Origin of the sequence: Paraburkholderia sediminicola, from assembly GCF_046027825.1 — a bacterium.
Classification (GTDB): Bacteria; Pseudomonadota; Gammaproteobacteria; order Burkholderiales; family Burkholderiaceae; genus Paraburkholderia; species Paraburkholderia sediminicola_D.
The window spans coordinates 1-45036 of sequence record NZ_JAQQDU010000070.1; the positions used below are offsets into that span (position 1 = coordinate 1).

Below are 45036 nucleotides of genomic sequence, written 5' to 3' on the forward strand. Positions count from 1 at the left end.
CCGACGCTAATAAACCAATAACAATTCAAGGAAAGGCCAATGCCTTAGGCATATAGACAAACAAGCGCCGCAAAGGCAACCAAACCCAGGCAAAGCCCAACACCACAGGCACACATACAAAAGCGCCGCGCAGGCAAAAAAACAAGCACCCCCACCGCCGGAGGCAAACCCCGACCTTAAACCCCAAATTCCCGCCCATAAGGTCCAACTACTTTGTCGTCGTCAACTCCGCCCATCAGCGACCTTCAGAATGAAACAGAAACGACCTGCATCGAACAGCGCCAAACCCCACCGCCGCAGGCAAAAAGCCAACCCCCAACCCCTAGTGCACAGCACGAAATAAACCGCTAATCTCGACCCCTCATGCCTCCCCAAGGCCGCGCGCAGCGCAAAAAAAACCGCAGCGCGAATGAAATGGCCCTAAAAAGCCAGCCGTGCAACGGCAAAAAAGCACCTCGGAGTACCCTTTGGAAAAGTCAGCATCCCCTGAAGACTGGATCACCCGCAGCCTGCGTGCCGTCTGGCACCCCTGCACCCAGATGAAACACCAAGAGCGCCTGCCGCTGATCCCGGTCGCACGAGGCCAGGGCGCGTGGCTCTACGACCGCGCGAACAACCGGTATCTGGACGCGATCAGCTCCTGGTGGGTCAACCTGTTCGGTCATGCCAATCCTCGTATCAATGCAGCGTTGAAAGATCAACTCGACACGCTCGAACACGCGATGCTCGCGGGGTGCACGCACGAACCGGCCATCGAACTCGCGGAGCGTCTTGGCGCACTCACGAACAACACGCTCGGTCACGCGTTCTTCGCGTCCGACGGCGCATCGGCCGTTGAAATCGCGTTGAAGATGAGCTTCCACTCGTGGCGCAATCGCGGCTTCGCCGACAAACAGGAATTCGTCTGCGTCGCGAACAGCTATCACGGCGAAACTATCGGCGCGCTCGGCGTCACCGATGTCGCGCTCTTCAAGGACGCCTACGATCCACTGATCCGCAACGCGCACGTCGTGGCATCGCCCGACGCGCGCCTTGCACAAGCTGGTGAAACCGCTGCCGACGTTTCGCGTCGCGCACTCGATCACGTTCGCGCGTTGTTCGAAGCACGCGCCACAAAAATCTCCGCGCTCATCGTTGAGCCGCTAGTGCAATGCGCGGCCGGCATGGCAATGCACGACCCGTCGTATATCGCCGGATTGCGCGCGCTGTGCGATCAGTACGGCGTGCATCTGATCGCCGATGAAATCGCTGTCGGGTGTGGTCGCACCGGTACGTTCTTCGCGTGCGAACAAGCCGGCATCTGGCCGGACTTTCTGTGTCTGTCGAAAGGGATCAGCGGCGGCTATCTGCCGCTTTCGATCGTGCTGTCGCGCGATGAAATTTTTGACGCCTTCTATCACGACGATACGGCGCGCGGTTTCCTGCACTCGCATTCGTACACGGGCAATCCGCTCGCGTGCCGCGCAGCGCTCGCTACGCTCGATCTCTTCGCAAGCGACAACGTACTCGCCGTCAACGTGCAGAAGTCCGCGAAGCTGAAGGCCGCGCTCGCGCCCCTCGCGGAACACAAACAGGTGAGCAATCTGCGTCAGTGCGGAACGATCTTCGCGTTCGATGCCGTGATCGACGACGCTCAGCAAGCCAAAACATTCTCGCGCCGCTTCTTCGAGAACGCGTTGCAGCGCGAACTGCTGCTGCGTCCGATTTCGACGACGGTGTATCTGATGCCCCCCTACATCCTCGACGACGAAGAAATCGCGCTGCTCGCCTCGCGCACTCGCGACACCTTCGAAGCGACGCTCGCGGAGACCCGCTAATGCACCTGCTCGACACACTCACCGAAGGCCTCAAGGAAATCGACGCGCGCGGTCTGCGCCGCCGTCGCCGTATCGCCGACACGCCGTGCGCCGCGCACATGACGGTCGACGGCCGCGCGATCATCGGCTTCGCAAGTAACGACTATCTGGGCCTCGCCGCGCATCCGCAACTGATCGCGGCCATCGCTGAAGGTGCGCAGCGTTACGGCGCCGGCAGCGGCGGTTCGCATCTGCTAGGCGGCCACTCGCGCGCGCATGCGCAACTCGAAGACGACCTGGCTGAATTCGCCGGTGGCTTCGTCGGCAATGCGCGCGCGCTCTACTTCAGCACCGGCTACATGGCGAATCTCGCGACGCTCACCGCGCTCGCGGGCCGCGGCACGACGCTCTTCTCCGATGCGCTGAATCACGCGTCGTTGATCGACGGCGCGCGTTTGTCTCGCGCCGACGTGCAGATCTATCCGCACTGCGATGTGGAAGCGCTGAGCGCGATGCTCGATGCCTCGGACGCCGAAGTCAAAGTGATCGTCTCCGATACGGTCTTCAGCATGGACGGCGATATCGCGCCCCTGCCGCGCCTGCTTGAACTCGCGGAACGGCATGGCGCATGGCTGATCGTCGACGACGCGCACGGTTTCGGCGTGCTCGGCCCGCAAGGCCGCGGCGCAATAGCCCAGGCCGCATTGCGCTCGCCAAATCTGATTTCGATCGGCACGCTCGGTAAAGCTGCAGGTGTATCGGGCGCATTCGTCGTCGCGCATGAGACCGTGATCGAATGGCTCGTGCAGCGCGCGCGTCCATACATTTTCACGACCGCGTCGGTGCCGGCTGCGGCACATGCGGTGTCGGCGAGTTTGCGCATTATCGGCGGCGAAGAAGGTGACGCGCGGCGCGCCCATCTTCAGAAGCTGATTGAACGCACGCGTGCGATGCTGAAAGCCACGCCGTGGCTACCGGTTGATTCGCACACTGCCGTCCAACCGCTGATCATCGGCGCGAACGAAGCCACGCTCGACATCGCGGCCACACTCGACCGCGCTGGCCTTTGGGTACCCGCGATCCGTCCGCCCACCGTACCCACCGGGACGTCGCGGCTGCGCATTTCGCTGTCCGCCGCGCATTCGCAAGCAGATCTGGACCGGCTCGACGCGGGCTTGCAACAACTCGGGGCGAAGGCGGCATGAGTAGCTCGAATCAAAGCGCGCTGTCTCTCTTCGTCACCGGCACCGATACGGAAATTGGCAAGACCTTCGTCTCCTCGGCGCTTTTGCGCGGTTTCGTTCGCGAAGGCCTGCAAGCCGCCGCGATGAAGCCGATCGCCGCAGGCGCGTTCGAAGTGAACGGTGTGTTGCATAACGAAGACGCCGATCAACTCGACGCCGCGTCGAGCGTGTTGCTGCCGCCGGCGATTCGCACGCCGTATCTGTTGAAGGAACCGGCCGCGCCGCACATCGCCGCCGCGCTGGAAAACGTCACGTTCGATCTCGACCATATCGTCGATTGCCATGCGCAAGCTTTGCAGCAAGCCGACGTCGTCGTGGTCGAAGGCGTCGGCGGTTTTCGCGTGCCGCTGACCACGACGCAGGACACCGCCGATCTCGCTGTCGCGCTGAAGCTGCCGGTCGTGCTGGTGGTCGGCATGCGCCTCGGTTGCATCAGCCACGCGCTGCTCACCGCCGAAGCGATCGCCGCGCGTGGGCTGACGCTTGCGGGTTGGGTCGCCAACCGCATCGATCCGGACATGACGTTCCCCGACGAAAACATCGCCTCGATTCGCGAGCATCTCGCGCGCGAATACGACGCGCCCTTGCTCGGTATCGTGCCGCATTTGAACCCGGCTTCGCCCGAGCTCGCGGCGGATCAACTCGACATCAACCGACTCCTGCAGACGCTGCGTCACGCGCAGCGCTGAACACCCATCACATCCACCCATGAGGATTGACGACATGACGCAACTGAACATCGCTCCGACGCCAGCCGACACGGCCGCCGCAAACCATAACGCCAACAACGCCGCAGCAGGCGCCAAGCCGGTGGCCAAGTGGCGTGTCGCCGACATCGTCGCGTTGTACGAACTGCCGTTCAACGACCTGATGTTCCGCGCGCAGCAAACCCACCGCGAACATTTCGACGCTAACACCGTGCAACTGTCGACGCTTCTGTCGATCAAGACCGGTGGTTGCGAAGAAGATTGCGCGTACTGCCCGCAGTCGGTGCATCACGACACCGGCCTGCAAGCCGACAAGCTGATGCCGGTCGATGAAGTATTGGCCGCCGCAAAAGTCGCCAAGGAAAACGGCGCGACGCGCTTCTGCATGGGCGCGGCGTGGCGCAATCCGAAGGACCGTCACCTCGAACCGATCAAGGACATGATCCGCGGCGTGAAGGCGATGGGTCTCGAAACCTGCGTGACGCTCGGCATGCTGGAAACGCATCAGGCGCAAGGTCTGCGCGAAGCAGGCCTCGACTACTACAACCACAACCTCGATACGTCGCCGGAGTTCTACGGCCAGATCATTTCGACGCGCACGTATCAGGACCGCCTCGACACGCTCGAACGCGTGCGCGATGCGGGCATCAACGTCTGCTGCGGCGGTATTGTCGGCCTGGGCGAATCGCGCCGTGAGCGCGCCGGCCTGATCGCGCAACTGGCCAACATGGAGCCGTATCCGGAATCGGTGCCTATCAACAACCTGGTGCAAGTGGAAGGCACGCCGCTGACCGGGACCGAAGCAATCGATCCGTTCGAATTTGTCCGTACGATCGCGATTGCCCGCATCACGATGCCGCGCGCGATGGTGCGTCTGTCGGCAGGCCGTGAACAGATGGACGAAGCGTTGCAGGCCTTGTGCTTCCTCGCCGGCGCGAACTCGATTTTCTACGGCGACCAGTTGCTGACCACCAGCAACCCGCAAGCAGAAGCAGACCGCAAGCTGCTCGAACGGCTCGGTATTCGCGCGGAAGCGGCGCAGCAAATGCCGCTGGATCAGAGCGGTTGCGAGCATAGCTGCGCGCATGATGAAAACGCGCACGCCGCGCCGAACTAAAGAACGACGCGTACCAGGCGTGCGTGGTCAAACGCACGCATAAAAAAGGCCGCCTCGGCAATGAACGGCACCTCGAATCGTCGGACGGATGTCCAACTAACTTTGGGGTGCAGTGCAGAAACGAGGCGGCCTTTTTGTTTCTGACGTAGAGATTTACTTCTTATCCACGATGATCTGATCGAACGTCCCACCATCAGAGAAATGCGTTTGCTGTGCTTTCTGCCAGCTACCGAACATCTCTTCGACAGTGAAGGTCTTGACCGGCTTGAACTCAGCCGCATGCTTCGCGAGCACGTTCTTGTCGCGCGGACGCAGATGATGCTGCGCAATGATTTCCTGCGCGGCCGGCGACCACAGATAGTCGAGATACGCCTGCGCTTCCTTGCGCGTGCCGCGCTTGTCGACCACCTTGTCGACGATCGACACCGGCGGCGCAGCCAGCAGGCTCACCGACGGATACACCGCTTCGAAATTGCCCGCGCCCACACCCGTATCGATCAACGACACTTCGTTTTCGAACGTCACCAGCACGTCACCAATACCGCGTTGCGTGAAGGTCGTCGTCGCGCCGCGGCCGCCCGTGTCGAGCACCGGCACGTTCTTGAAGATCGCCTTTTCGAAGTCGAGCGCTTGCGCATCGGTACCGCCGTGTTGCTTGCGATAACCCCATGCGGCCAGATACGCGTAGCGGCCGTTACCCGAGGTCTTCGGATTGGCGATCACCACTTGCACGCCCGGTTTGGCGAGATCGTCCCAGTCCCTGATGTGCTTCGGATTGCCCTTGCGCACGAGGAACACCATCGTCGTGGTGTACGGAGCGCTGTCGTCCGGCAGGCGCGCGCGCCAGTTGGCGGGTACCAGTTGGCCCTTTTCGGCGAGCAGGTCGATGTCGTTCGGCTGGTTCATCGTCACGACGTCAGCCTGCAGTCCTTGCAGCACCGAAAGCGCCTGCGCGCTCGATGCACCGTGCGACTGACGAATCGACACGGTCTCGCCGCTCTTCTGCTTGTATGCCGTGATGAAGCCGGCGTTGATGTCCTTGTACAGTTCGCGCGTCACGTCGTACGACACATTGAGCAACGATGTGTCCGCGTGCGCGGTCGAGATGCCGCCGAGCGCGAGCGTCATTACCGTCATGCCGGCTGCCAGCCAGCGCGATGTCCCCGTCTTGCCTGCCATCCTGTCCCCGCCTATCGATGATGAAAATCTGTGGCCACACAGACGTGCGGCGTGAAGCGGGATTCTAACGGATCGCTTACTTTTTCACTCGCGTTCGATTACGCGTTCAGCTATGTGCCTGGTTACTTGATCGCCCGCACAGCGATTGATGCCCAACGCCCGGAGAAACACTCAAACGAACGCGTGCTGCGAGACCTCGAACGTCTCTTCGCGAAAGCGCAGCGGCGCCGCGCAATGCACCAGCGTGTCGACGAAATACTTGGCACGCGGCCACGGGCCGAATCCCGCCGCGGTGTTGATGTGTCCCGCGTCACCGAGATTGACGAACGCGCTGCCGAAACGCTGCGCGAGATCGCGTGAACCGGCGAGCGGCATCCACGGGTCGGTTTCACTGCCGATCAGAATCGACGGCACGCCGAGAGGCCGTGCGTCGAACGGTCCAGCGAAGGCGAATTTCTCCGGGCTCGCCGGCGCGACGAACAGCACGCCAACCACGTCGTTCGCATACGACGCCTGCTGCAACGCATGTGCCGTCGCAAGGCAACCGAAGCTATGCGCGGCCAGCACGAACGGCCCACGTTCGCGCGCGAGCAGATCGCGCAGCGACTTCGCCCAGACAACGACGTCCGGGGCATCCCAATCGGCCTGTTCGACGCGCAGCGAGCGCGCGAATTGCCGTTCGAGCCATGTTTGCCAGTGCGCGCCCTCGCTGCCGTGCAGGCCGGGAACGGTGACGAGCCGCGGCGGCCATGTCGATTTGGTGCATGAAAGCATGTCTGTCCCTCGCTGCCGGAATCCGGACAGTGATTGTCCCGCCGGGCGCAGCAAGGGCGAACCAAGTTTTTGTGCTTTGTTTATGGGGCAAATGCACGGCCAGATCGCTTCCCCCGGCCACGCCGTGGCTGTGGCTGTGGCTCGGCCGCGAGCCAAGCCAGGCCGCGTGACCGAGCCAGCGGCTTCGGCTAAAACCGCACGCGCGTTCGCAAACGCACGCGATTCGCGTCGAAAAAGTAGAATGAAGCCTACCCATAAAAGGAGGAGGCCTCATGCCGCAAGCGTCGTCTGAAGCGCCGCGGGCGTTGAAGCCGTACTTTCGGGCCTCTCCCGTCATCAGACTCGACAACGCACGCGCCTTCCGGACCGTATGAAAATCCTCTTCTACATGCAGCATCCCAACGCCGCCGCGTGGCTTCACGACTTCGCCCGCGCGCTGCCGGAAGCCGAGTTGCGTGAATGGCAGACGGGCGACACCGAACCCGCTGATTTCGCGGTCGTGTGGCGCCCGCCGCGTGAGATGCTGGCCGGCCGCAACGATCTGCGCGCGATCTTCAATCTCGGCGCGGGCGTCGATGCGATCCTCGCGCTTGAACACGAGCAACCCGGCACGCTGCCGCCAAACGCCCAGTTGATCAGGCTCGAAGACAGCGGCATGGCCCTGCAGATGGCCGAATATGTGACGCATGCCGTGCTGCGCTACCTGCGTCGTTTCGACGAATACCAGACGCTGCAAAGCGAACGCCGCTGGGAAGTGCTCGATCCGCACCCGCGCGAAACCTTCACCGTCGGCATACTCGGGCTTGGTGTGCTCGGCGCGCATGTCGCACAGGCAGTGGCGGCGTTTGGCATGCCGGTGCGCGGGTACAGCCGCAGTGCGCGGCAAATCGACGGCATCACGACCTTTGCAGGCGCTGCGCAGTTCGATACGTTTCTCGACGGCGTGAAAGTGCTGGTGAATCTGCTGCCGCATACACCGGATACGGGCGACGTGCTGAACCGGCGCACCTTCTCCAGGCTCGCGAAGGGCGCGTATCTGATCAACGTCGCACGCGGCGGTCATCTGGTTGAACCGGATCTGCTCGAAGCGCTCGCCAGCGGCCAGCTCGCCGCCGCGACGCTCGACGTGTTCCGCGAAGAACCGCTGCCGCCCGATCATCTGTTCTGGAAAGAGCCGCGCATCACGATCACGCCACACATGTCCGCGCTCACGTTGCGCGAAGAGAGCGTCGCGCAAGTCTCGCGGAAAATAACGGCGCTGATGCGCGGCGAAACGGTGAGCGGCGTGGTAGATATTGAACGTGGATACTGAGCGTAAATACTGAGCGTAAATACTGAGCGCAGAGACTGAACACAGACATCGAGCACGGGTTTTGAACACCACCACAGAATCCGACTGAGCTACTGAAGGAGCGCCGCCACGCGCGGGCTCATTGCATGGGACCGGAGTAACACGCTAAAGCGCGAACTCCGGTCGACACAGGAGAGAGATCATGGCCTTGCCCCAGCACGTCAAAATCGTCGAAGTCGGTCCGCGTGACGGACTGCAGAACGAGAAGGAATTCGTCCCCACCGCGATCAAGATCGACTTGATCAACCGCTTGTCGGCTGCGGGGTTCCGTAACGTCGAAGCAGCCTCGTTCGTATCGCCGAAATGGGTGCCGCAGATGGCCGACGGCGCCGACGTGATGGCCGGCATCGAGCGCCGTGCCGGCACGATCTACTCGGTACTGACGCCGAACCTGCGCGGTTTCGAAGGCGCGCTTGCGGCGCGCGCGGATGAGATCGTGATCTTCGGCGCCGCCAGCGAAGCGTTTTCGCAGAAGAACATCAATTGCAGCATCGCGGAAAGCATCGATCGATTCGCGCCCGTCGCGCAGGCTGCGAAAGACCATGGCTTGCGCATTCGTGGCAGCGTGTCGTGTGCGCTCGGCTGTCCGTATCAAGGCGAAGTACCGGTGGCATCGGTGGTCGATGTGGTGGAGCGTTTCGCGGCGCTCGGCTGTGATGAGATCGATATTGCGGACACGATCGGCGTCGGCACGCCAAAGCGCACACGTGAAGTGTTCGAGGCGGTTACCCGGGTGTTTCCGCGCGAACGTCTGTCGGGTCACTTCCACGACACCTACGGTCAGGCGCTCGCGAATATCTACGCCGCGTTGCAGGAAGGCATCGAGATTTATCACGCCTCAGTGGCAGGGCTCGGCGGCTGTCCGTATGCGAAGGGCGCGACCGGCAACGTCGCGACCGAAGACGTGCTGTATCTGCTGAACGGCCTCGGCATCGAGACCGGCATCGACCTCGCGCAAGTCGTGGCGATCGGCGATTTCATTTCGACGTCGATCGGCAAGCCTAACGTCTCGCGCGCCGGCAAGGCACTGCTCGCCAAAGCACGCAGCGAGCAAGGCAACTGCGTCTGACTGCCGCCACTCATCTCGCCACTCATCTCGCCCATCTCTTAGGACTTGAAACGATGACGGACCTCGCTTCTCCCGATTCCGACGATCTCGCCGCGTTGCCTGACTCCGCACGCCGCGTCGCGCTGTTGTTGCGTGAACGCGGCCACGCTGGACGAATCGTGATGCTGCCGGAAACCGGTAAGACTTCCGCGGAAGCTGCAGCCGGTCTCGGCTGCTCGGTTGCTCAGATCGCCAAGTCGATCCTGTTTCGCCGCCGCAAAGACGATACACCGGTGCTGGTGGTCGCGAGCGGCGCGAATCGCGTCGACGAAAAGAAGGTCGCGGCGCAAGTCGGCGAGATCGGCCGCGCGGATGCGAAGTTCGTCCGCGAGAAAACCGGTTATGCGATCGGCGGCGTGTGCCCGATCGGCCACGCCACGAAACCGGTCACGCTGATCGATGCCGATCTGCTGGAACTCGATAGCCTGTGGGCCGCCGCGGGCCATCCGCATGCAGTGTTCAATCTGACGGCACAGGAACTGATTGCGTTGACGGGCGCACCGGTGGTGGACGTGGCACTGCGCGAGACGGCATGAAGCGATGACAGCGGGCATCGATAGCGAAGACGACGAGGCTGCCGTGCCGTCACCCTGCATCAGTGTGTGCAAGATGGACGCATCGACCGGGTGGTGCGAAGGCTGCTTGCGCACCATCGACGAAATTGCCGGCTGGTCGGCGTTCGACGACGACGCGAAGCGCGCAGTCTGGGACGCGATCGAGGAACGCCACGCGGAGTTCATGGCCAGGCAGGCCAGCAAGGCCAACCCGGCAAACCTGCCGAAGGCGCAGCGATGAACGCCACGCCGCGCATCGTGACGATCGGTGAGACGTTCAGCTCGACGCTCGAACTATCGGCGGAATCGGTGAAATCGTTCGCCACGCTCGTCAACGACTTCAACCCGTTGCATCACGACGACGCCTATGCCGCGCAAAGCCGCTTCGGGGGTTTGATCGCGTCCGGCACGCAACCTACCGCGCATTTCATGGCGCTGCTGGCGACGCATTTTTCGACCTACGCGCAGCCGCTCGGACTCGAGTTCGATATCAAGCTGAAGAAAGCCGTCCACGCGAACGATACGCTGACGATCACCTGGTGTGTGCGCAACGCGTACTGGAAGCCGAGTCTGAACGGCGATCTGACGCATCTGGAAGGAAGCGTGGTAAACCAGCGCGGCGAGACGATGTTGACCGGCACCTCGACCATCCTGGTGATGCCGAAACCCGAAGCATCGGCGAATTCAATCGCGACCACTAACGCAGGTACAAGCGCACCATGATTACGCTACCGGAATCGATCCGGGTTTTCGAACGCGGCTGGCTGTCGTCGAACAACGTGCTGCTGGTCGACGACACGTGCGCCGCTCTCGTCGATACCGGTTACGCGACGCACGCGCCGCAAACCGTCGCACTCGTGAAGCAAACGCTCGGCGCGCGACCGCTCGATCTGATCGTCAACACGCATCTGCATTCGGATCACTGCGGCGGCAACGCGCTATTGCAGTCGACATGGCTCTGCCGTACCGCGATTCCCGCATCCGAAGCCGACGCGGTACGTGATTGGGACGAAACCCGTCTGACATTTCGCGCCACCGGCCAGACCTGCGAACGCTTCACCTTCACCGGGACGATCGCCCCCGGCGCGCAACTGCGGCTCGGCGCACTCGACTGGCAAGTGCTCGGCGCACCGGGGCACGACCCGCATTCGTTGATGCTGTATTGCGCGGACGAACGCATCCTGATCAGCGCGGACGCGCTGTGGGAAAACGGCTTCGGCGTGATCTTTCCCGAGTTGGAAGGTGACAGCGGTTTCGCCGAGGAACAGGCGGTGCTCGAAGCCATTGCGAAGCTCGACGTGCGGCTCGTGATTCCCGGCCATGGCTCGCCCTTCACGAATGTCGAACAGGCGCTCGAACGGGCGTTTTCACGCGTCGCGTGGTTACGCGCCGATCCGGCGCGTAATGCGAAGAATGCGCTGAAGGTGTTGATCGTGTTCAAGCTGCTCGAAGTCCGCGCGATGAGCTTCGACACGTTGCTCCAAATGCTCGACGATGCCGCCGTGATGCGCGCCGCCGCCACGATGCTCAAGCCGCGCGGCGAATGGTTCACTCTGGTGCACGCGATTGTGGAGGAGCTAGCCGCCAAAAACGGGCCATTGGAGATCGATGGTGAGCGCATCGTCGCGCGCCAGGCTTGACGCACGCAGTGCAGGCAGTCGGGCGGGCGGGCGGTAAGCGACGTACGACATGCAAAACACGCAAACCGTCGCCACAAAAAGAAAGCCGCTCGACCATCAAGGCGAGCGGCGGAAATTCTGTCGGACGTGATCAGCGTCGGGGTGAATGATACGCGCACCCGTTTTTCGACCGCATCAGTGGTTTCCCTACAGATGCTTGACGCTGCCTTTTAAACCCGCATACAGACCAGCTACGAAGCCTCGTAGTCTGCGAGTTGGTTGTCATTGTCCATCGACACAAACAAGGCAGCGCATCGGTTGCTCCGGAATCCGTACTATTGCCGGCCGGCTGACCGGCACCTCAATCACCAGGTCGAGGACAGACGTTTCTGCGGCACGATCCGCCAGCCGAGATTCACGCCTGCGGCCGCAAGCAGGATCAGCACGGCACCGAGTACCTGAATCCACGCAAGCTTCTGCCCGAACGCAACCCGGTCAACAATGATCGCCACCACCGGGTAGATGAACGACAACGCACCGGTCATCGAGGTCGGCAGTTTCTGGATCGCGCCATAGAGCAGCACATACATGAGTCCCGTATTGACAATACCGAGCACGATCAATTCAAGCCACTGCGCGCCGCTAGTCGGCAGCGCATCGAAGCGCACGAACGGCGCCATCATCACGACGCCGAGCGATACCTGGATCAGCGCAATCAGATGCGGCGGCGTGCCCTTCAGGCGCTTCGTGATGATCGACGAGACCGCGTACATCGCCGCCGCGCCCACGGCATAGGCGACACCGACCAGATAGTGCCCCGGCACGGCCAACACCGCCGGCTCGACCTTCACCACGAACACGAGACCAATAAACGCGATCACCAGCCAGGCGACCGTCGACGCGCTAATGCGCTCACGAAACACCAGCGCACCGAGCGCGACCAGCATGAACGGCTGCGTGTTGTAGACGGCGGTTGCCATCGAGATCGAGGCGCGCGAATAAGCCGCGAACAGCAACACCCAGTTGAAAACGATCGCCGCGCCGCCGAGCAGTGCGAGGCCGAGCATCTTCCACGAAAAGAGCTTGCGTCTGAACAGGCCAAGCACGGCGCACACGAGCGCCAGCGTCGCGCTGCCGAAGATGCAGCGAAAGAACACCACATTGAACGGGCTCTGCTGCGACGACACCACCAGCCAGCCGATGGTGCCGGACATCAGCATGGCCATGGTCATTTCCGCCGCGCCGCGGCGAATCTCATTTGACGCCATGATTGGATCCTCGAATTGATTCCTGCATGAGGAGCAGTGTAATTAATCCGACCGCCCGAATACATGGCTAAACTTAAGTCCTCTCGCGAGGAAACCTAATAATCGAAGGCCATGATGACCAAACGCCTTGCTCCCGTCACGCCCGCCACACTCGATGACATCGATCGCACGCTGCTCGCCGCGCTGGCGGCGGACGCCCGCCAGCCGGTCAGCGAACTGGCGCGCCTGGTCGGCCTCTCGGCGCCGAGTACGGCCGAACGCGTCCGCAGGCTCGAAGCACAAGGCGTGATCGAGCGCTTCACCGTGCAGATCGATCCGCGCTCGCTCGGTTTCACGTTGCAGGCTATCGTGCGCGTGAAGCCGTTGCCCGGGCAGTTGCATCTGGTGGAAGACGTGATCCGGCGGATTCCGGAGTTTGTTGAATGCGACAAGGTAACGGGCGACGATTGCTTCATCTGCCGCCTGTATCTGCATTCGATCGACCAGCTCGATGAGATTCTGTCGAAGGTCACCGAACGCGCGGAAACCAGCACGGCAATCGTCAAGTCGACGCCGATTGCGCGCCGCTTGCCACCGCTAGGCTGAGCAAAACGCGCGGCCGCATCGTGGGTGAACGAAACGGCGGCCGGGTCGGATATGAACGAGCCGGCGGCCGCATTGCGGACGAACGAAACCCCTTACTGTTCGACCGCTTCGAAGAACGACAGCATTTCCGCAACCAGTTCGTCCGGCGCCTCTTCAGGAATGTAATGCCCGCACGACAATGACCGCCCGCTCACGTCCCGCGCGACGTGACGCCATTCCGCCAGCGCGTCGAAGCACTTCTCGATCACGGCCTTGTCGCCCCACAGCACACGCAGCGGACAGCCGATCTTGTGGCCTCGCTCGATGTCAGCCCGGTCGTGTTCGAGGTCGATGCTCGCCGATGCCCGGTAGTCCTCGCACATCGCATGCACGGCGCCGGGTTGCGCCAGCGCGCTGCGATACGCGTCAAGCGCTTCGGGCGCGAACGGCGCCAGGCCCGCGTGACGGCTGCCCATCACCGCATCGACATACGCAGCGGGGTTCCCGCCGACCAGCGTCTCCGGCAACGGCTCCGGCTGGATCAGGAAAAACCAGTGGAAGTAATAGGTCGCGAAAGCGCGGTCGGTGGCTTCGTACATCGCGAGCGTCGGCGCGATATCGAGCAGCATCAACCGCTCGACGGCATCGGCATGATCGAGCGCCATCCGGTGCGCGACCCGGGCGCCGCGATCGTGCGCGCACACCAGGAATCGTTCGAAACCGAAGTGGCGCATCACGGCGACCTGATCAGCCGCCATCGTGCGTTTGGAATACGGTGTGTGGTCGGCGTCGCTTGGCGGTTTGCCCGAGGCGCCGTAGCCGCGCAAGTCGGTCGCGATGACCGTGAAATGTTCGGCCAGTTGCGCCGCACACCGCTCCCAGATCAGATGCGACTCCGGGTGACCGTGCAGCAGCAGCAGGGGCGGCCCTGCCCCGCCCTTCACTCCGAAAATATCGACGTCGCCCACGGCGACGCGAAAGGGCGTGAAATCCTCGAAGGCCATAGCGGGTCTCTTATCGTTTGGGAGTCAAAGCATTGTAGGAGCCCGATGTGTCGATGCGGAGTGGGACAGCCCACGCAAGCATAGAAACTGAACACTCCTTCCAACTGTTCTAAACGGACATGACGTGGCAGCTTCGCCTATAATCGAACGACCGTTCTTAAATTTTCGGGCGGTCATGGCAACCACGTGGCAAATGCGGGGGGAGATCGTGGCGGCAGCATGAAGCTGGTCAGTCTCGACGCACCACAGGCCATGTGCCGCTAAACTCATTATCGCCGGGCGCTCAACGCCGTACCGGTCCGCTTATCAGGAGACTCGCACCATGGCATTGCCCGCCGTCCTGCAAAAACTCGCGCTGCCCGTCGTCGCTTCGCCGATGTTCATCGTCAGCTACCCCGAACTCGTGTTGGCTCAATGTAAGGCTGGCATCGTCGGCTCGTTCCCCGCGCTGAATGCCCGCCCGGCCGAACTGCTCGACGAATGGCTCACGCAGATTCAGGCAAAACTCGCCGAGCACAAGGCGGCTCACCCCGACGCAATCATCGGACCGATCGCCGTCAACCAGATCGTCCATCAGTCGAATACGCGGCTCGAGCACGACGTGCGTGTGTGCGTCGAACACAAGGTGCCGATTTTCATCACCAGCCTGCGCGCTCCGGCGCGCGAGATCGTCGACGCGGTGCATAGCTACGGCGGTATCGTGCTACACGACGTGATCAACCTGCGGCATGCGCAGAAGGCGTTGGAAGCGGGCGTCGACGGGCTGATCCTGGTGGCGTCGGGTGCCGGCGGCCATGCGGGCACGACCTCGCCGTTCGCGCTGGTCGGCGAAGTGCGACGCATGTTCGACGGCCCGATTGTGCTGTCCGGCTCGATCGCCAACGGCGGCTCGATTCTCGCCGCGCAGGCCATGGGCGCGGACCTCGCCTACATGGGCACGCGGTTCATCGCGACCCAGGAAGCGCACGCGGTCGACAGCTATAAGCAGGCCATCGTCAATTCGACGGCATCGGACATCATCTACACAAACCTGTTCACCGGCGTGCACGGCAACTACATCCGCGAAAGTATCCTGAACGCGGGATTGGACCCGGACGCGTTGCCGGAATCGGACAAGACCGCGATGAACTTCGGCAGCGACAAGGCGAAGGCGTGGAAAGACATCTGGGGCGCAGGCCAGGGCGTCGGTTTGATGGACGACGTGCCGAGCGTCGGCGAGCTGGTTCAGCGTTTGACGAAGGAATATAACGACGCGAAAGCGCGGCTCGGCATCGCGCGGTAAGTGCCTGGTTAGTAAGTGCCTGGCTAAGGCGTTGTGCTGCGGCTCGATGCTGGCGCCGCAGCATGTCCTGCATTCGCACTCGGGCGTTGGACGCGGCCGCCGAGACCTGCCTCGCATGCAGGTCTCGCATACTGGCAACACGCCCGAACTTCACATGTTGCGGCGGTACTGCCCGCCCACTTCAAACAACGCGTGCGTGATTTGCCCCAGTGAGCAAACGCGCACGACGTCCATCAGCACCGCAAACACGTTGTCATCGTCGATCACTGCGCGCTTCAAGCGCTCAAGCGCCGCGGGTGCTGCGTCCCGGTGCTGCGCCTGAAAATCGTGTAGACGCTTCAACTGACTCTGCTTTTCTTCGTCGGTCGAGCGGGCCAGCACGATCGGCTGCGGCGCCTCATGCGGATGCGTGCTCAAGAATGTATTCACGCCAACGATCGGATACGAGCCGTCATGCTTACGATGCTCGTACAGCATCGACTCGTCCTGGATGCGCCCGCGCTGATAGCCAGTTTCCATCGCGCCCAGCACACCGCCACGCTCAGTGAGTCGATCGAATTCCGCCAGCACCGCCTCTTCCACCAGATCGGTCAGCTCCTCGATCACGAAGCTGCCCTGATTCGGATTCTGATTCTTCGCCAGCCCCCATTCACGGTTGATGATCAACTGGATGGCCACCGCACGGCGCACCGAATCCTCGGTGGGTGTGGTGATCGCTTCGTCGAATGCATTGGTATGCAGTGAGTTGCAGTTGTCGTAGATCGCGATCAGCGCTTGCAGCGTGGTGCGGATATCGTTGAAGTCGATCTCCTGCGCATGCAGGCTGCGGCCCGAGGTTTGCACGTGGTACTTGAGTTTCTGGCTGCGTTCGTTCGCGCCGTAGCGTTCGCGCATGACAATGGCCCAGATGCGTCGCGCGACACGGCCGAGCACGGTGTACTCCGGGTCCATGCCGTTCGAAAAGAAGAACGACAGATTCGGCGCGAAGTCGTCGATCGACATGCCGCGCGCGAGATAGGCTTCGACATACGTCAAGCCGTTCGCGAGCGTGTAGGCCAACTGCGAGATCGGATTCGCGCCCGCCTCGGCGATGTGATAGCCGGAGATCGAAACCGAATAGAAATTGCGCACGCCATGATCGACAAAGTACGCCTGAATATCGCCCATGACTTTCAGGCTGAACTCGGTCGAAAAGATGCAGGTGTTCTGGCCTTGGTCTTCCTTCAGGATGTCGGCTTGTACTGTGCCGCGCACGTTTTCCAGCGCGGTGCGGCGAGCGGCCGCGAGTTGCTCTTCCGTGAGCGGACGGTCTTGCTGTTGCGCCATGCGCACGATCTGCTGATCGATCGCGACGTTGAAGAACATCGCGAGAATCGTCGGCGCCGGGCCGTTAATCGTCATCGAGACCGACGTCTCGGGCGCGCACAGATCGAAACCGTCGTAGAGCGCTTTCATGTCCTCGAGCGTTGCGACGGAGACGCCCGAGTTACCCACCTTGCCGTAAATGTCGGGCCGCTCGTGCGGCTCCTCGCCGTAAAGCGTGACCGAATCGAACGCCGTCGAAAGACGTTTGGCGGGCATGCCCTCGGAGAGCAATTTGAACCGGCGGTTGGTGCGGAACGGATCGCCTTCGCCGGCGAACATCCGGGTCGGATCCTCGTTCTCGCGGCGGAATGGAAACACGCCGGCCGTGAACGGAAAGTAGCCGGGGAGATTGTCGAGCATCAGCCAACGCAGGATTTCGCCATGGTCGACGAATTTCGGCAGCGCGACTTTACGGACCTCGGAACCGGATAGTGTCGTCACGGTGAGCGCGGTATGAATTTCGCGATCGCGAATACGGACGATGTGTTCGTCGCCGGAATAGGCGGCAACGGTCTGCGGCCACGCTTCGAGCAGCTTGCGTTCGCGCTCGCCGAGGGCGGCGGTGCGTTGGGCGATAAGTGTGTCGAGTTGGGTTTGAGGCGTGTTCGCGGAGCTTGAATCTGCGGAAGGCGTGACACCGAAGCCTGTGCCTGTGCGTGTGCCTGTGCCTGTGCTTGCGCCCGCATCAGCTTCGCCGAGCATCCGGCGCGCTTCGGTGAGTTGCCAGCGCTCACGCGCCACGCGTGCTTGCGCGTCGGCACGCTCGCGGTACGCGTGAACGGTCTGCGCGACATCCGCCAGATAGCGCACGCGCGCCGGTGGCACGATCGCGTTTCGGCCACTCGAAAACCGCAGGTGGTCGAGCACCGGCAGACGGCCTCCACCAGAACGCAAACCATGCGTGCGCAACGCCTCGGCCACGTGCTGATAAAGCGCGGTCACGCCGTCGTCGTTAAAGCGCGAGGCGATCGTGCCGAACACCGGCATCGCGCCGGGTGCCTTCGCGAAGTCACCGCGATTGCGCTGCACCTGCTTGGCGACTTCGCGCAACGCATCCTGCGCGCCCTTGCGATCGAACTTGTTGATCGCGACGAAGCTGGCGAAGTCGAGCATGTCGATCTTCTCCAACTGGCTGGCCGCGCCGAATTCCGGCGTCATCACGTAAAGCGATTCGTCGACGAACGGCACGATCGCCGCATTGCCCTGCCCGATCCCGGACGTTTCGACAATGATCAGATCGAAGCCCGCCGCCTTGCATAGCGTAAGCACGTCAGACAACGAGTCGGTGATTTCACTGGACGCTTCTCGTGTCGCCATTGAACGCATGTAGACGCGCGCCCCGCCGCCCCAATTGCCGATTGCGTTCATGCGGATGCGGTCGCCCAGCAGCGCGCCGCCGGATTTGCGGCGCGACGGGTCGATTGCCAGCACGGCGATGGTGAGGGCGTCGCCATAGTCGAGGCGCAAGCGGCGGATCAGCTCGTCAGTGAGCGAGGATTTGCCGGCGCCGCCGGTACCGGTGATGCCGAGGACCGGCACCTCGATCGCTTCAGCGAGGACCGATAATATTTCCTGCTCGGCTGATTTGACGCGACCCGCTTCGTACGCGCTGATCAGTTGCGCAAGGCGGCGGAAAGTGAAGGCGGCAGGGTCTGGCTGTTCGGCGCTACGGGCAGTATGGGGGGAACTGACTGAATCGGTAGTGCTGACAGTGTCCGCGATCTGGCGGACGTAGAGGTTCTCTCCTGCCCGGCGCGCCGTGCCGGAAAGATCACGCGCGTTGGCCTGATCGCCGGCACACGTCTCGACATGCGACGCTGCGCGCGGCTCGAAACGCGGCAGCCCACACGCCGACAAATCAGCCACCCACTCGCTAACCGGACTCGTCCGTGCGGCAGCAGCGGCACGCGCAACGTCAGCACAGCGCGCAATCATGTCGTCGATCATGCCTTGCAGGCCGAGCCGCTGGCCGTCATGCGGCGAATAGATCTTCTCGACGCCATACCGTTCGAGCTCGGCAATTTCCTCCGGGACGATCACGCCCCCGCCGCCACCGAACACCTTGATCCGCTCGCCGCCGCGCGCACGCAGCAGATCGACGAGATAACGGAAGTATTCGTTGTGGCCGCCCTGATAGCTGGACACGGCAACGCCATCGGCGTCTTCGTGCAGTGCAGCGGTGGCGACTTCATCGACCGAGCGGTTGTGGCCGAGGTGGATCACCTCAACGCCGCTCGCTTGCAGGATGCGCCGCATGATGTTGATCGAGGCGTCGTGGCCGTCGAACAAGGCAGCAGCAGTGACGAAACGCAGACGCCGGCCCACGGGCAGCTTGTGGCCACCGGCGCGCTGCGGCGTGGACAGATCGGTCATGTCTCCCCCAGATCGTTACTCGTATGGGTGCTGGCAACCAGTATAGCTAAATGGGGCCCGGCGCCTGATCGGGCTGGCCGCTCTGATCAGCGCGCTTTGCGAACCGGCTGGCGTGGCAGCGTGGATAGGCACGTCTCGCGGTCCGGCCAGCTACGCCGTGCAGCCTTTCTCGCCTATCGTACCGCCAGCGCCTTGATCTGTTCGAGCGAAGGCCAAAGCGATTCGTTCGCAAACCGGTCGGCCAGGAAGTCGACAAACGAGCGCACCTTGGCCGACAGATGCCGGCGGCTCGCGTAGACCACATGAATCGGTAGCTCGCGCGGCGGCACGTCGTCCACCAGCAGTGGCACAAGGCGCCCCGTGGCCAGATCGTCGCCGATCACCTCGGTGCCGAGCATTGCGATACCCGCGCCTTGCAGCACGATCACGCGCTGCGCCTCCAGGTGGTTGACGATCAGATTGCCGGTAAGGCGCACGCGCGGCGTGCCGTTGCCGCCGGTCGCGGTCGCAATTTCCAGAGGCGCCACGCCCGCGTATTGCAGGTAGTTATGACGCGCCAGATCGGCGACGGTCTTCGGCGTGCCGTGCCGTCGCAGATAGGCCGGCGACGCGCACAGCACCAGATGGGCCGTCGCAATCAGCCGCGCAATCAGCGAAGACGACTTCAGCCCGCTCGGCGAAGCGCGGATCGCGACGTCGAAGCCTTCATCGATCAGTTCGACCACGCGGTCGGACAAAGTTATGTCGACGGTAACCTGCGGATACTGCGCGGCGTAGTCGGCCACCGCGGCCATCACATGGCTCAAGCCGAACGCCGACAGCGACGACACCCGCAAGCGCCCTTGCGGCACGACGCTCGCCGCGCCGACTACCTGCTCGGCTTCTTCGAGTTCGGTGAGCACCTGGCTCAGGCGCTCGTAGTATTCCCGGCCCGCCTCGGTCGGCGCGACGCGCCGCGTGGTGCGGTTCAGCAAACGCGCGCCGAGCTGCTGTTCGAGGTGCATGACATGCTTGCTCGCCATCGCCGCCGACATCTCCATGCGTTCGGCCGCGCCGACAAAGCTGCCGACCTCGACCACATGGCGGAACACTTTCATGCTGACAAGGGTATCCATCTCAATCACTCGCCTCAGGAATCAATCGACGCCATTTTGCCGGGTTTATCAAAAACTGGTCGGCAAATCGGGTAGGCGCGCGCGCCAGAAGCGACAAAGCCCACCTTCCGGAGAAGGTGGGCTTTGCAGGTATTGCTGGATATTGCCAGGTTCTGCAGGGTTGGCGTCACGCGACACCTGCTCGCAGGTGCCGCTCGCCTTGCCCCCAGACGCTTAGAACTTCGCGCGCAGACCGACGCCGTACGTGTCGCCGCTCGACTGGCTGCTGATCTTGTCGTACATATAAGCCGCGTAGACGTCCGTGCGCTTGGACAGCGGATAATCGTAGCCGATCGAAGCCGTCTGACGAGTCTGGTTGAGGCCGCCGCCATCGCGTGAATAGGCGTACGACGCCATCACCGAGCCCGGGCCGGCCGGCACCGTCACGCCGCCCTGCCCCGTATTCACGTGCCAGCTCGAAATGGTTTGCTGGTTATACGTGTACATGTACTGGCCGTAGAACTTCACGAATTTCATGTCGTACGTGACACCGGCTTGCGCCACGCTCTGGCTCTTGAGACCCGGAACGCCCGACGTATCGAAGCTGCCGAGGTCGCCCGGCACGCTGTTGAAGTTCACGTACTGGTACACCGCGGTCGCCGCGAACGGGCCGTGGAAGTACAGCACCTGGCCGCTCCACTTCTTCGCGCCGTTCTCACCCGCCGTATTGCCGAGGGCATACATTGCTTGCGCGGTCAGGCCATTGAAGTTCGGCGACGAGTACGACACCGCGTTGCTCCAGCCCGAGTCGCCGGTCACGCCCATATCGGTCGAGTAAGTCGGGAACGTGCCGAGGCCGAGATAGGTATGCCATACCATCGGCGAGAACTGGTACGAGTCGACGAACGGGTTGAACAGAATCGTCGACACGAACAGCGGCGTGGTCAAACGGCCAGCCGTTACCGTGCCGTAGGGCGATTCGATACCGACGTAGGCGTTACGCGAGAACATCGTGTCACCCGTGAAGCGGCCGTACTGGCCGTTCTGTGCGAGGAAGAAGCCTTCCAGCGCGAAGATCGCCTTGTAGCCGTTGCCCAGATCCTCAGCCCCTTTCAAGCCCCAGTACGACGTCGACATACCGCCGCCGGACACCTCAACGGCCGACTTGCCGCCCGGGAATTTCTGCGCGCCGACCCATTCGTCGACCTGACCGTAGAGTTGCACGCTCGATTGCGCAAAAGCAGACGATGCACTGGCCAGCAGGGCGGCACACGCGGTTGCCTTGAGGGTGGTCTTCAGCGCACTGCTGATGCTTGTTTTCATGGGTTCTCCTGTCTTTGTCAAAAAGGGTGTGGCTGTGCGAAAGGGGGAGCTCGCGAACCGTTGTAATTGTCTGTTCGATCAGCGAGTCAATCTGGGCAGGATCATCTTTGCGGACCATTTTCATGGACAAAAATATCGTGGCTTATTGCGGGTATAGCGGTCTGATTAGTTTTGTCGCATATCGGCCTGATAAAGCACTGCCCGCGTCTGTTATCGCCGCATCGCGGCGGACCTCGCGGTTCGGCGCAAAGCGTTACTGACATTGCACCCGACTGGGTGATAACGGTTCAGATGACAGGCGGATGACGCGCCGCGACAGATGCGACCAAATTTGACGACGGGAGGGGGGGTGCTGCCGAGTGTTTTCAAAAAAGTGTGGCGTCAATACGTCACATTGACGCGGGCTTCTTGAACTGGAGCGACGCGGGAATACCACGGCAATCCGGTTTGAAAGCCGGAGAGGCGGATTCTGCGTAGGGTGGGAGGGAAATCTGGGGAGACGAACGGTAAGACGAAAAGCGAGTGTCTAGTTACGGTACGGCACTTCCTGCTGACGCGGGTCGTCAGGCTGGCGTTGCATTGCACGGGAGGAGCCGCGCTCTTCGTTATAGCGGGCCACGTCGGCGCGAATCGAACCGGTGCGAACCGGCGCGTTGGCCGGCGGCCGCGGCACCGCGCGCGATTCCGCGCTGACTGGGGTGATAGCGCCGGCGTACTGCATGCCGCCGCGGCCATTGTCAGGATATCCGGCTGGTCCGGCGACACGATGCATGCCTGGGTTGTAGCCGCCAAAGCCGTTGGCGTAGTTGCCGGCTGCGAAGTTCGCGCCGCCGCGCGGCACGCGCGCGTAGTTGTCGGCCACGTTGTTGCGGGCCGGCCTGACATTGGCGGCGCCATCGTAATGGCCGCCGTAATTGCCACCATTACGCGCCTCGCCTCGCATGGCGGGGCCCGCGGCGGCACGCGAATACCCACCGCCGCCGTGCGGCATGTCCGGCGCTTTTGCATAGGCGAACGAGCACAGCGCAGCGATAACCGCGCCCAACGCCCAGTGCTTCGTTCTCGACAACCCGTCCACCAAAGTGACTCTCATGCCCGAAGACTTGCCTGAAACCCACCGTTCGAGCTGCGATGGACTTGTTCTGGGACTGGCACGGGCGCTGCGTATCTGCCGCGGCGCAGGGCATCCCGATGGCCTCTGAGCAGTAATTTATGGGCGCCGGCAAAGGGTGTCGAGCCAAAAAGTGTTAGGCCTCGACCGCTGTTGTAACACCTTGTTACTGCGACGTTTTTCCGCGACAGAGCCCTTGCGCAAAAGCTCCGTAACAGCTTGATAGAAAGGCGATTTCGAGATCCGCCGAACGCGCTTGGGTATGACGAATCGCAGCCGGATTTTTCGCCAGATTGTCAAAACGGCAGTGGACCAAACAGATTCGGTCGCCAATACTGGAACTGGTCGCAGGCATTGCCGGAAGGTTGCAGACACAACGACTTAATGCACGAAGCTCATTAATCGATTCGGTAAATGAATTTGCATATTCAATCAGTTTTCAACAACAATAGGCGTTTTCCATAGCCTGAGGCAGTGCATTCGCGCGCCCCCTGCTTTCCGCATCACCGAATCGAGATTCCGCCATGGCTCGCCCGAAACTGCTTCCCGACAACTTCACCTTGTGCCTCGTGAGCACCGTGATCCTTGCCAGCTTCCTGCCGGTTCACGGGCAGGCCGCCGTCGGGTTCAACTGGGTGACGAACGTCGCGGTCGGCCTGCTGTTTTTCCTGCACGGCGCCAAGCTCTCACGCGAAGCGATCGTTGCGGGCGCGACGCACTGGCGTTTGCATCTGGTCGTACTGCTCAGCACGTTCGCGCTGTTTCCGCTGCTCGGCCTCGCGCTTAAGCCGCTCCTTTCGCCACTTGTCACGCCGGCGCTCTATGCGGGGGTCCTCTTCCTCTGCACGCTGCCGTCGACGGTTCAATCGTCTATCGCGTTCACGTCCATTGCCAAAGGCAATGTACCGGCTGCGGTGTGCAGCGCGTCGGCCTCGAGCCTGCTGGGTATCTTCATCACCCCCGCACTCGTCAGCCTCGTCGTCACCAATCAGGCTGCGAGCGGCGGCGCCTCGCCGTGGCATACGGTGGGCAACATCGTTCTGCAATTGCTGGTGCCGTTCGTGGCCGGGCAATTGCTGCGCCCGCTGATCGGCAAGTGGATCGAGCGCAACCGAGGTGTGCTGAAACTCGTCGACCAGGGCTCGATCCTGCTGGTGGTGTACGGCGCGTTCAGCGAGGCCGTCAATGAGGGGCTGTGGCACCAGATCCCGCTGTCGGCACTCGGCGGCCTGCTGTTGATCAGCGTTGTGCTGCTCGCGCTCGCGCTGGCCGTCACGATCTTCGTCAGCAAGCGGCTCGGTTTTAGCCGCGCCGATCAGATCACGATCATCTTCTGCGGCTCGAAGAAAAGCCTCGCGGCCGGCGTGCCGATGGCCAAGGTGATTTTCGCCTCGCATGCGGTGGGCGCCGTAGTCTTGCCGCTGATGCTGTTCCACCAGATCCAGTTGATGGTGTGCGCCGCGCTCGCGCAGCGCTGGGGGGCTCGCGACACCAGCGGCGAAACCCACGCGGGCTCGCGCGAGCGGCCCGCCGCCGCTGTCGCGCGCCGGTGAATACGCGCGCAATGCAAACAGGACATTCATAAGCGCCCTCCCTGAGCGTCATTTGAAGAAAGCCGCCTCGTGCGGCTTTTTTGTTATTTCACGCTCAAACGCCGCCGCTGTCGCCTCAGCCGGATGGCATAGGCGAAGTCCTGGGTGCGGCAGAACCCGCCAGCAGCAAGCCTAAGGCCGCAACGCACCATCGCGGTGCAACCCTTCACTAAAAGTTCACTTAATTCCGGGCAGGATGGGTCGATAAGACGAAGGTCGATCGCTACGCCTAACTGCCATGCAACCTCGTTCGCCCTCCCGATCCGCTACGCCGCGCATCGAGGAGTTGATCGCCCGGCGTGATTTATCCGCCGTATTCCAGCCGGTCATCAATTTCGACGACGGCGCGATCCTCGGCTACGAAGGTTTGATCCGCGGCCCGGCGGGCACGTCGCTCGAAGCACCGTTCGCCTTGTTCTCACAGGCGCTCGCCGAAGGCTGCACGCTCGATCTCGAGCAGGCCGCCGCGCGCACCTGCATCGACGCGTTCGCGAGGCTCGATTTCGACGGCAAGCTGTTTCTCAATTTCAGCGCGGGCGCGATCCGTCAGTTGGCCGAAGCACGCGACGACACGCTCGCGCTGCTGCGTCATCGCGGTGTCGACCCGCAACGAATCGTGATCGAGCTGACCGAGCAAAGCACGATTCCGGATGTCGCCGGCTTCCTGTCGGTGATTTCGGTGCTGCGCACAGTCGGCGCGCAATTCGCGCTCGACGACTACGGCACCGCGAATGCCAGCATGAATCTTTGGGTGCGCCTGCAACCGGACGTCGTGAAGATCGACCGCTTTTTCATCCACGGCATCTCCAGCGATTCGCTCAAGTTCGAAGCCGTGCGTGCGATGCAGCACTTCGCCAACGCCAGCGGCGCGCAGCTGGTGGCCGAAGGCATCGAGGACGAAGCCGATCTGATCGTGGTGCGCGACATGGGAATTGGCTGCGGGCAGGGCTATTTCTTCGGCCGGCCGCATGCCCAGCCGGCCCGCAGCGTCACCGACGACGCCCGCGACGCCCTGCGCGCCGGCCACATCGCCGTGTTCCCGGAGACCACGCGCACGGTGAGCAGCGCGTCGCCGTCGGGCGGCATGGCGTCGGCGAAGATGATGGTGCATGCGCCCGCCTTACCGCGCCACGCGACCAACAACGACGTGCTCGAACTGTTCAACCGCCTGCCCGATCTGCACGCGGTGGCGGTGGTCGAGCATGACGAACCGGTTGCGCTCATCAACCGCCGCAGCTTCATGGACCGCTACGCGCTGCCGTATCACCGCGAGCTGTTCGGCAAGCGGCCATGCTTGCAGTTTGCGAACGCTTCGCCGGTGATCATCGAGAAATCGATGACCGTCGAGCAAATGGCCAAGCTGCTCGCAAGCGACGACCAGCGTTATCTCGCCGACGGCTTCGTCATCACCGACAACGACGGCAAATACGCCGGTCTCGGCACCGGCGAGAACCTGGTACGCGCGGTGACCGAGGTGCGCATCGAAGCCGCGCGCTACGCGAACCCACTGACCTTCCTGCCGGGGAACATCCCGATCAGTTCGCACATCGCCCGCCTGCTCGGCAACGACGCCGGCTTCTACGCGTGCTACGTCGATCTGAACCACTTCAAGCCCTTCAACGATCAGTACGGCTACTGGCAGGGCGACGAAGTGCTGAAATTCGCGGCCGTCGTGCTCGCCGACGTCTGCGACCCGACCCGCGATTTCCTGGGCCACGTCGGCGGTGACGACTTCCTGATCCTGTTCCAGAGCGAGGACTGGCAGGACCGCGTGCTGCGCGCGATCCACCTGTTCAACGAAGGCGCGCAGCGTTTCTACGCGCCCGCCGACCGGCTGGCCGGCGGCATCCACGGTGAGGACCGGCGTGGTAATCCGACCTTCTTCGGCTTCGTGACGATGGCGATCGGCTGCGTGCGCGTCGAGTCGGACGGCGGTCCGTCGTTTTACAGCAGCGAGGAAATTGCGTTGGTCGCGGCGCTGGCGAAGCGGCGCGCAAAGCACGAGACGAGCGGTTTCGTGCTGATCGATGCGGATGAAAGCGTGGCGCTGTTACGTGGACAGACCGACATGGTGGCGATACCTGCCGACTAGGCGCGCAGGCGTGCCGACGCCAACACCAAGCTTGTTTAGCTTGTTTTACTAAACAACATAAATCAGGCCAGCGCCACTGCCTACGGGTATCTCCGGGTATGGATCGCGCGATTGCAAGGCTGTTTTAGCCAGGTTTTACTATACAATCGCCCGAACCAAAACACCGTGCGGCCCGCCCTCTTGCGGCCGCTTCATTCGATGGCCACAACCATCCGCGACGTCGCCCGCGCGGCCAGCGTGTCGATCGGCACCGTCTCACGCGCACTGAAGAATCAGCCGGGCCTTTCCGAGGCCACCCGTGAGCGCGTGGTCGAAGCGGCGCGGCAACTCGGCTATGACGCCGCCCAACTGCGCCCGCGCATCCGTCGCCTCACCTTTCTGTTGCACCGTCAGCACAACAACTTCGCCGTCAGCCCGTTCTTTTCGCATGTGCTGCACGGCGTGGAAGACGCGTGCCGCGAACGCGGCATCGTCCCTTCCGTGCTGACCGCCGGTCCGACCGAAGACGTGATCCAGCAGATGCGCCTGCATGCGCCGGACGCGGTGGCGGTCGCCGGTTTCGTCGAGCCCGAAACGCTGAGCACGCTGGTGGCGATGCAACGCCCGCTCGTGCTGATCGACCTGTGGGCACCGGGCTTGCGCTCGGTGAATCTCGACAACGCCGCGGGCGCCACGCTCGCCATGCGGCATCTGTTCGCGCAGCAGCGCAAGCGCGTGGCGTTCATCGGCGGCTCGCTCGCGCACTTCAGCATCGCCCAGCGCGCGCTCGGTTACCGGCGCGCGTTTTTCGAAGCGGACTTGTTGTTCGACCCCTCGCTGGAAGTCACGATCGACGCCGGCCTCGATCCCGACAGCGGCGCCGCGCGCGCGATGCACCAGTTGCTCGACGCATCCGGCCCGCGGCCCGATGCCGTATTCGCCTACAACGACGCCGCCGCGCTCGCCGCGCTGCGCGCGTGCCTCGCGCGCGGCATCCGCGTGCCGGAAGACATCGCGATCATCGGCTTCGATGACATTCCCGCCGCCGCGCATGCCACGCCGCCACTGTCGACCATTTCGGTCGACAAGGAAGCGCTCGGCCGGCGCGGCGTCGAACTGCTGCTTGAAGACTCACCCGCTGAACTCGAAGTCCGCTTGCCCGTCCATCTCATTGCCCGTGCCAGTACTTTGGTAAAAACGCCATGACGCAATCCGATCCGCTTCACCCCGCCAACGGCGCCGTTGCCGTGCCGCCCGTCGACAGCTTCCGCAAGCGCGACTTTCTGCTCTCTCATGTGCAGGACACGCTGCGCTTTTACGCGCCGAACGTGCTCGATCCAAGCGGCGGCTTCTTCCATTTCTTCCGCGACGACGGCTCGGTCTACGACAGGACCACGCGGCATCTGGTGAGCACGTGCCGCTACGTCTTCAACTATGCGATGGCGTACCGCCAGTTCGGCGACCCGCAGCATCTCGAGTACGCGCGCCACGGTTTGCGCTTCCTGCGCGAAGCGCATTGGGACGCTGAGCACCAAGGCTACGACTGGGAGCTCGAATGGCGCGACGGCAAGAAACACACGCTCGACGCAACCCGCCACTGCTACGGCCTCGCGTTCGTCCTGCTTGCGTATTCGCATGCTGCGATGGCCGGCATCGAGGAAGCGAAGCCGATGATCGGCGCGACCTTCGAGTTGATGGAACACCGTTTCTGGGACGCCGCCGCCGGCCTCTATGCCGACGAAGCATCGCCCGACTGGCGCGTCAGTTCGTACCGCGGCCAGAACGCGAACATGCACACCACCGAGGCACTGCTGACCGCGCACGAAGCAACCGGACATCTCGTCTATCTGGATCGTGCGGAACGGGTGGCGTCGAACATCACGCTGCGGCAGGCGAAGCTGTCGCAAGGACTCGTGTGGGAGCACTTTCACGCGGACTGGTCGGTCGACTGGCATTACAACGAGGAAGACAGCTCGAACATCTTCCGTCCGTGGGGCTTCCAGCCGGGGCATCAGACCGAGTGGGCCAAGCTCCTGCTGATTCTGGAGCGCTACCGTCCGTTGCCGTGGTTGCTGCCGCGCGCCATCGAGCTATTCGACGCCGCGATGACGCATGCCTGGGACGAAGATCACGGCGGCCTCTATTACGGCTTCGGCCCAGACGGCACCGTGTGCGATCACGACAAGTATTTCTGGGTCCAGGCGGAGACGTTCGCGACCGCCGCGCTGCTTGGCAAGCGCACCGGCAACGAACGCTTCTGGGACTGGTACGACGAGATCTGGCGCTACAGCTGGGCGCATTTCGTCGATCACAAGTATGGCGCGTGGTACCGGATCCTCACGTGCGACAACCGTAAATACAGCGACGAGAAGAGCCCTGCCGGCAAGACCGACTATCACACGATGGGCGCGTGCTACGAGGTGCTGGCGCACGCACTGCCTGACGGCGCGGCCGCTTCGTCCGAATCCGCGGAGTAAGCAAAATGAGCGAGAACACTGAATTCCCCCTCTTCGTTTCAGCCGGCGACATCCTCACCGATCTCGTGCGCACCGGCGCCTCGCAATGGCTCTCGCGTCCCGGCGGCGCCGGCTGGAACGTCGCCCGCTGCGTGGCGCGGCTCGGTTTGCCAACGGCATCTGCCGGGTCGCTGGGCGTCGATAACTTTTCCGACGAACTGTGGAACGCCAGCGTCGCCGCAGGGCTCGATATGCGCTTCATGCAGCGCGTGGAGCGGCCGCCCCTGCTGGCTATCGTCCATCAGACGCATCCGCCCGCGTACTTTTTCATGGGTGAGAACGGCGCCGATCTGGCGTTCGATCCGGCGCGCTTGCCGGCTGGCTGGATCGAGCAGGTGAAGTGGGCTCACTTTGGATGCATCAGCCTGGTGCGTCAGCCACTTGGGGCTACGCTTGCCGCGTTGGCCGCCGAGTTGCGCGCCCGCGGCGTGAAGATCAGTTTCGATCCGAATTACCGGAACCTGATGGAGCACGGGTACGAGCCCACGTTGCGGAAGATGGCCGCGCTCGCCGATCTGATCAAGGTGTCGGACGAGGATTTGCGCATGCTGTTCAAGACGGACGACGAGGCCGGCGCGCTTGCGCAGTTGCGGGCCATGAATCCTGCCGCCACCGTGCTGGTGACGCGCGGGCCGGAGACATCCATGCTGATCGACGGCGCCATGGTTGTGGAGGCTCGGCCGCCTCGGGTCGAAGTGGTCGATACGGTTGGCGCGGGAGATGCCTCGATCGGCGGTTTACTGTTCAGTTTGATGACCGCGCCGCAGCGAACGTGGCAGGAGCACCTCGCCTTCTCGTTGGCGGCCGGTGCCGCGGCTTGCCGCCATGCTGGTGCACATGCACCTTCTTTGGACGAAGTTGTCGCGCTACTGTAGTGTTTTTGCCTTGTGCGGCGCGTATTGTTAAAGACACCGGTTGCCAACGTCGGTCGTCGACATCGAGCGCCGCGCGGGCGAAAAGCCGAACCTCGATCATCGTGCTAGGATGAAAAAACCCAACCCTTTGGAAGAAGGAGCGTCGCCATGGATGACATCACCTACACCAAAGGCATCTACACGGCCACCGCGTCGGTAAGAGAAGTACAAAGCGACACGTGGCAGGGTCTGGTCACGCTCGCCCGCGACGATGGCGAAGCAAGCGCTGACCAGGAGACCACGGTCTACGAGGTTGACGCCACCTCCTCCACGCCCGAGGAAGCCCTCGAGGAAGCCAAGGCTCTCGCCCATCGCATCCTCGGGGAAATCGAACTCTAGGCAACCCGGCGCCGCGCCCAGCGCACTGCGCCACTTCTGAATCAACCGGCTGGAGGCGACCATGGCTGAACAGCTCTTCCTCTACGGCGTGTACTCGATTCACGTCCGCCCGCTCGAACTCAACGGCGCACGCTGGGACGCGGAATACGAAATCCGGCATCGCGAGAAAGCCGTCAAGCCGTGGACCACCGTCGGCGGCGACAACGGCTACGCCGATGAAGCCGAAGCTATCGCCGCCGCGCACCAGCAAGGCGTTGACGACATCGAACACGGCGCCGGCATTCCGAAACCGCGGGCCTTTCCGTAGCCCTACGGCGGGCGCATTGACGCAGGCGCATGCGTCACCAGGCGCGCGGAATCGCCGCATCTCCTGCACGCTCGCCCAAAATACCGCAGGCGGGTGTTGGAAGCGCTACCTCGACGCTCGTGCAACACGCCGTTGATGCGCCACCTCGACACCTGCGCAACACGTCGTTGATGTGCTACCTCGACGTCGGTGCAGCCCGCCGTTGAGGCACGCTCTGCAACGTCCCTTCAGCGCGCCGACAATCCCCCTCCGCGCGCTAACCGGCGTGCTACGCTTTACGCGTTCTTCCTCTCCACGGGCACGCGATGGCGACCGAATCACCAGACCATCTTTCCAGCATCGGCGACGACGAAACGCGTGCACAGAAACGTCGCACGGGCGGCAGCCGGGAATTACGCCTGGATGATCGCGTCGTTATCGCGCACGGCATGCCGACGCCGCTCTGGCAGGATCTCTATCACCGCGCGCTTATGCTCCGCTGGCCGACGTTTTTTGTCTCGCTCGGGGTCTTGTTCCTGCTGCTCAACACCGTGTTTGCCGCGCTCTACATGCTCGGCCACGCACCGATCGCCAATCAGTTTCCGGCAGGCTTCGGCGGCGCGTTTTTCTTCAGCGTCGAAACACTCGCGACGGTCGGCTATGGCGACATGCACCCACAAACGGTCTACGCCCACTGGATCGCGACACTGGAGATCTTTGTCGGCATGTCCAGTATCGCGTTGGCGACCGGACTGATCTTCGCGCGCTTCTCACGCCCGCACGCCAAGATCATGTTCGCCCGCAACGCGGTCGTATGGCCGTACGAGGGCCGCATGACGCTGATGGTGCGCGCCGCCAACGCGCGTCAAAACGTGATCGCCGAAGCGCGGGCGAAACTTCGCCTCATGCGACTGGAAACCTCCGCGGAAGGTTATACGCTGCGCAAGCTCTACGACTTGACGCTGGTGCGCGACCAGCATCCCGTGTTCAAACTGGGGTGGGTCATGATGCACGTCATCGACGAAAGCAGTCCGCTATTTGGCGAGACCGCCGAAACGCTCACGGGCCGTGATGCATCGCTGTGGCTCACGCTCGAAGGGGTCGACGAATCGACCTCGCAGACCATGCAGGCGCGCTATATGTGGCGTTGCGAGCAGATCCGCTGGCAACACCGTTTCGCCGACATCATGCGTGAAGAGGGCGGCGTGAGTCATATCGATTACTCGCATTTCAACGAGGTCGTGCCGCTCGACTCAGCGCCGGTCGCCGCACCTAAGGCGAAAGCGCCCGCGCCGTAGAACGCGCGGGCGGTGCCCGTTCAGAACTTGCTGCGAATCCCCACCACGCCCACCACCTGCGTGCTCGAGCTCGACGGATTGCTGATCCCTTCAACATCCGCCACCGTATTCGACGACGAGCGCTGATAGATCGCGTTCATATACAGATCGGTGCGCTTGGACAGGTAGTACTGGACGCCCGCGCTGGTTTGCAGATAGTGCACGCTCGGCTTCGTGCTTTGCGTCGTCAGAACCTGCGTGTACGTTTCGCCGATTGCGAACATCACGGCCGGCGTGAAGCGGTAACGGAAACTGCCTTCGTAGTTGTTGAAGCGCTGCGAGGCGCCCGTCTGCAAATTGAACAGCGAGGTGGTGTACAGCACGCCGAACGTCGCATTGCCGAAGTCATACGTGCCGGCGGCGCCCCAGATCTGCTGCTTTGTGATGCCCTTCAGGAACGTGTAGTAGTTATCCGAGGGAATCGCGCCGGTCGTGTCGAGCGCCGGATTGTCGAGCACTACGTAGGCAATGCCGAGATGCAACGGACCCTGCGCATAGGTACCGCCAACGCTCCAGCTACGGTTCTGCGCGAAGTTGGTCTCGTTGGAGAAACCGTACATCGCATTACCCTGGAAGCCCGCGAAGTTCGGCGTGACGTATTTCACGGAGTTGTCGGTGCGAAACGAGTTGTTCAGGTCGTCGGTATCGAACGGATGCAGCGCGTACTGCGTCAGTGACGTGCTCGCGCCGATCTGCAACGGCGCCAGCGAATCCTGCGCGGCGTTGTACTGGCGACCCATCGTGAAGGACCCCCAGCGCTGGTTCGCCAAACCCACCCACGCCTGACGGCCGAACATGCGGCCATTCGCGCTCGCCGTGCCGGTCTCGATGTTGAAGCCATTCTCCAGTTTGAAGATCGCCGTGGTGCCGCCGCCGAGATCCTCCGTGCCCACCATGCCCCAGCGCGTGCCCTGCTCGTTGCCGCCGGTCGCCTGCCAGGTCGTACTGCCTTTCTGGTTGCTCGTGTAGGTGATGCCGGAGTCGACAATGCCGTACAGCGTCACGCTCGACTGTGCCGCGGCGTTGCCACTGGACACCGCGAGCACCGCGCCGATCCCCGCGCCCGCAAGCGCCATCGCCAAACCGATCCTGTTCATCTGCGTTTCCTTTTTGTGAGTGTGTGAACCTGTTCCGTCGAAGCCGCCCGGTTGCTGTGTGAGCGTTTCGAAATCTATGTTTTATTGAATAAAACAACGTATCGTTTATTATTCGAAACGCAAAATTACTTGGTCAAGCGACCGTAGAGATACTGGTTTGCCCGCATTGACGGCACAACCGGGCGCTGGGGGTTTTACTGGCTAACACAGCGCAAATCTTTGACCAGAAAGGATTTAAAAATGAACGACCCGGATAGCAAGGCTTTCGACGAGTCACTTGACCTGCAATTAGGTTCGTCGTTAAATATTGATACGTTGTTTTATTTAATAAAACACACAAGCCACTGACTCTGGCCACGACGACCTTTAAAGCGCGTCGGCCACTCGAAAGGAATTTGTTTTGACGCCCGATAGCAACACTTTTGCCGCGCCCGCCGACGCGCCGTTCTTTATCGCGCAACCCACTGCGGCTCTCCTGCCGATCCTGTTCGATTCGCCGCACAGCGGCATCGCGCTGCCGGCCGACTTCGGCACGTCCGCGCCGGCCGCCGCGATTCACACCTCGTGGGATGCGTTCGTCGACGAACTGTGGGCAGGTGTGCCGGAGCAAGGTGGCGTCCTGATCGGCGCGCATTTCCCGCGCGCCTACATCGACCCGAACCGCGCGATCACCGATATCGATGCGCAGTTGCTCGCCGAGCCCTGGCCCGAGCCGCTTGCCCCAGGGAAGTACACGCTGCGCGGCATGGGCCTGATCCGGCGCGACGCGCTGCCAAACGTGCCGATGTACGACCGCAAGCTGTCGGTCGCCGAAGTGCAGCATCGCATCGACGCGTACTACCGCCCCTACCGGGCGGCGCTCAGTGCCGCAGCCGAGCGCGCTTATGCGCAGCACGGCGCGCTGTGGCACGTCGACTGTCATTCGATGAAATCGCGCGGCAACGAGATGAACGTCGACGCCGGCGTTGAGCGACCCGACTTCGTCATCAGCGACCGCCGCGGCACCACCGCGGACCCAGCCTTCACGCAATGGGTGGCGGACTATTTCAGCAGCGTGGGTTATCGCGTGCAGGTGAACGAGCCGTATCAGGGCGGCGATCTGCTCGCGGCTGTCAGCGATCCCGCGCAGCGCAGGCACAGCATCCAGATCGAACTGAAGCGCGGGCTGTATATGGACGAAGCCGCGTTCGTCAAACACGCCGGCTTCGACACGCTCAAGCGCGACCTCGACGCCTTCGTCGCCGCGCTCGCCGACTACGTCCGCGCGCAACTTGCCGCGACCCGCCCGGCTTAATGGCGTAACCAAAGAAGCCTCGAAGGAAGGAACAACCGTGAACTACATCGTCGATTCCGTCGACAGCGCGCTCAAGCTGCTGAGCCATGTTGCCGAACATCCGGGTCTCGGCGTCACCGAGCTCGCCAATCAGCTCAGCATCAACAAGTCGCGCGCTTACCGCATGCTGTGCACGCTCGAATTGCATCGTTTCGTCGTCCAGGACACACGCGCCTCGACCTACGCACTCGGTCCGCAGGCCTTCGTGATCGGCGTCGCGGCCGCGCAGCAGAACACGCTGGTCCGCTCGGCGCAAAAGCACATGCTTGCGCTCAATCAGGCGATCAACGAAAACGTCGTGCTGCGTGTGCGCGAAGGGCTGGAAACGGTGTGCGTCGCGCGCTGCGAAAGCACGCATGAAATGCGCATGATCGGCGCGGTGGGCAACCGGCGCTCACTCAACAGCGGCGCGTCCGGCAAGATCCTGCTCGCGTTCGCACCGGACGCCGTCAAGACCGAATACTTCGCGCACCTGAAGAAACTGCCGCAAGCGCCGGACCTGATGAAGCTCATCGACGAACTCGATGTGATTGTGCGCAGAGGCTATGCGGTGAGCGTGGGTGAGGTCACGACGGGTGCGGTGGCCATCTCGGTGCCGGTACGCGATATGAGCGGCCAGGCAGTGGCCGCGATCAGCGTCTCGGGGCCAGAGATGCGCATTAGCCGGATTGAGATTCCTGATTACCTCGAACGTCTGCAAGCGTGCAGCCGCACGATCTCCGCCGAACTCGGCTACACCGCGCCGCAGACGAATCCGCAACCGGCATGAACGCCAACTGCCGACTGCTCCGGCCACCCTGCGCCAAGCCGCTAGCCCGCGCATCGAATCGCATGACAGGAACCCGCCCATGACCACGCTCACGCCACCTGCCCCACCCGCGGCGCCCACCGCCGACGACGACCAACCGCCAGGCAGCCATCCCGGCAGCGGCAGCGATGAAAAGAAGCCTCACGGCAAGATGCTGCATCCGGTGGTGATGATGATCTGGGTCGTGCTCGCTGCCGTGGCGATGACCTATCTGATCGACGCCGGCCACTTCGAGCGCCGCGACAAGCTGGTCGTGCCGGGCACCTATCAGGTGGTGCCGAAGAGCCACAGCTTCGCCACGCTGGTCGCGCCAAGCGTCACCCAAAGCACGCCCGAGCAGGCCGCACCCGCGAGCCTCGTGTCGGCGTTCGTCGCGGTGCCCAATGGCCTCATCAAGAACGCGCCGCTGATTTTCATGGTGATGTTCGTCGGCGGCATGTTCGGCGTGATGCGCAAGACGGGCGTGGTGGATGCCGGGATCGACCGGCTCCTGCAACTCACCGCGGGCAACGTCTATGTGCTGGCGCCGCTGCTGATGGTATTGATCGGCCTCGGCAGCACGCTGCTCGGCTTCATTTCCGAGTACCTCGTGATCATTCCGATGGTGATGGTGCTGGCGCGGCGGCTCGGTTTATCGAACCTGTTCGCGGTGGGGCTCGTCGCGATTGCCGCGAAGGTCGGCTACATCGCCTCGGTGACCAATCCGCTGTCGCTCGCGGTCGCGCAGCCGATCGTCGGCGTGCCGCTCTTTAGCGGCATCGCGATGCGCATCGGCGTGTTCGTCGTGTTCCTGACGCTGGGCATTCTGTATCTGCTGGCTCACGTGCGTTTAAGCGGCTACCGGCTGGCCGCCGCACGCGCAAGCCTCGACGAACACCCACAAGCGAAGCTCTCGGGCCGCCACAAGGCGACGCTGATCGTGCTGACGATCGCCGCGGCGATGCTGGTGATCGGCACGCGTGAATTGCATTGGGGCAACGTGGAGCTGTCCGCGTTCTACGTGTTCATCAGCATCGTGACGGCGGCCGTGGGCGGGCTCGATTCGCGCAGCGCGGCTGATGCTTTCGTCGACGGCATGAAGGGGATGATTCTGGCGGGCTTGCTGATCGGGCTCGCGGCATCGGTCGAACTGATTCTGCAGAACAGTCTGGTGCTCGACACGCTGATCGAGCATTTCACGCGGCTCGCGCGCGGCCAATCGGCGGTGTGGGTGGCGAACGGCCTGATGGCCGTGCAGATGGTGCTCGACGTGTTCATTCCGTCCGTTTCCGGCAAGGCCGCGGTCAGCATGCCGATCATTGGGCCGATTGCGCAGTTGTCCGGTGTCAGCGGGCAGACCTCGGTGCTCGCCTTCGTGTTGGGCGGCGGCTTGACGAACATGGTGACGCCGACCTCGGGGATGCTGCTCGCGTATCTCGCTACCGCGCGGGTCGGCTTCGGTCAGTGGATCAGGTTCATCCTGCCGCTGTTCGTGGTGCTGCTGTTGCTCTCTGGTGGCGCGCTGGCGTTGGCAGTCTGGACGGGGTATTGAAACACCAGGGCATACCCGAACCCGCCCGCCGCGTGGCAGATCCATCTCAAAACTTCATTAAAACGCGCGCCCCGTCGCGCGGTTTCGACTAACTCCTGGGCAAGTAGAAAAAATTCACTCCAATCGGCGCTAAAAAATAGAGTCTCTTTCGCCGCGTCACCTTTTGTGGTCCCCACCCACGGCGCGCGGATGCAAAAAATTGGAGACTCACCCATGACCGCTCGCCTGCCCATCGACGGCACGCCCGCTCTCGCCGACTACAAGCTTTCGGACAACCTCACCGCCACGCGCGGCAGGATCTTCCTGACCGGCACACAGGCGCTCGTGCGCCTCGTGCTGATGCAGCGCGCAGCCGACCGCGCGCAGGGCATGAACACAGCCGGCTTCATCAGCGGCTATCGTGGCTCGCCGCTCGGCATGGTCGACCAGCAGTTGTGGAAAGCGAAGAAACTGCTCACGGCGAGTGATATTCGCTTTTTGCCGGCGATCAACGAAGAACTCGGCGGCACCGCGGTGCTCGGTACGCAGCGGGTGGAATCGGACCCGGAGCGCACCGTCGAAGGCGTGTTCGCCATGTGGTACGGCAAAGGCCCCGGCGTGGACCGCGCGGGCGATGCGCTGAAGCACGGCAACGCGTACGGCTCGTCGCCGCACGGCGGCGTGCTGGTGGTGGCGGGTGACGACCACGGCTGCGTGTCGTCGTCGATGCCGCATCAGAGCGACTTCGCGCTGATGGCCTGGCACATGCCGGTGGTGAATCCGTCGAACATCGCCGACATGCTCGCGTTCGGCCTGTACGGTTGGGCGCTGTCGCGTTTCTCAGGTGCGTGGGTCGGCTATAAAGCGATTTCGGAAACCGTCGAATCCGGCTCCACCGTCGATCTGGACGCGCTGCAAACCGAATGGACGATTCCACAAGATTTCGAAACGCCCGCCGGCGGCCTGCATAACCGTTGGCCCGATCTGCCGAGCCTGACGATCGAAGCGCGGATGCACGCGAAGCTCGACGCGGTGCGTCATTTCGCGCGCACCAACAGCATCGACAAATGGATCGCGCCGAGTCCGCATGCGAACGTCGGTATCGTCACGTGCGGCAAGGCGCATCTGGACTTGATGGAAACGCTCCGCCGCCTCGATCTGACAGTCGCCGATCTGGAAGCGGCCGGCGTGCGGATCTACAAGGTCGGCCTGTCTTTCCCGTTGGAAATGACGCGCATCGACGCGTTCGTTTCCGGTTTGTCCGAAGTGCTGGTGATCGAGGAAAAGGGCCCGGTCATCGAGCAGCAGATCAAAGACTATCTGTACAACCGCACGCAAGGCACGCGTCCGATCGTGGTCGGCAAGAACGCCGAAGACGGCACGCTGCTGCTGTCGTCGCTCGGTGAGTTGCGGCCGTCGCGCATTCTGCCGGTGTTCGCGAACTGGCTCGCGAAGCACAAACCGGCGCTGGATCGCCGCGAGCGTGTGGTCGATCTGGTCGCGCCGCAAATCCTCTCGAATGCAGCGGATAGCGTAAAACGTACTCCGTATTTCTGTTCGGGCTGCCCGCACAACACGTCGACCAAAGTGCCTGAGGGTTCGATCGCGCATGCGGGGATCGGCTGTCACTTCATGGCGTCGTGGATGGAGCGCGACACCACCGGCCTGATTCAGATGGGCGGTGAAGGCGTCGATTGGGCCTCGCATTCGATGTTCACGAAAACCCGCCACGTCTTCCAGAATCTCGGCGATGGCACCTACTTCCATTCGGGCATTCTCGCGATCCGCCAGGCGGTGGCCGCGAAAGCCACCATCACGTACAAGATCCTCTATAACGATGCCGTCGCGATGACGGGCGGCCAACCGGTCGACGGCAGCATCTCGGTGCCGCAGATCGCGCGTCAGGTGGAAGCGGAAGGCGTGTCGCGCTTCGTCGTGGTCAGCGACGAGCCGGAAAAATACGACGGTCACCACGACCTGTTTCCGAAGGGCACGACGTTCCACCATCGCAGCGAAATGGACACCGTGCAGCGCGAGTTGCGCGATACCGACGGCGTGACCGTGCTGATCTACGACCAGACCTGCGCGGCTGAAAAACGGCGTCGCCGGAAGAAAGGTGAGTTTCCCGATCCGGACAAACGTCTCTTCATCAATGAGGAAGTGTGCGAAGGCTGCGGCGATTGCGGCGTGCAATCGAACTGTCTGTCGGTCGAACCGGTTGAAACCGCGTTGGGGCGCAAGCGCCGCATCGATCAATCGTCGTGCAATAAAGACTATTCCTGCGTGAATGGTTTCTGCCCGAGCTTCGTCACAGTGGAAGGCGGCAAGCTGAAGAAAGCCGCGGGCGCTGCGTTCGATCCGGTAGCGCTCGCTGCGCGCGTCGACACCTTGCCGATTCCCGCGACGCGTCTCGATGCCGCACCGTACGACATTCTGGTGACCGGCGTTGGCGGCACGGGGGTCGTGACCGTCGGCGCGTTGATCAGCATGGCCGCGCATCTCGAAGGCAAGAGCGCATCGGTGCTCGACTTCATGGGCTTCGCGCAAAAGGGCGGCTCGGTGCTGTCGTTCGTGCGCTTCGCCGCGCGCGACGAGTGGCTCAATCAGGTGCGCATCGACACACAACAGGCTGATGTGCTGCTCGCCTGCGATATGGTCGTGGGCGCGAGTGCCGATGCCTTGCAAACGGTTCGTCATGGCCGCACGCGCATCGTCGTGAACACGCACGCCATTCCGAACGCGACCTTCGTGCAGAACCCGGACGCGACGCTACATGCCGATGCGTTGATCGACAAGATGCGCCACGCCGCGGGTGAAGACCGCATGTCGACGTGCGACGCCCAGGCGCTCGCCACGCGTTTCCTTGGCGACACCATCGGCGCGAACATTCTGATGCTCGGTTATGCCTGGCAACTCGGTCTCGTGCCGGTGTCGTTCGCCGCGATGATGCGCGCGATTGAATTGAACAACGTCGCGGTGCAGATGAATCAGTTGGCGTTTTCGATTGGACGTGTGGCAGCGGAAGACCCGGCTGCGCTCGAATCGCTGTGGCAGGCACGGCATCTGGCGAAGCAGGCGGTGCGAGTCGATACGCTCGACGAACTGATCGCACATCGCGAGGGCCGTCTCCAGACGTACGGTGGCGCCGGTTACGTGAAGCGCTATCGCGCGCTGGTCGATGCGGCACGTCGTGCCGAAACCGCCGGCGATGCAAAGAGCGAGCGCCTCACGCGTGCCGTGGCGACGACTTTCTATCGTCTGCTCGCCGTGAAAGACGAATACGAAGTGGCGCGCCTGCATACGGATGCGGCCTTCCGTGAAGCACTGGAAGCGCAATTCGAAGGTGTCGCAGGCAAGGATTTCGGCATCAAATTCAACCTCGCGCCGCCGACGCTCACGCGTCCCCAGCCGGGCGTCAATCCGAAGAAGAAGACCTTCGGTCAATGGATGTGGCCGGTGCTCGGCGTGATGGCGAAATTCAGCGGCCTGCGGGGCACGATGCTCGATCCGTTCGGCCGCACGCTCGAACGCAAGATGGAGCGCGAACTCGCCGACGACTATGAAACCACGCTGCAACGCGCGTTCCCGAAGCTCAACGCGAACAATCTGGAAGACGTCGCGAAACTCGCCGATCTGCATGCCCGTGTACGCGGTTACGGTCACGTGAAGCTGGCGAATCTGGCGGGCGTGAAGCGCGGTGAGCGCGATCTCGCTGCGCGCTTGCAGATCGACGCAGCGACGAGTCCGTCTGTGAATAAATCGCTCGAAGAGATGAAGGGCGCCGGGCAGTTGCGCGGCATCCCGGTGGTCGTCGCAAAGTAATTCTTTCGCGCTACCGATGAAAAATGCCGCTTCGGGTTGAACCTCGAAGCGGCATTTTTCTTGCCTGATGGTTTGGCTACGCGTTGCGTTCAGTCGCGCTAATTCTTTGCTGCACTTTGCGTCCGGTGGACGCAGATTTTTGCTACGCGCTGTGTCCGGTGGTGCTGATTTTACCTCGATGAATCAGCTATGCGTTGCGTCCAACAGCGCTCTCACCTGCGCGACTTTCGCCGCATCGACGAGTGCGAGACCATTGCCGCCAACGCGCACGCCCGAACCGAAGTGAGCCGCTTGAACTTGCGTCGCGCTCACGAAGCCAGCCACCGCATCAATCGTCAAACCCGCCCCCGCCAGCACCGTGCAATGTGAGCCGGATGCTTGCCGCACCAGGTCACGCACGATCGACTCCGCCTGCAGTACCGAAGGTTTGCCGCCCGAGGTCAGAACATTCGTCACGGCATCGAAACCGAGCAGCACGTCGAGCGCCTTTTGCAGATCACGCGTTTCGTCGAACGCACGATGGAAGGTGATTGCCAATCCGTCCGCCGCATCGATTGCTCGCGCGAGGCCTTCGCGATCGATTTCACCGTCTGCCGTCAACATGCCGATCACCACGCCGTTCGCGCCGGCCGCTTTGACGGCACGCACGTCGCGCAGCATCACGGCGAAGTCGTCGGCGTCATAGACGAACGAGCGGCTATGCGGCCGCACGATCACGTTCACCGGTATCTCAACCGCTGCAACCACCGCGTCAATCAACCCAAGGCTCGGCGTCAAACCACCCTCGCCCATCGCGGTGACGAGTTCGAGACGGTTCGCACCGGCCTGCGCGGCAAGCCGGGCGTCGGCAACGGTCGTGGCGATCACTTCAAGTAGGACGGACATAAGCGCGGCTGAGTATCGTTAAAAACGACATGATCTCAGAACCGCCGCGCACCCTGCCAATGTGAACCACGAGGACCGTCGCTCACCCTTCTAATTTGCGCCACCGCTGCCGCCGCTCACCGTTCCGATCTAAACCATCACAGCCGCTACTCGCCCTCCCGATTTGAACCACCAGGACCGCCGCACACCCGTCAGAGCGCCCCGTCCGAGCCGCTATTCCTCGACCCAATCGATATCACCGCACAGCACGCACGTCTGCTCACCGACACGCGTCGCCACCGACAGCGTCACGCACGGCAACGCCTCGTTGATCGACAGATACGGCCGCGTCACATGCACGCGTTCCGGCGAATTGATCGCCGCGCGGAAATACGGACGTCGCAGCCAGTTCGCCCCTTGCGCATCGGCCAGCGGCAAAAAGCGCGTCTCATGCGCTGCGCGATCGGCGCGCAACACGACGTTGCGGCCCGCCTGCTTGCCCTTCGCGTCAAGCAGAAAGCAGCGCGCGGCATGGTCGAGCGCGAGGAAATTCCAGCACACTTCCTCGAGCGGTTCGCCGGCGGCGAGCCGTTCCGCAGCGCGCTCGAACGCCCGCAGGTACGGTATGAGACGGCTCGCATTGCGGCGCTCGCGCGCTTCGGCCTGATCGCGATAGCGATCGGTGACTTCGCTGATGCACGTCGTGGCGTGCGCTGCGTCGGCCGCACCGGGATTCGGTCGACCGAAGAAAAACCCCTGCACAAAGTCCGCGTCGCAGGCGAGCGCCATCTGCGCTTCATGCTCCGTTTCGACGCCTTCGATCAGCACCAGCTTGCCCGCTTCGTGCAGCAGCGCCACCAGCCCCGGCAGAATCGTCGCCATATCAGCACGATGCGCGGCGTGCGACAGCATGATGCGATCGAGCTTCACGATATCGGGATTCAATTGCCAGATCCGTTCGACGTTCGAGTGGCCCGCGCCAAAGTCGTCGAGTGCGATCAGGAACCCGCGCTCACGGAACTGGCGCACCGCGTCGACGAGACGTTCGAGATCCTCTGCGCCCTGTTCGAGCACCTCGAGAACGATCCGTCGCGGCGACAGATCAAGCCGCTTCAGGTTGGCCAGCAAGGCGGCGGCGAGATACGGATCGGTGAGCGCGCCGGGATGGACGTTCAGGAACAGCCATTCGCGCTCGGCGCCGAGTACCTTGAAGTTTTCCAGGTGCAGGGTTTGGGCGAGCCGGTCGACTTGCAGCACATCACCCAGCCGCGCTGCTTCGCCAAATACGTCGAGCGGCGAGACGGGCCGGTCGAGCGCGTCGTGCGCGCGCAGCAGCCCCTCGTAGCCAACCGCCCGCATATGCGACAGGCTGAAAATCGGTTGAAACACGCTGGTCAACGTCAGCTCGCCATGCTGCGCCGAAAAACGTTCGAGCCCCGACGTCACCTCGACGTCGAAGCCATGCGGCGCGCTGGCCGTCCTTTCCTGTTGCGCAATCGTCATGCAATCCTCTCATGCGAGAGCCGGGCCGGTCCGAACGCGGAAGCGAACAACCTCGGCACCGTTCCCCAAAATGTGCGTCATCGATATTCCTTAAGCAAGCTCCATGCGCACGCTGGCGCACATTCAAATGAAATTTGCAGGTCCGATTGCACCGGCGGAAGGGAGGATGCGCCGCGCACGGGCGTGGCGCGCACCATTTAGGTGCGCCGTCATCCCGTGGCACTTCCCCGCTGTGCTCGCGGGCGTCTTGCCAGGTTGACGATGGCGCGATGCGTCGTCGGGCTAAACTTCTGCCTTGCGCCTCACGCACGCCTTGTGGCCGATATGCGGCGACATCGTCGACGTTCGCAGAGGAAGCACCGTTATATTTCCATAAATAGACCGATGGATATTGTCTTTACCGTACTGATTCTTTTGCTCGCCGTCGCCGCTTCGGGGGTCGTTGTCCGGATGCTGCCGATCGCCTTGCCGCTGCCGCTCGTCCAGATCGCGATCGGCGCATTGCTCGCCTGGCCGAGGCTTGGGTTGCACGTCACCTTCGATCCGGAAATTTTTATGATGCTGTTCATTCCGCCGCTGCTGTTCGCGGATGGATGGCGCATTCCCAAGCGCGAATTGTTCATGGCGCGCCGCTCCATTCTGATGCTGGCGCTCGGCCTCGTATTCATGACGGTGCTGGCGGTCGGCTACTTCGTGCATGCGCTGGTGCCGTCGATCTCGCTGCCGGTCGCATTCGCGCTTGCCGCGGTGCTGTCGCCGACCGATGCGGTAGCGCTCACAGGTATCGTCGGCAAGGGCAGGATTCCCGGCCGGCTCATGCACATCCTCGAGGGCGAGGCGTTGATGAACGACGCATCGGGCCTTGTCGCGTTGAAGTTCGCGATTGCGGCGGCGCTGACGGGGGCGTTTTCGCTGCGCGACGCATCGATCAGTTTTGTGATCATTGCGGGGGGCGGTCTCGCCATCGGCGCTGCGGTGAGCTGGCTGGTCAGCTTTGTGTCGGCGCGCTTTCTGAGTCTTAACGAAGAAGGCGATCCGGCGCCCGGCGTGGTGATGACGCTGCTGATTCCGTTCGCTGCGTATCTGATTGCCGAGCGTTTCGAGTTGTCAGGCATTCTGGCCGCGGTCTCGGCCGGCATGATGATGAACTACGCGAGCATCTGGAACGCCGGGCCGGTGTCATCGCGAGTGCGCGCGAACAGCACGTGGACGATGATCGAGTTCGTCTTCAACGGCATGGTGTTCATTCTGTTGGGTCTGCAGTTTCCGCACATTCTCGGCCGGGCGCTGCTCGACGCGCACGAGACCAACAACGCACAGGTGTGGTTGCTGATCGGCTACATCGCCGCGGTGGCGGTGGCGCTCTACGCACTGCGCTTCGTGTGGGTATGGCTGCTGCGCTGGTTCGCGAGCCGCGGCGCAACGAAGCAAGGCGTAGCCAACGCGGTCCCCGGCCTGCGCACGGTCACGGTGACGACCGTCGCCGGTGTCCGCGGGGCGGTGACCTTGGCGGGCGTGTTGTCGCTGCCGGAGGTTTTGCCTGGCGGCGCACCGTTACCCGGACGGGACCTCGCGATTTTTATTGCCTCGGGGGTGATTCTTTTATCGCTGCTGGTGGCGGTGGTGACGTTGCCACTGCTGCTGCGCGGCTGGCGGCGAGGGAAGGATCCGCATGCTGTGGAGGAAGCGCTGGCACGCACGACGGCAGCGCAAGCGGCGATTCGCGCGGTCGATGAGGTGCACGATGTCGAGTGCGCGGATCTGGATGAGTCGGCATCCGCTTATGCGGCGGATGTCACCGCTCGCGTGATGGATATTTATCGACGCAGGCTTGCCACGCTGGGTGACGAACAGGAAGAACTGCGTGAGATGGCGCGCCGTGCCGATGCGCTGGAGTTCCGGATGAAGTTGGCGGCGATGCGGGCGGAGAGGAAGGCGCTGCTTGCGCTGCGGAGTTCTCAGGAGATTAATGATGAGACTTTGAATAAGCTGATGCGGGAGGTGGATTTGTCGGAGACGGCGCTGACTGCTCGGAGGAAATGAAGGTTTGGTTTTTTGCCTGTTCGGCGATTGTTCGTCTGTGTGCCTGCGGTGTTGGGCTTTCCTTGATTTGTTTGCCTGCTCGGCGCTTAGTCTTCTGTACGCCTGCGGCGTTGGCCTTTCCTTGATTTTTGTGCCTGCGCGGCGCTTTCTTGTCTGTATGCCTACGGC

Annotated in this window: 36 protein-coding genes; 25 read left to right on the plus strand and 11 right to left on the minus strand. The window is 62.7% G+C overall.

The window, feature by feature from the left end:
- Nucleotides 1–539 precede the first annotated feature (539 nt).
- The 4 genes from bioA to bioB are packed head-to-tail and all read left to right on the plus strand — an operon-like array spanning nt 540 to nt 4864.
- On the plus strand, nt 540–1817 hold the full coding sequence (gene bioA / locus PQQ96_RS29960; RefSeq protein WP_408299312.1) for an adenosylmethionine--8-amino-7-oxononanoate transaminase: 1278 nt from the start codon (nt 540–542) through the stop codon (nt 1815–1817).
- A complete protein-coding gene (gene bioF / locus PQQ96_RS29965; protein ID WP_408299314.1) occupies nt 1817–3001 on the plus strand; it encodes an 8-amino-7-oxononanoate synthase in 1185 nt (394 codons plus the stop codon). The genes bioA and bioF overlap by 1 nt, the downstream gene beginning before the upstream one ends.
- Nucleotides 2998–3729 carry a dethiobiotin synthase gene (bioD, locus tag PQQ96_RS29970; protein WP_408299316.1) on the plus strand — a complete coding sequence of 244 codons (732 nt, stop codon included), beginning with the start codon at nt 2998–3000 and terminating at the stop codon, nt 3727–3729. The genes bioF and bioD overlap by 4 nt, the downstream gene beginning before the upstream one ends.
- Before the next feature lie 34 nt (nt 3730–3763).
- Nucleotides 3764–4864: a biotin synthase BioB gene (gene bioB / locus PQQ96_RS29975; protein WP_408299318.1), complete on the plus strand. Its 1101-nt coding sequence runs from the start codon at nt 3764–3766 to the stop codon at nt 4862–4864.
- A 153-nt stretch (nt 4865–5017) separates the two neighbouring features.
- On the opposite strand, the gene PQQ96_RS29980 is transcribed toward bioB, so the two are convergent.
- A complete protein-coding gene (locus PQQ96_RS29980) occupies nt 5018–6043 on the minus strand; it encodes a sulfate ABC transporter substrate-binding protein (protein ID WP_408299320.1) in 1026 nt (341 codons plus the stop codon).
- 171 nt (nt 6044–6214) lie between these two features.
- Nucleotides 6215–6817: an RBBP9/YdeN family alpha/beta hydrolase gene (locus PQQ96_RS29985; RefSeq protein ID WP_408299321.1), complete on the minus strand. Its 603-nt coding sequence runs from the start codon at nt 6815–6817 to the stop codon at nt 6215–6217.
- A 370-nt stretch (nt 6818–7187) separates the two neighbouring features.
- On the opposite strand from PQQ96_RS29985, the gene PQQ96_RS29990 reads away from it, so the two are divergent.
- From PQQ96_RS29990 to PQQ96_RS30015, 6 genes are all read left to right on the plus strand, one after another.
- On the plus strand, nt 7188–8129 hold the full coding sequence (locus tag PQQ96_RS29990; protein WP_408299323.1) for a 2-hydroxyacid dehydrogenase: 942 nt from the start codon (nt 7188–7190) through the stop codon (nt 8127–8129).
- A 181-nt stretch (nt 8130–8310) separates the two neighbouring features.
- Entirely contained in the window at nt 8311–9237 is a 927-nt protein-coding gene (locus PQQ96_RS29995) for a hydroxymethylglutaryl-CoA lyase (protein ID WP_408299325.1), read from the plus strand.
- Between the two features lie 53 nt (nt 9238–9290).
- Nucleotides 9291–9812: a YbaK/EbsC family protein gene (locus PQQ96_RS30000; RefSeq protein ID WP_408299327.1), complete on the plus strand. Its 522-nt coding sequence runs from the start codon at nt 9291–9293 to the stop codon at nt 9810–9812.
- A 4-nt stretch (nt 9813–9816) separates the two neighbouring features.
- The gene (locus PQQ96_RS30005; protein WP_408299328.1) at nt 9817–10071 is read left to right on the plus strand and encodes a DUF1289 domain-containing protein; all 255 of its coding nucleotides are present in this window, start codon (nt 9817–9819) and stop codon (nt 10069–10071) included.
- Complete coding sequence (locus PQQ96_RS30010) at nt 10068–10553, plus strand: MaoC family dehydratase (protein WP_408299330.1); 486 nt, start codon at nt 10068–10070, stop codon at nt 10551–10553. Before PQQ96_RS30005 ends, PQQ96_RS30010 begins: the two co-directional genes overlap by 4 nt.
- Nucleotides 10550–11470, plus strand: coding sequence for an MBL fold metallo-hydrolase (locus PQQ96_RS30015; protein ID WP_408299331.1), 921 nt, complete (start codon nt 10550–10552; stop codon nt 11468–11470). The genes PQQ96_RS30010 and PQQ96_RS30015 overlap by 4 nt, the downstream gene beginning before the upstream one ends.
- Nucleotides 11471–11814: 344 nt before the next feature.
- On the opposite strand, the gene PQQ96_RS30020 is transcribed toward PQQ96_RS30015, so the two are convergent.
- A complete protein-coding gene (locus tag PQQ96_RS30020; RefSeq protein ID WP_408299333.1) occupies nt 11815–12717 on the minus strand; it encodes a DMT family transporter in 903 nt (300 codons plus the stop codon).
- Between the two features lie 114 nt (nt 12718–12831).
- Between PQQ96_RS30020 and PQQ96_RS30025 the strand changes: the two genes are divergently transcribed.
- Complete coding sequence (locus tag PQQ96_RS30025; protein WP_408299375.1) at nt 12832–13302, plus strand: Lrp/AsnC family transcriptional regulator; 471 nt, start codon at nt 12832–12834, stop codon at nt 13300–13302.
- 92 nt (nt 13303–13394) lie between these two features.
- Here PQQ96_RS30025 and PQQ96_RS30030 read toward each other — a convergent pair whose 3' ends face one another.
- A complete protein-coding gene (locus tag PQQ96_RS30030; RefSeq protein ID WP_408299335.1) occupies nt 13395–14285 on the minus strand; it encodes an alpha/beta fold hydrolase in 891 nt (296 codons plus the stop codon).
- Between the two features lie 322 nt (nt 14286–14607).
- Here PQQ96_RS30030 and PQQ96_RS30035 point away from each other — a divergent pair, with 322 nt between their 5' ends.
- Nucleotides 14608–15567 (plus strand): NAD(P)H-dependent flavin oxidoreductase, encoded by a 960-nt coding sequence (locus PQQ96_RS30035; RefSeq protein WP_408299337.1) that lies wholly within the window; start codon nt 14608–14610, stop codon nt 15565–15567.
- 150 nt (nt 15568–15717) lie between these two features.
- Here PQQ96_RS30035 and icmF read toward each other — a convergent pair whose 3' ends face one another.
- The 4 genes from icmF to PQQ96_RS30055 all read right to left on the minus strand — a co-directional run bounded on the left by icmF (nt 15718) and on the right by PQQ96_RS30055 (nt 22815).
- Nucleotides 15718–19305 carry a fused isobutyryl-CoA mutase/GTPase IcmF gene (icmF, locus tag PQQ96_RS30040; RefSeq protein WP_408299339.1) on the minus strand — a complete coding sequence of 1196 codons (3588 nt, stop codon included), beginning with the start codon at nt 19303–19305 and terminating at the stop codon, nt 15718–15720.
- Between the two features lie 173 nt (nt 19306–19478).
- The gene (locus PQQ96_RS30045; protein ID WP_408299341.1) at nt 19479–20420 is read right to left on the minus strand and encodes a LysR family transcriptional regulator; all 942 of its coding nucleotides are present in this window, start codon (nt 20418–20420) and stop codon (nt 19479–19481) included.
- Nucleotides 20421–20633: 213 nt separating this feature from the next.
- Nucleotides 20634–21722, minus strand: a complete 1089-nt coding sequence (locus PQQ96_RS30050; protein WP_408299343.1) for a porin — start codon at nt 21720–21722, stop codon at nt 20634–20636.
- 526 nt (nt 21723–22248) lie between these two features.
- Entirely contained in the window at nt 22249–22815 is a 567-nt protein-coding gene (locus PQQ96_RS30055; RefSeq protein ID WP_408299345.1) for a hypothetical protein, read from the minus strand.
- 542 nt (nt 22816–23357) lie between these two features.
- On the opposite strand from PQQ96_RS30055, the gene PQQ96_RS30060 reads away from it, so the two are divergent.
- The 8 genes from PQQ96_RS30060 to PQQ96_RS30095 all read left to right on the plus strand — a co-directional run bounded on the left by PQQ96_RS30060 (nt 23358) and on the right by PQQ96_RS30095 (nt 31849).
- Nucleotides 23358–24386 carry a bile acid:sodium symporter family protein gene (locus PQQ96_RS30060; protein WP_408299347.1) on the plus strand — a complete coding sequence of 343 codons (1029 nt, stop codon included), beginning with the start codon at nt 23358–23360 and terminating at the stop codon, nt 24384–24386.
- A 277-nt stretch (nt 24387–24663) separates the two neighbouring features.
- Complete coding sequence (locus PQQ96_RS30065) at nt 24664–26517, plus strand: EAL domain-containing protein (protein ID WP_408299349.1); 1854 nt, start codon at nt 24664–24666, stop codon at nt 26515–26517.
- A gap of 198 nt (nt 26518–26715) precedes the next feature.
- Nucleotides 26716–27702: a LacI family DNA-binding transcriptional regulator gene (locus tag PQQ96_RS30070; protein WP_408299351.1), complete on the plus strand. Its 987-nt coding sequence runs from the start codon at nt 26716–26718 to the stop codon at nt 27700–27702.
- On the plus strand, nt 27699–28973 hold the full coding sequence (locus PQQ96_RS30075) for an AGE family epimerase/isomerase (RefSeq protein WP_408299353.1): 1275 nt from the start codon (nt 27699–27701) through the stop codon (nt 28971–28973). The genes PQQ96_RS30070 and PQQ96_RS30075 overlap by 4 nt, the downstream gene beginning before the upstream one ends.
- Nucleotides 28974–28978: 5 nt before the next feature.
- On the plus strand, nt 28979–29887 hold the full coding sequence (locus PQQ96_RS30080; protein WP_408299355.1) for a carbohydrate kinase family protein: 909 nt from the start codon (nt 28979–28981) through the stop codon (nt 29885–29887).
- A 147-nt stretch (nt 29888–30034) separates the two neighbouring features.
- Complete coding sequence (locus tag PQQ96_RS30085) at nt 30035–30265, plus strand: hypothetical protein (protein WP_408299357.1); 231 nt, start codon at nt 30035–30037, stop codon at nt 30263–30265.
- 61 nt (nt 30266–30326) lie between these two features.
- Nucleotides 30327–30572 (plus strand): hypothetical protein, encoded by a 246-nt coding sequence (locus tag PQQ96_RS30090; protein WP_074285658.1) that lies wholly within the window; start codon nt 30327–30329, stop codon nt 30570–30572.
- Between the two features lie 305 nt (nt 30573–30877).
- Nucleotides 30878–31849 carry an ion channel gene (locus tag PQQ96_RS30095; RefSeq protein ID WP_408299359.1) on the plus strand — a complete coding sequence of 324 codons (972 nt, stop codon included), beginning with the start codon at nt 30878–30880 and terminating at the stop codon, nt 31847–31849.
- 20 nt (nt 31850–31869) lie between these two features.
- Here the strand turns inward: PQQ96_RS30095 and PQQ96_RS30100 are convergent, their stop codons facing one another.
- Complete coding sequence (locus PQQ96_RS30100; protein WP_408299361.1) at nt 31870–32985, minus strand: porin; 1116 nt, start codon at nt 32983–32985, stop codon at nt 31870–31872.
- A 400-nt stretch (nt 32986–33385) separates the two neighbouring features.
- Between PQQ96_RS30100 and PQQ96_RS30105 the strand changes: the two genes are divergently transcribed.
- The 4 genes from PQQ96_RS30105 (at nt 33386) to PQQ96_RS30120 (ending at nt 40458) form a co-directional block, all read left to right on the plus strand.
- Entirely contained in the window at nt 33386–34279 is an 894-nt protein-coding gene (locus tag PQQ96_RS30105; protein ID WP_408299363.1) for an N-formylglutamate amidohydrolase, read from the plus strand.
- Nucleotides 34280–34316: 37 nt separating this feature from the next.
- Nucleotides 34317–35087, plus strand: coding sequence for an IclR family transcriptional regulator (locus tag PQQ96_RS30110; protein ID WP_408299365.1), 771 nt, complete (start codon nt 34317–34319; stop codon nt 35085–35087).
- A 79-nt stretch (nt 35088–35166) separates the two neighbouring features.
- Complete coding sequence (locus tag PQQ96_RS30115) at nt 35167–36657, plus strand: YfcC family protein (protein WP_408299367.1); 1491 nt, start codon at nt 35167–35169, stop codon at nt 36655–36657.
- A gap of 213 nt (nt 36658–36870) precedes the next feature.
- Nucleotides 36871–40458 carry an indolepyruvate ferredoxin oxidoreductase family protein gene (locus PQQ96_RS30120; RefSeq protein WP_408299368.1) on the plus strand — a complete coding sequence of 1196 codons (3588 nt, stop codon included), beginning with the start codon at nt 36871–36873 and terminating at the stop codon, nt 40456–40458.
- A gap of 183 nt (nt 40459–40641) precedes the next feature.
- Here the strand turns inward: PQQ96_RS30120 and PQQ96_RS30125 are convergent, their stop codons facing one another.
- Both PQQ96_RS30125 and PQQ96_RS30130 read right to left on the minus strand, forming a co-directional pair.
- Nucleotides 40642–41343: a copper homeostasis protein CutC gene (locus tag PQQ96_RS30125; RefSeq protein WP_408299370.1), complete on the minus strand. Its 702-nt coding sequence runs from the start codon at nt 41341–41343 to the stop codon at nt 40642–40644.
- Between the two features lie 213 nt (nt 41344–41556).
- Nucleotides 41557–42825 (minus strand): sensor domain-containing phosphodiesterase, encoded by a 1269-nt coding sequence (locus PQQ96_RS30130; protein ID WP_408299371.1) that lies wholly within the window; start codon nt 42823–42825, stop codon nt 41557–41559.
- A gap of 384 nt (nt 42826–43209) precedes the next feature.
- Between PQQ96_RS30130 and PQQ96_RS30135 the strand changes: the two genes are divergently transcribed.
- Nucleotides 43210–44868 (plus strand): Na+/H+ antiporter, encoded by a 1659-nt coding sequence (locus tag PQQ96_RS30135; RefSeq protein WP_408299373.1) that lies wholly within the window; start codon nt 43210–43212, stop codon nt 44866–44868.
- Nucleotides 44869–45036 lie beyond the last annotated feature (168 nt).

Excerpts from the sequence above, each read along its gene's own strand:
- bioA (WP_408299312.1), top strand. The coding sequence starts at position 540 with ATGAAACACCAAGAGCGCCTGCCGCTGATCCCGGTCGCACGAGGCCAG.
- bioF (WP_408299314.1), top strand. The coding sequence starts at position 1,817 with ATGCACCTGCTCGACACACTCACCGAAGGCCTCAAGGAAATCGACGCG.
- bioD (WP_408299316.1), top strand. The coding sequence starts at position 2,998 with ATGAGTAGCTCGAATCAAAGCGCGCTGTCTCTCTTCGTCACCGGCACC.
- bioB (WP_408299318.1), top strand. The coding sequence starts at position 3,764 with ATGACGCAACTGAACATCGCTCCGACGCCAGCCGACACGGCCGCCGCA.
- PQQ96_RS29980 (WP_408299320.1), bottom strand. The coding sequence starts at position 6,043 with ATGGCAGGCAAGACGGGGACATCGCGCTGGCTGGCAGCCGGCATGACG.
- PQQ96_RS29985 (WP_408299321.1), bottom strand. The coding sequence starts at position 6,817 with ATGCTTTCATGCACCAAATCGACATGGCCGCCGCGGCTCGTCACCGTT.
- PQQ96_RS29990 (WP_408299323.1), top strand. The coding sequence starts at position 7,188 with ATGAAAATCCTCTTCTACATGCAGCATCCCAACGCCGCCGCGTGGCTT.
- PQQ96_RS29995 (WP_408299325.1), top strand. The coding sequence starts at position 8,311 with ATGGCCTTGCCCCAGCACGTCAAAATCGTCGAAGTCGGTCCGCGTGAC.
- PQQ96_RS30000 (WP_408299327.1), top strand. The coding sequence starts at position 9,291 with ATGACGGACCTCGCTTCTCCCGATTCCGACGATCTCGCCGCGTTGCCT.
- PQQ96_RS30005 (WP_408299328.1), top strand. The coding sequence starts at position 9,817 with ATGACAGCGGGCATCGATAGCGAAGACGACGAGGCTGCCGTGCCGTCA.
- PQQ96_RS30010 (WP_408299330.1), top strand. The coding sequence starts at position 10,068 with ATGAACGCCACGCCGCGCATCGTGACGATCGGTGAGACGTTCAGCTCG.
- PQQ96_RS30015 (WP_408299331.1), top strand. The coding sequence starts at position 10,550 with ATGATTACGCTACCGGAATCGATCCGGGTTTTCGAACGCGGCTGGCTG.
- PQQ96_RS30020 (WP_408299333.1), bottom strand. The coding sequence starts at position 12,717 with ATGGCGTCAAATGAGATTCGCCGCGGCGCGGCGGAAATGACCATGGCC.
- PQQ96_RS30025 (WP_408299375.1), top strand. The coding sequence starts at position 12,832 with ATGACCAAACGCCTTGCTCCCGTCACGCCCGCCACACTCGATGACATC.
- PQQ96_RS30030 (WP_408299335.1), bottom strand. The coding sequence starts at position 14,285 with ATGGCCTTCGAGGATTTCACGCCCTTTCGCGTCGCCGTGGGCGACGTC.
- PQQ96_RS30035 (WP_408299337.1), top strand. The coding sequence starts at position 14,608 with ATGGCATTGCCCGCCGTCCTGCAAAAACTCGCGCTGCCCGTCGTCGCT.
- icmF (WP_408299339.1), bottom strand. The coding sequence starts at position 19,305 with ATGACCGATCTGTCCACGCCGCAGCGCGCCGGTGGCCACAAGCTGCCC.
- PQQ96_RS30045 (WP_408299341.1), bottom strand. The coding sequence starts at position 20,420 with ATGGATACCCTTGTCAGCATGAAAGTGTTCCGCCATGTGGTCGAGGTC.
- PQQ96_RS30050 (WP_408299343.1), bottom strand. The coding sequence starts at position 21,722 with ATGAAAACAAGCATCAGCAGTGCGCTGAAGACCACCCTCAAGGCAACC.
- PQQ96_RS30055 (WP_408299345.1), bottom strand. The coding sequence starts at position 22,815 with ATGAGAGTCACTTTGGTGGACGGGTTGTCGAGAACGAAGCACTGGGCG.
- PQQ96_RS30060 (WP_408299347.1), top strand. The coding sequence starts at position 23,358 with ATGGCTCGCCCGAAACTGCTTCCCGACAACTTCACCTTGTGCCTCGTG.
- PQQ96_RS30065 (WP_408299349.1), top strand. The coding sequence starts at position 24,664 with ATGCAACCTCGTTCGCCCTCCCGATCCGCTACGCCGCGCATCGAGGAG.
- PQQ96_RS30070 (WP_408299351.1), top strand. The coding sequence starts at position 26,716 with ATGGCCACAACCATCCGCGACGTCGCCCGCGCGGCCAGCGTGTCGATC.
- PQQ96_RS30075 (WP_408299353.1), top strand. The coding sequence starts at position 27,699 with ATGACGCAATCCGATCCGCTTCACCCCGCCAACGGCGCCGTTGCCGTG.
- PQQ96_RS30080 (WP_408299355.1), top strand. The coding sequence starts at position 28,979 with ATGAGCGAGAACACTGAATTCCCCCTCTTCGTTTCAGCCGGCGACATC.
- PQQ96_RS30085 (WP_408299357.1), top strand. The coding sequence starts at position 30,035 with ATGGATGACATCACCTACACCAAAGGCATCTACACGGCCACCGCGTCG.
- PQQ96_RS30090 (WP_074285658.1), top strand. The coding sequence starts at position 30,327 with ATGGCTGAACAGCTCTTCCTCTACGGCGTGTACTCGATTCACGTCCGC.
- PQQ96_RS30095 (WP_408299359.1), top strand. The coding sequence starts at position 30,878 with ATGGCGACCGAATCACCAGACCATCTTTCCAGCATCGGCGACGACGAA.
- PQQ96_RS30100 (WP_408299361.1), bottom strand. The coding sequence starts at position 32,985 with ATGAACAGGATCGGTTTGGCGATGGCGCTTGCGGGCGCGGGGATCGGC.
- PQQ96_RS30115 (WP_408299367.1), top strand. The coding sequence starts at position 35,167 with ATGACCACGCTCACGCCACCTGCCCCACCCGCGGCGCCCACCGCCGAC.
- PQQ96_RS30120 (WP_408299368.1), top strand. The coding sequence starts at position 36,871 with ATGACCGCTCGCCTGCCCATCGACGGCACGCCCGCTCTCGCCGACTAC.
- PQQ96_RS30125 (WP_408299370.1), bottom strand. The coding sequence starts at position 41,343 with ATGTCCGTCCTACTTGAAGTGATCGCCACGACCGTTGCCGACGCCCGG.
- PQQ96_RS30130 (WP_408299371.1), bottom strand. The coding sequence starts at position 42,825 with ATGACGATTGCGCAACAGGAAAGGACGGCCAGCGCGCCGCATGGCTTC.
- PQQ96_RS30135 (WP_408299373.1), top strand. The coding sequence starts at position 43,210 with ATGGATATTGTCTTTACCGTACTGATTCTTTTGCTCGCCGTCGCCGCT.